A 57,671-nucleotide genomic window follows, 5' to 3' on the forward strand; every position below is an offset into this window, starting at 1 on the left:
ATTTGTATATATCTATATTCAATATGGAACTAATGCTATAAAATTGTAATGTGTAGAATAGATTTACACTGTTTACAGAATTGTATTTAATTACTAAAACATGATTTACAGAATGTAAATCTAACCTGTTAATCCTAAAATCCTGTCTGAATATTTTTTAGTCTTCCTTCTTAACATGCATCTTCTTTACCACAAAGGCTCAAAGTCACTAAGAATTAACTCACTGCATATTTGTATATATCTATATTCAATATGGAACTAATGCTATAAAATTGTAATATGTAGAATAGATTTACACTTTTTATAGGATTTTATTTAATTACTGAAATATGATTTACAGAATGTAAATCTAACCTGTTAATCCTGAAATCCTGTCTGAATATTTTTTAGTCTTCCTTCTTTGCCTGCATCTTCTTTACCACGAGGCTCAAAGACACTAAGAATTGAATCATTATATAATTTGTGATTCTTTGAAACAATAGATATGTTAGTCAAGTCTATGTTTTTTTTAAAAAAATCATAAAAGTATAGACAGGATTTACATAATTCACAGGATGTAAATGCAATTTGTTAATCCTCTAATCCTGTTTGAAGATCCTTTGTTTTCCTTCTTAATTACTTTATCGCAGAATGAATCATTGAGACTTGGCACCTTAGTGATGTAGTTCATTTTGGTAATATCTATAAATACCAATTAACTTAACCTAAAAAGATATTTGCATAAAGAGCCAAATGCTACTTTAATCGATCCAATTGATTTTTTGCAATCTCAATCTCCTTTTTAATTTTGGTAATCTCCTTTAAAACAAACGAAATCTCATAACCATCACGAATCGCCTCCTTATCAAATTTCTCCATCACAATATAATATCGCTTTTTTCCAATAAACTCAACCTTGAGTGGCAGTTTGTAATTTTGCGATATAAAATCAATAATTCCGTTATCAGCATTATCCTTATAGTTAACAACCTCCCAATAAGTTCCTCCATCTTCAAAGCGTCTGTTATCGAATTCATCATAAGGAATTTCTTCACTAATAACAGCCTGATCCTGATGATATACTTTAATTTTATTGTGATAGATATATTTATCGCCTGAATATCTGCTTGATATATAGAAATTACCTTCCATATCCAGATGCGCTCTTAAATAGGTTCTGCCAAATGAATTTTCTGGTTTCTGACGTTTATGAATCAATATTTCTTTTTCTCCATACGCTTTACTTATGATGAAGTTTTTCATTAAACCTTCTAGTTCCTTATTTTTTTGAGATAAAGCACTATCTAAAAAAGCAAGACTTCGCTCCTGTTCACTAATTTTTATTTTTCTGATTAAATCTTCTGCTCTGGTCACATATTCAATTTCGCCTGAAAATTCATTGGCTATTGAATCTAAAATCAACATGGCATCATTATAACGCTCCTGATCATACAACGAAGAAGCTCTGGTATATTTTTCTTTGGCAATTTCTTCTGAAGTAGGACCACAAGCTACCATTGAAATAACAATAAGACTTAATGCAATATATATTCTGGAATTTTGAAGTATATGAATCATAATCAATAAATTTTAAGCAAAAATATTGATTTTAATAGTTTTCACTTATTAATTCGATTCTTTTTTCAAAAAACAATAGTTAATCCTTGAAATCAATGGCATTAAAATCATGTTCTTATTCTAATTTCAGGATCTTTTTAATAACCCGGCCTTTGGACGTTTGTAAAACAACAAAATAAACGCCTTTATTTAAATTCATCACTTTAAAAGACGTAATACCTGAGTTTATATATGTTTTTCCTGCATTAACAATTTCTCCTCCACAATCAATTATATACCATTCTGCAAACTCGGATTCAATACTTAAATCCTTATAATACATGATTCCATTAGCATAATAGCTTGTAAATATAGTTGACTGAAAATCCAGATAATCAGGAATTGATTCTTTAATATAAAAATCATCAATCGCCGCTCCATTGCCCCATTCATTATTATCATCAAATAAAAAGGCCAACTGAATTATGCCTTCATTTTCAACTAACTCAAAACTTTCTGAAACAGAAGTCCAACTTTCAACTGACTCTAAATCTTTTAATAAAACCCAATCCTGATTAATTGAAGTTCGGTAATACAATGAAAGCACATCATTAGTATTGTAGACACTATTATTCATGTAATACTGAAAATCCAGATCAATAACGCTATTATTCTCTAAAGCAATTGGCGGACTTATCAGCAAATCGGTTACATGAACACCACTGCCTAAATTATCAGAATTAATCCCCATAAACAAAGATTGATTTTCACTAAAATCAACATACGTTGAGCCCAAAGTTATACAATCACCAAACCGCCAACCTAACTCTGTATTTAAACATTGCCAGTCATTATTTTCTATTTCAAAATGCTCCTGGTATGACACTTGATAAAGCGGCAAAGCCTTCATTGAAATAGGATTTGATACTAGCGATTCAAATTTCTCTTCTTGTCCATATACCGCTTTAACTGTATAGGTCAGATCTTCGTACAATTCATAAGAATTATCTGTATAAAATGTATCTGTTACACTAATTGCTTCTCCCGAGTTAATGGATATTTCATATCCATCAGGAACAACACTTTTAGGAGCATTCCAATAAATTTTAAAACCACTAGAATCGTAAAAGCCATTTAAGTTGGAGGCAGGAACAAATCCAACGTCGTAATCATGTCCTGAAATGATTAAGCTAAAGTTTTGGGTAGCCGTTGTTATCTTAGATGCATCCACAAACACAGTATATTCACCGGCTTCACAGTTCTCTATTATAACCTGCTCAACATTATCCAACACATTAACTCCTGTACTTGCTGGTTGCGAAGGAGCAGTAGGATTCAATACAAACGGATAGTATTTTTCTTCACCTTTAACAATATAAAGATCAAGATCGTTAATGAGTTTGCTTGTAGTATTATTTAGTTCCGCATCATTAGCTTCTCCAGCCAAATCTGTCCAAACCAGTGTTACTTTAAGTTCTTTACTTTGACTTACAGTTATAGACTTTGAATAGCTATCGTTTTTTAATATTGATGCCTCAGTAATAACTTTTCCTGCAGATAGAATATTATCTTCAAGTAGTTGATGCGCTGATTCAAAATCAACCATTCCCCAACCACTTTTATAGTTAGGTCCTATATTTCCACTAATATTTTTAGCAGAGTGTATCAACAAACCTTTGATACTTGATGCCCAACAATTTATCCCTGATTGAAACTGATATTGCATCTCATTCAATAACGCGACACCCCCGGAAACAACAGCTGCCGACATTGAAGTTCCTGAATAGTATGCATAAGCATTTTCGTTAGCTGCAATACTTGAAAAAACACCTACACCTGGTGCAACAATATCTGGCTTGATTCTGCCATCATCTGTTGGTCCACACGAAGAAAATGACGTTATATTAATCGGATCCTGTTCATAATCTACACAACCCACCGTTATAACATTTTTTGCAACACCATTTATTCCAATACAGTCATAGCCCTCATCTCCTCCATCAATATCACGAACCTCATTTGAGTTTTTCCATTTACCTAACCATACTTTGTGTGTTACAGGTTGTTCCTCCGGTCCTTCATGTAAATCATTACCTGCTGATACTACCATTGTATAATCAGGCAATAAACTACATAATTCATCAATACTTGCAGTTGTTGATCCATAAAAACCAAATTTATAATCTTCTGCTGTATCAACTCCGGTATTACCATACCAATACCAAATTTCCTCATCACTATTATAATTCCATCCGGATACCAGCCCATAAGAATGATTAGAAAGATTGATATCAAATTTATCTGAAGCATAGGCAACTTCATAAATATCATTCATATAATCTGCAGAATACAATCTTGCGGCATTAGCCATTCCTCTAGCCTCTGCATTAAATCCACTAGCTATAATGGTACCTCCAACATGTGTTGCATGATCAAATGGATTTTCCGGCTCCTCTATAATCACTCGAACAAAATTATCACTATTAAACTCATTATGATTATAAAAAACATGACCTGCATCCCAAATTCCGATTAACTGATGTTCACCTGAAAGTCCATCATGCCAATAAGAGTCATTGTAAAAACTAATGATACCTGAAATATAACTTTCTTGCTGATTATGTGATTGAAAATACACAGGTATTCCATCCATAAAGAAAATTAAACGTTTAGGATGTCCAGGGTTGATTAATGTATCCTTTAAAATATGATACTGTTCAAAATATTTTCTGGCTGCATAATATTCTTTATCAAATGCTTCTTTTTGGTTTATCATAAACTCATGCAACAATTGCTTATTTTGAATATATTGACCTGAAGCATTAAAGAAAATACCTGATAGTATACATATAATAAAACCCAGCCTCTTCATTTTATGTAAATTGGTTATAATTTGAATAAAGCCTTACATCATTAATGCAAGGCTTTATTTTTAAATTATACAATAATTAGTACTACAATGATGGTTTTGTAGTACTTTCTCCTACATATTCTATTAAATCGCTCTCATGAATAAATTCCAAGACCTGTACTGCATCATCACAGGCCATTGTAAAACCTTCAAGATTACTAACTGTACCAGAACTTTTTTCTGAAAATATTACCTTATCCAAGATAGAAAATACATCTACGTTATAAGATCCTTGTCCATCTAAAGTTGTAACTTTGATCCATTTATATCTGTAAGTATTTTCTCTATCATATTCATAATCCCTGAAATTATAGAACATTAAATTCTTATAATATGAGTCATCACATTCTGCATAAAAGTCTGTTAGAGCAATAACATCTTCGGCATTATAGGCTTCCATAAAACCATTTGTATAAGCTATTTCATCTTTCAAAACAGTTCCTGTTTTATCGGACCCTGCTGCATATGCTGAGGCTGCCAAAAGTAATAAGTCTTCTGCTGCAATAGTATTTCCTTCATCTAAAAGAAATCCTAATTCACCATCAAAACCGTTTTGCATCAACTCCTTATATATTGCCATATTTTCTCTTGGTGAATCAATTGTATTATCATCTTCTTCATCAACATTAATTAACCAATCTTCTTCTCCATGAACTGCCACTAACCTCCCTGAGCCATCTGTAGTAATATAATCACCTTCACCTAAATCTGTAAGTGTAGATATTGCCTCGGCTAAACCATTTGCCAAAACACTATTAGGTGATCTAATTAAATTAATTCTACCAAATTCAACTTCTTTAGGAAAATAACTATTTAGAGATTGCATCTCTCCTTCAGAATTAACATCAAAAACGAGATAAGGAACACCTTCAACAGAAATTAATCCATCAACTGTATTTGTTGAAGAAACTAATTTTCCATCCACATCATAAGCCAATACTAATGGATACCAAACTATCTCATCTCCTTGTTCACCTGAAACTAATAAAGAACCCATATAAGGTACTCCATCATCATGTCTAGCTAAAACATATAAATCACCATAATCGTCACCTTTTACAACCTGAGTATCATCATTCTGATTTCGATGATCGTTAAGATCTTTATCTCCTCCAACCCATCCCGGAGCATCTGAATCATCAGAATCTGGTCCTACATCAATTGGTCTGCCCTTTTCACAAGAATAAACAAAGAACGATAATGCAACTAAGCATAATATTTTTGTATAAGTTTTCATTTTTTAGAGTTTTATAATTTACACACAACAACACACTGATAAACTTTTCGTTATCATACATTTAAATCAATAAACATTAAAGAAATAATGTAGTCTCTGTTTTGAATTCAAATAAAGAGTAGTATAAATTTACAAGTAGTTTTAAGTAATCTCAATACCTAATATGAGGAAGGTTTTTACACAAAAAGGATATTGAATCTACCCAAATTGTTTAGAATAACATTGTTCCTTTGAACAACCTGCGCAAAATTGTTCTCCGGGAGACTCTAACATTCCATTTCTGCAAGCATAACGTATTAAACCGATATAATTTTTTGCACCAAACTTATGCATAATATTCTTGCGGTGCGTTCTAACGGTTGCTTCACTAAGGTTTAACTCCTGAGCTATTTGATGGGTGGAATGCATATTGACGATTCCAATTAATACATCCAACTCGCGACACGTTAAATTAGAATTATCGTTTGTATGTAATAAATGATTGGAAAGGATCTCAGTTACACTGGCACTAAAAAATTTTTCACCACGGTGTGCCTGATTGATACTCAAAAACAAATTATCCTTAGAATCTGATTTTAAAACAAAACCGTCAACACCTAATTGTATAATAATATCAACAAATTGGTTATCTAATATAAACCCCACCACAATAACCCTTTGCTTCTTCTTTTTTAAAAACTCAACATGCTCTATTAGTTCAACATTGGGACAGCTTGCCTCAATTAAAAAAATATAAGTATTAGAATAATCCAAATCAGGAAGTTCATTGAACTCCAGCATATTTATCACATTAAAATCAGAATTATTATTTAATAATGAAGCCAAAGATTCACCCCATAATAAATTTTTATATAAGAGTACTAAATGCTTCTTCATAAATGAAAATTTTTAGGTATTAACCATAATAAATCCAAAAAATCGGGATTCAGGTTAATATATTATATGGTAATCCTTTTATACTATGTATTTAAAAGGTTACTCTTACCTATAAATTATCATTTATTTTTAGTAATGTCAATAAAAAAGGTGTTTCAGATAATTGAAACACCTCAGAAATAAAATTTATCAGTTATTCTAATTTAAAAACTCAAACTCCTTGACTCTTATTCCCAAGGAAGATTGTATTTCTCCATTTTTGGCTTTATATCCTGAACTATAAGGCTCTCCTTCTATCAGAACTTTTTTACCTTTTTTTAAATATTCTGCAAATTTGGTATCGGTATCTTTTGATCGCCAGATATCTGCTCTAATCCATTCTGTTTTTTCAACCTTCTCTCCATTTGAGTTTTTATAGGTTCTGGTTACAGCAATATCAAAATTGATTACTTTATTATTTCCAACTTCTTTTACAGTGGCGTCGGAACCTAAGTTGCCACTTAACATCATTTTTAACATAGTTTATAAATTTGCTTGATTAAACATATTATATCAAATATAACATATTCAAACATCAAATAAAATATTTTTTCAAATATCTTTTCAAAAAAACTACATCAAACTAGACAACAACAACTTACAACCCCATACACCTAGTAGTCTTTATTACTTTTATTCTCTACCAGTTTTTTTGTACTTAACAATCCACAAGCAGCATAAATATCTTCACCTCTTGATTTTCGTATGGTAGTTATAATACCTTTATTCTCTAAAACATTCTTAAAGCGCTCCATTACCTCATTTGATGACCCCTTTAATGGTGAGTTTGGAATAGGGTGAAATTTAATCAAATTTACTCTGGAATGAAGTCCGTTAATCAACTTAGCTATTTCTAATGCATGTTCTTTTGAGTCATTAACTCCCTCAAACATGATGTATTCAAATGAAATTCTTCTTTGACGACCAAAATCGTATTCTCTTAATGTTTGAATTACATCCTCTATTGGATACACATTTTCAATAGGCATTAATTCTTTACGTTGATCATTTAAAGGACTATGCATACTTATGGCCAGATGGCACTCACTTTCCTCAATAAATCGTCGCATAGCAGGAACAACACCAATTGTTGATACATTAATTCGGCGTGGACTCCATGCAAACCCCCACTCTGAAGTAATAATTTCAAGGCTTTTTAAAACCTCATCCAAATTATCCATAGGTTCGCCCATTCCCATATAAACCAAATTAGTAAGCTTATCATTCTCATCAATGCTAACCATCTGATTTAATATCTCTCCTGCAGATAAGTTTTTCTGAAATCCTTGTTTACCTGTCATGCAAAACAAGCATCCCATTTTACAACCTACCTGTGAACTAACACATAAAGTATTTCGATTTTCGGAGGGAATATATGCAGCCTCAATATATTGATCTGAAATTGTTTTAAAAAGATATTTCTTAGTTCCATCAATAGATTCCTGAACCTTATTATATGCAGACAAGCCCAAATCATACTTCTCTTTCAATATATCTCTGTTTTTTTTAGAGATATTCAACATCTCATCAATGCCTGTTACTTTCTTTTTATAAAGCCAGTCAGCTAATTGCTTGGCAACAAAACCAGGGAATCCTAAATCTTTAGCAACCTGCTTTAATTCCTCTAATGTTTTTCCAAATAGAACCTCTTTAACCATCATTATATGCTTATACGAGTAAAATATATCTAAAAATATATTTCAGCCATAATATTATTAAAATCTACACCTTTACTTAAAATCAAATCCCTCACTTCCACAACCATATTAGGATTTCCGCAAAGGTAATATTTAATCTCTTTAGGCAAACCTGATTGTTCTTTTAACCATTCTGTCATCCTACCTGAATATACCTCAGGAGACTCTTCTGCTGTACAGAAACGGAGATATTTTTCGCCTAGTTTATCATGAAATAATTCCTGAAATAAAAAGTGATCGAGAGTTCTGCTTCCATGAATTAACTTTTCTGGTAATTTTATACCAGACTTTACCATAGAAATAAAAGGAGCAATACCCGTTCCAGTGGCCAACCACCACATATCTTCATCTCCGGGAATAAACTTTCCGAATGGTTCTGATATGTAAACTTCATCACCGGGTTTTAATTGAACCAATTGAGGTGTTAAAAAACCGCCATCAATAATATCAAAAAGTATGGTTAAAACATCCTCTCCTGTGCCACTTGCAATACTATATAATCTTGGATCATGTTCATTATTAATAGCTAAAGCCACAACCTGACCCGGAACAAAATCAAACTTTCGCTCCATAGATAAAGTAAAAACTTCTGAAACAACATTTGTTAATCGAACAACTTTATGTGGAAATAACTCTATTTTCTTTCTAGGCATAAACTTTTATTATTTTACGGATACACGCTGTAAAATGTACCTTCTATTCTTGTGTCTAATTATTATTCAGGAATAAATCATCACGTCATTTTAATGGTAGCATTATCCCTGACATGCATTAAACACCTGACAGCCAAATAATGTTTGAGCCTTCACTTTCATTATTAAATTTATTTATGGCAGTAACCTGAAATCCCAGCGCATTCTGACCTTTCAGGTTAATATCAGAAAGCTCTATTTTCTTCTTATCCAAGATCTGAACCAATTGTTTTTCTCCACCTTTAAGAATGGCATAAATAGCAAAGCCTTTTACTTCCTGCTTCTTTTGGTTTTTATAGCTCCATTTTAAATATTGTTTCTTTTGTTTTAACTCTGAAATCATTGTTGGAGTATGTACTTTTTGATGATTGATAGACGGAACCAAAGCTGGATATTGGTATATGCTGTTTTTTAAAGAATCTGCAAAACCAAACTTGTTTTGCTTTAAATGTTCATGTCTAAAAAAGACGCTTCCTGAAGTTAAACGATCGCTTCTATTAATATTTATTTGCTGTATCATTTCATCGACACTATCCCAGTCTTTTTTTCCATTACCTAATTTATAAACCGCATGTCCTATATATACATTTGTTCCATTAGAGTTTTCACCCCACCAATTGGTTAAATGCTCAAAAGGTACTGCGCCATTATTTCTCGACCAATAAAGCTGAGGTATTACATAATCAACCCATCCCTTTTGCATCCAAGAAAATACATCTGCATATAAATGATCATAATTAGTAACACCGGCATTGGTTTCAGATCCTTTTGAATCATCTTTTTTATTTCGCCAAACGCCAAACGGACTTACTCCAAATTGAACATAAGGTTTTATCTTTTTTATGGTAGCATGAAGTTCCTTTATTGTTTTATTCACATTATCCCTTCTCCAATCTTCTATCTTTTGAAACTTCCTTTTATATGGAATAAAATCTATAGAATCAGGAAATTCCTCTCCGTTTACCGGATATGGATAAAAATAATCATCGAAATGAATTCCATCCACATCATATTTCGAAACAATCTCTGACACGATATTTTCAACATGCGCTCTGCATTCTCTTATTGCAGGATTATAATACTTTTTACCACCATAGTTTACCACCCACTTTTTATTTTTTAAGGCAGGATGATCTTTGCTTAATGGTTCCTTTTCACTATTAGCAATTCGGTAAGGATTAATCCAGGCATGCAACTCAATGTTTCGTTTATGGGCTTCCTTTATCCAAAACTTCAAAGGATTATACTTAGGTTTAACACCTTGTTCTCCCGTTAAAAACTTACTCCAGGGTTCATATTTCGATGGATAAAGGACATCTGCTGAAGGCCGGACTTGTAAGAATACACAGTTAAAATGATGCTGCTCATAAAAGTCAAGGATTGAAATCACCTCATTTTTTTGTTCCTTTACTGATAAATTGTTAGCCGATGGCCAATCTAAATTAGAAATTGTTGCCACCCATACACCTCTCATCTCTACAGATGGAAGCTGCGCTTTAGCATAAAAAACAACTAAAAACCAGCAAAAAAATAAACTTATATATCTCATTATGAAAAAAGTATCTTTATTAATTTTATAATATCACCAAAACTGTGTAACATTATTATATATTTTTACGAACAAATATAATTAAAGGCATTATATTAAATAGAACGCATTGATTAAAACCGTGTTTAAATAAATTTACAATGCACTTTATTACTTTGAAATAATTTAATACTCATGAAATTTATTTTACCCGTAATATTTTTACTGACTCTTTCATCGTGTGAATTATTTCGCCCCTCACCTCAGGTTGCATCGGTACCTATGATTTACTTCGACTTTAAAGGAGACTGTAAATCAAAAGGAATTGAAGATTTTAAAACTTTCGGAAATCAAAATTTATCGTATATCCCTGGAATTAAAGATTCTTGTCTGAATTTATCAATAACATCTCCCTATAGAAAGCCTGTAATTATTAGAACAAAAGGTGATGTAATGCTTGATCAACAACCCTATTTAGCAGTTATTGTTTGGGTTAAGATGGCCAAAAACGATCTTGAAACATATGGTATTATTGGAAATAAAAGTATAGATGTTGAAAATGAAAAAGGATGGATCATCTCTTCTACCCTTGAAGGATCATGGCAATTAGATATTTGTGATGGCATACAATCATGGAATTATAAAGCAACTCCTTCTCGACAAAGAATTAATGACAATCGCTGGCATCAAATTGGTTTTTCAATTGATAAAACCACCAATATGGCAAAAACCTATTTTGATGGTAAGATGATGGGAATTATTAATCTGGATAATTTAAGCAGCTTTGAAGCCGATTACCACCTGCACATTGGTTGTAATCCAGGTTCAACAGATTATTCAATGGATACCTTTAATGGTATGATAGATGAAACTGGCATTTGGGTAAAAAATCTTAGTGAAGAAGAATTTAGAGATAGCTATTTATATTTCAAAAATGAAAAACTTCCTGAGCAAGAATATGCCGAAGAGGAGTTTAAAGTACTTACCTGGAATATTTGGAACGGAGGCAGACAATTAGGTAGAACGGCAGGTGTTCAACAAATTGTAAACGTAATTAAAAGCTCTGGTGCTGATATCATTTCTCTTCAGGAGGATTTTGGATCAGGGGAATTCATTTCAGATCAGTTAAACTACCACTTTTATAGATGTAGTAATAACCTAAGTTTGTTAAGCCGTTTTCCCATAAAAAATACCCATCATATCTATAAACCCTTGAATTCCGGAAATGCCGAAATAATGATTACGCCTGAGGAATCTGTAATGTTTTGTCCCATTTGGCTCTCTCACAATCCAAACATCAAAGGCTTATTGGTTAATACCAGTGCAAATACAGATACCATTTTAGATATTGAAAAAAATTCAAGAGGAAACGAAATCAAGTTTATTCTGAGCGAACTTAAAAAATTTAACTCTATACAAAATACAAAAGCCATTATATTAGCCGGCGACTATAATAGTGGTTCACATGTAGACTGGACTGAAGATAATATCAATAACAAATACAATAAAGCAATTCCATTCCCCACTTCAATATTAATGGAAGAAAATCAGTTTATTGATGCTTATCGAAAAATCTATCCTGACATTTATACCAATCTGGGAAATACCTATTCGCCTCTATTTAGAGAAGGATATAACGACAGAATTGACTATGTGTACTACAAAGGAAATTCTATAGAAGCGATCAATGCCAGTGTTATTGACAGTACATCCTCATTTTTCCCTTCCGATCATGCAGCTTTGTTGGTTACTTTTAAAAGAACCAAAAATTAATCGTAATTTAGATAGGGGTAAAACTCCATACCAATTGTCTTTATTACACAGCAACCAGGTTGCTCATTAAAAAAAGTTTTGCATGCCAGTTAAACAACATAACATAGGCACAGATGCACTAGTTTTTGAAAAGATAAAAAACGGTGACGAAAAAGCCTTTGAAAAAGTATTCAGAGACAACTATGTACATTTAGTTGCATTCGCAAATACTTTTTTACATGATATTGATAGTGCTGAAAATATTGTACAAAACATATTTGTAAAGCTTTGGGAAAACAGGAAGCAATACAATATTAGTTCTATTAAAGGATATCTGATGATATCTGTTAGAAACAGTTGCAACAACGAAATTAAAAGAATCTATCACGAACGAACTTATCAGCACTCAATAGAAAATGATGAAATGATAGAAAGTATAAATTATTCGGACAGCAGGGTTATGGATAAAATTTCATCTATAATAAACCAACTACCGGAGCAACGAAAAAAAATTTTTAAGCTTAATAGATTGGAAGGTTTAAAGTATAGAGAAATAGCAGTAAAACTTAATATCTCTCCCAAAACAGTTGAAATACAAATGGGTAAAGCATTAAAGTTTTTAAGAGAAAATTTGTTAGAGCTAAAAAAACAAGTATATCATATGTTATGGTAAAGATGAACTAAAATGAAAAGATTCAAGTAAATCCTTAAATGAAGGAAAATTAAAAGTTCGCATACAAGATTTCCATTAGTCAAGTGGAAGAAAACTAAAAACAAATGAAAAAGTACAACGAACATATAAATTGGAATCTGGCTGGGAAAATAATCTCAGGTGAAGCTTCTATATCCGAACAAGATGAATTTAGCAATTGGCTAAGAAAAGACAACCATAATGTAATGTGGAGCCAAATTCAAAATGAAATTGAACAAGCTGAATTTGTTTTAACCAAAGAAAAAATTGATATTAACAAGGCCTGGCAAAAAGTTCAGATAAAAACTACAAGAAAAAAACAAAGCCTGAACAAGTATTACGTTTATAGCGCTCTGGCTGCATCTATATTAATTATTATCGGAATCTTTTTATTCAATCCATTCATCAAAAATTATAACAACTTTGCTTCTATTGAAACACATTCAGCTATTGAACAATTACAATTAGCAGATGGAACTTTTGTGGATATTAACAGAAATTCTGAATTTAAGTATCCTGAATTATTTAAATCAAAAGAAAGAACTGTAAATTTAAAAGGTGAGGCTTTTTTCAATGTTGCCAAAGACCAAGAACACCCGTTTATTATTAAAACAAAAAACATTAAAATAAAAGTTTTAGGAACTTCGTTTAACGTAAAAGACTATCCTGAGATAGCCATTAGCGAAGTAACTGTTAAAACCGGTATAGTTGAGGTTTCTGCATTAAATGATACTGCACGCAAAGTATTACTTCATGTAGGCGAAAAAGCCACTTACAACTCACAACGTAATGAGTTAATAAAATCAAATAATAACAACAGAAATTTTATGGCATGGAAAACACAAGAAATTACCTTCAAAAAAGATAAACTTATCAATGCCATAGAACTACTTGAAGACGTTTATAACATAGATATCGAAAACAAAACACCTATTGATTCTGCAACAGAAATAACAGCAACATTTGAAAAAAACACCATTGATTTTATATTAAACACTATTAATAAGTCGCACAATCTGGACTTAGACTACACTATCAGGGAATAATTCTGTTTCATTTATTGAATTATTCCTTTATTTTTAGTGTAAAGAATTGTTGATGAAAATCCACTACATAAAAGTTTTAATTATTCTATTTATTATACATACAAATACTTTGTATGCCCAAAACGCTACAATAAATCCACTTGACTCTGTTCTGATTTCTACTCAATATAAAGCTATTACAATAGAACATTTTCTTGACTCATTGCATGAAAAATATAATATACATTTTGCTTATGATCCATTAATCATTCCATACGATTCTGTGATCAATGCCAATTATTCAAAGCAAAATATATCCTATATTTTAAATAACATCTTTCAAAATCACGATCTACAATTTGAAGCATCTGATAAGCAAATTATTATATCTCAAACATACAGAAACACTAAAATCACAAACTACCTAACACTGGAAGGAAACATTACTTCAAATGAAAATGACAAACCTCTACCTCTTGTAAACATTGCTATTATTGGTGAAACTATTGGCACAACCACAAATTTTGATGGTTATTATAAGTTTTTGATTCCGAAAAAATTCATTGGAGATACCATACATTTTACATCTATTGGATATGAATCCCATGATATAATTATACCTAAATCAGACTCTCTTATTAATGTTACCTTAAATACTACATCAATTAAATTAAAAGAAATTGAAGTTAAATATTTAAAGGCTTCACAAATCATTGAAAATACAATAAATAGTATTCACAAAAATTACCCTGATCATCCCATGTTATTAACAGCCTTTTTTAGGGAAACCATAAAACAGGATGATAAATACATTGAAATTTCTGAAGCTGTTTTAGATATTTATAAAAGTTCATATTTATCAAGTGGTGATATTGAGAAAGCCCGATTTGTGAAAGGAAGAAAACATGTTGATGATGAACAAATTGCTTTAGCCAGATTAAAACTGGCAGGTGGTCCGAGTTTATTTGCTTCTTTAGACATTGTTAAACATCCTGATTTTCTGGGGCTCAATGATGATGTAAAATATGTATACAACTATATTGGTAAAACAATTGAAAGAGATCGCATTGTGTATATTATAGAGTTTAAACCTCTGTACGAAACAGAAAATATATACTATCAGGGCAAATTACATATCGATTCAGAAAGCTTTGCTATCTTAAGTGCAGATTTTAAAATGACGAAACAAACGTTAAAAGAAGGAGCTAAATATTTAATTAAAAAGAATGCTAAAAAAATTAAATCAACTCCAATTTATACGCAATACCATATTGAGTACAGACCAATGGGTGATAAATGGATCTTAAACAATATTCGGGGAGAATTAAAAATTAAAATCATCGACAAACGAAATAAAAAGACAAAGTCTTTGTACAATACCACTTCTGAACTATTGGTAACGAATGCTATAAATGGTAAAGGACAGAAAATTAAATATTCAGATACGTTTAAATCGAGTTATGTTTTAGCTGACTGGATCACCAACTATGATGAAGATTTTTGGAAAGACTATAACATTATAAATCCCGAAAAAAGTCTTTCAAATATATTCAAATCTACAGCAGTAGAAATAAATGTTGTTCCACTACGCGAGAAAACCAAGCCGTAGCCTGGTTTTTCCCGGTTATTTATAATCTGACATTAAGATGTATTAGGCGCAATGCTTTTGTAAAAATTCTATAGTTGAACCCACAGATTGTAACATAGGCAACTCCGAATTTTCAATTTCTACTTCAAATTTTGTTTCTAAAAGAAACAAAAAGCAAGTAAGATCTAATTCATCAACTAAAAGTTCTTCTCTTAGAGTGGCTTCCTCACTAATTTTTTCCCTCGGCACACCAGTCTTTCTTAAAACTTTATATAAGTTTCTTCTAATTGTTTCCTGTTTCATAATGATATAAATTTCAGCTACTAATTGTGCTTATTTATATAACAGACAATTAACTTTTATTGCACACGTACATAAATTTGAATATTTTTTAAAAAAAGTTTTTTGACTGTATAAAATATATTCATACAGTCAGATAGAACACTTAAGTAAATACAGTTCCTCCTATGACGTAGGCATTATAGACGTTCTGAATGATCATCATTTATTAAAAGAAATTAAAAATATCTCCGCCTATTAATAAATAACACTGTTATATTTGCAACTTCTGAAATAATAAAATAAGAAGTTATGAATACATGGTTTGAGTGTAAAGTAAAATACGAAACAATAGATGAACAAACTGGTAAAGAAAAAAAAGTAAACTTGCCATATTTAATTGATGCAGTATCATATACTGAAGCAGAAAGCAGAATACATGCTGAAATGGAGCAATATGTAAGAGGTGAGTTTTCTGTACCATCTATAAAAAAAGCCAACTATACTGATTTATTTTTCTACGATGATGGAGATAAATGGTACAAGTGTAAAGTTGTTTATGTTGCTATTGATGAAAACGCAGGCAAAGAAAAAAAAGTATCAAACCAAATGTTAGTTTGTGCATCTGATTTAAAAGAGGCATACGATAGAATTAACGAATCAATGAGCGGAATGACTGTTGATTATGATATTGCTGCAATTATTGAAAGTACCATAGCTGATGTATTTCCTTATTTTAAAGATGAAGTGAACGAACCTATTCCTGATCATTTAACTCCGCTTAGCGAATATGAAGCTAAACAAGAAAAAAGTGATGCTGATTTTGTTGAAGAAGATGATGTAAATAGTTATTCTGAAGATATATAATATATATAAGGTGAGAAATTGTCAGCGTATAAATGGCAATTTCTCCCTTTTCAATATCTCAAAATATTTTCCTTTCTTATACTTATTGATTACCATCCTCAATATTAAAGCCTTCCAATAAACTCTATCGATTAACTAGGAGATTCAACCTTCCGATTATAGTTTAATTCTTTTACTTTATAGTAATTATTAGTTAACTTTACTTTCTGTTCGCGCATAGTATATTTGAAAAATCTCCTAAACGAATCTAACTATGTTCTATTAAACATTTGCATATACTTAAGTGTTCTACTACGATGAATAATAAATTAAAAGCAGATCCATTTACATTTTTTAATAAAACATGTTTTTAAACAATATTTTATAACAAATCGTAGGTATTTAGGGCGTTTTTGTAATAAAAACGTAAAAATTTAAGTTTTATTTTAATTTTAAATGAAGAAAAATATCTTTAATTGATTATTTTTGCTGCTCTTAAAATAAGAAGATTCATAAAACCGAATGATAATGAAAGAGGAAGTGTTCAACTTAAAACCAACCAAGAAGGATCGTAAGGAAATGATCCAGTACATCAACCTTCAATTGGCTGCTCTTGGGCAACCTCTGTTTCAAGATGAAACAGATGCTCAAAAAAAACTTTCCAACACTAAATTTTTAGAGTTAACGGAAGGTCTAATCAGCAGTTTTAGAGAAAAATCGAGATTGTTGTCTGATCACCTTTCACCGGTTGATTCAAGGATACAAAACTTTATCGATGATTATTTAAAGGATGTAAACATTGACAAATCATTGCGCATACCTAATAACACATTGGTGTTAAACCAAAAAGGTATGGCAAGAGAAGTAAGTTTACCACCCAATGGTGATACCTTTAAAAATGATCTTGTAAGTTCTTACAGAGTTAAACAGGGTATACTTAATAACCCAGCTAATGACAAAAGAACAACCAAGGGAACCTTCCACATTGTTGCTGGTGGATTACCTGTTCCTCTTGACAAAAAAGAAGTGCCAAAGGAAACTTTTGCTCATTTATTAAATGCGGCTCTTAATCCATCTGACGATTTTAAAGTTCTTCCTTTTACTGCGAATCAGGATAACCAGGCAAAAGTTATGGTTTCATTACTTCTTCGTCCGGTAGTATGTCCTAAGGTTCAAGGTGTAATTGAAGAAAAAAGTATGGAAATACGTTTCTTTGCACCAGGCTGTTTAGCAAGTAACCTTGATTTCGTAGAAAACATTTTTGGAAATGCAGGAGATCACAACCTTGCTGAAAACGATGCTGCTCTTGATGTTGAGCACTGGACTGGTCATACTGGATGTATTATTCTTGCTCCACAACTAACAAAACTTAAAAAGAAAGACATCGGATTACCACATATTTCAGAAGCTACTGAGCGTCAGAAAAAAGATGGAATGTGCTGGGAAAATGAAGATGAATTATATAACGAAGGTGGCGCATTTAAAGTAACATGTCGCGATGACAGAGGCGTTGTAGTTACTTTAATTGCTGACAACTACTACGGATACTCTAAAAAAGAGGTTAAAACTCAAATTGGATACTCAGCTAACTTATTTGGATTAGTTGAAGAAGAGCATGCTGGTGGAGCTATTGCTTTCCCTCGTGGAATTATGAGTGAAAACGTATTTGGTAAAAACTTTTCTGAGAAATTTGACTATAGCTTTAACTTTAAAGAAGCAATGGATCTTCTTGGAGATAAAGTTGATATCAAACCAGAAGGTTATGCTACTGATAAAAAATACGATAGCATCGTTTATATTCCTGAAAATGCAGATATCGACATTCAAAAAAGTTCAGTATCATGGGATATTAATGGAAAAGAGTTTGCTTTAAAATTATCTCCGGAAAAAATTTATGTTCACCCATCAGGAGATAAATTCCAATTAGTTAAGCACCCGGCTCAACCACTATGGAGAATAATCCATACAAGTGCAGAAGGAATGTTCTGTCATAAACCTTGTACTGTATCAGGTGGTGGAAAATCAGAAATTTCCAAGTCGTTACAAAACGCAATTAAATACGGAACATTTAACATCCTAAATCTTGAAGAAGACTTTAAGTTAGCTGATGAAGTAATTAACAAAGACTTCTCTACCAGATGGAAGGATTACAAGCCAGGTGCAGTATCTCACGATACCCGTAGCTTTTTAAGCCCTGAGCGTACATTAGGTTCTGCTGTAAAATTATTAACTCCATCAGATCAATACAATGAGGAGTATAATCAGTTCTTAAGAAATATTCCAGAGCATATCCGCACTTTGGTTCTATTCGTAAAACGTTTATACAGAAACGATACAGAACAAGGTAACTGGAAAGACTACATGTCTGTTGAAATGGTTAACGGACGTGCCGGAACAACTCTTTTATATAAAAACAACCCTGTAATTGGTAGTTATGTACGTATCGGATTTAGTAAAGATCAAGATTGGTTAGTACATAAATTACGTTCTGACTTTGTGCCTAGTCATAAAATTCAGATGGAAGATGATATTACCGCTTCTATTACAATTCCAGCGTCAAGAGTTAAATATCTTAACAAAGAATATAAGAACCTTTCATTAAAAGTTACTGCAAACTGTGAAAGTCACTTATTCCAGCGTCCTGATGAAGCTGTAATCAGAGGTTATGATTTAGAAGCTGAGTATGATATTGTTCAAAATGGTACATTCTTAACTAACTACGAACCATTGCGTAAGGCTGATGCGATTGAGTTAATTGAAGATGCTATCAACTTTGACAAATATACTCAACCAGTTAAAGATCATATTTTAAAAGTAGCTAACAGTGAAAAAGATTGTTACTTTGTAACTCCATCTCATACTCGTATTGTAGAGGACGGTCCGACTAAGAACCCTAGATATCTACAAAAGAATATTTATGCTGTAGAGACTGAGGATAGCTATCTTGCTGAAGTAGGTATCAGACTTAGAAGAAGAATTACTCCTGAAGAACCAGTTGTTCACATGGTAAATGCAGTTCTACCTGGTCGTAGAAATAACCCTGCTGATAAAGAGAATGGAATCAGACCACTAAGTGTTTACAATCCTATTCACTATCAGGAATTACCTGAATTATTTATGGACTTCATCTGTAGTTTAACAGGTAAATCTCCATCAACAACAGGTGCAGGATCAGAAGGAGCCTTAACTAAAGGACCTTTTAACATGCTTGCTCCTACTTCAGACTTAAATAACGCATTACTTTCTTATATTCTTACAGAATACCAAGGATTTAGTTCTGCTGCAGGATATATCGGACAATCAAGATTCGATCACGATATCAGCCTTTTAATTCCTGAAATCTGGGCTCGTTTAGTACCTGAAGACAGAGATCCTAAATTATTGATCGAAACAGGTTGTTTAGAAAAACTTGAAGACTTTGAATACGAAGGTAAAAAAGTTCTTGCAAGCCGTTTAGGATACAGAATTACTGAAAACTTTGCATTTAGATGTATGAACCGTCTATTTGATGAACCTCAGGCTGTATTTAACGACGAAATGCTTAAACCAGAACTTCAAGGAATGGACGACTTTGTTGATGGTATCAATAACATTGTTGAAGCACAACAAAAAGTAGCGTTGGCTTACTTTGAAGATGGCAGTATTGAGGCAGCAATTCCTCCTTTAAAAATTCTTCTTAGCATTATGGCTTATGGAGAATATGAAGGAAAAACAATTGATAATCCTGAATTACGTAAGTGTTTTGATCGTGAAACAGTTATCAATAGCGATTGGTACAAAGAAAGATTAGCCTTAAAGCAAAAACAAAATCTTGCATTCATTCAATCTCAATTAAACAACCTTGAAACTTTTGCGGCTGCAAAAGAAAATGCTGAGTTAGTTGAACAAATGGATATTGCCAACAGAATTCAAATTGCAAAAGATAAAATTGAATATATTAAGTCTGAGCAATATATTATTGATATTACTGGTACAATTGGCGCTGACCCTCTTTATAAGAAATAATCTTGTAAATGATATAAAAAAAAGAGGTTACTTTTTGGTAACCTCTTTTTTTTATGCCTTTATTTTTTATTGCAATACTTATCCAGGTTTTGTTTTGAAGCTTCATACCCCATATCAAGTGCCTGCTGCCAATCTATACATGCATCTTCTTTCTTCCCTTTCATATATAAACAAACTCCCCTGTTATAAAAAGCAGCAGCAAACTCAGGTTTTAACTTAATGGTATAATTATAATCCTGCAATGCACCATCGTACATTTTCATCTGCATAAAACAATTTGCTCTGTTGAAATAATAATAGTGTACTAAATAAAAATCTTCACCGTTTCTCTTGGCATAATTTGTAGCATTGGTATACTCTAAAATGGCTTCGGGTAATTCTGAACTATCTTTAAATATTTCGGCCAAATAAAAACAAAGCTCATCATCATCAGAAAATATTCGTTTCCCTTTCTCTAGTGCCCTTACAACTGTATCTTTATTGCTTTTGTCACTGAGCCATACCTTATAAATCATTAAATAAGTTTCTCTTAAAACGGAATCAACAGAAAGTGCTTTAACCAACGAGGTTAGTGCTTCCTCACATCTTTTATCTTCAAGGTAAGTCTGGGCTTTATCCATTAGGTCCAATGCCAGGTTCCTGTTATCCATATCAACAACATAACTTTTTTGGCTTTGGATATTCATCCCAATTAAAAACAATATGATTACTCCAACCCACTTCATTATAAATTGTTTAATTACAATTATCATGAACTATCAGAACCGGGTAACAGCAATATCAAACTAAGTTTATAATAAGGTTCAAAAAACTTTTACTCCTGCCCTATACTCCACAAATAACAGTATAAAGTTAAAGCAGAAACCATTTTTATTCAATACTCATTAATAGTGAAGTGTGATTTAAAGTATTTTTTAGGATGTTTAATTATTATAAATTAAGATGCCACCTCATACAGTTCTACATCTTTTTCTTTACCTTTTAACTTGATTTTATCCACAAAAAGAATCTTGTACCGGTCTTGATTACTCATGATAACATTAGCAAATGATTTGGTAACCAGTAACTCTTTTTTATAAGGTTTACACTGCTTCTGTATTCTGGCAGCTGTATTTAAAACATCACCATGAAAGGCCAGTTCTGTTTTTATTTCACCCACCTCTGCAGACATAACTTTACCGGCATTTATTGAGGCTGAAAACACAGGATATACACCATATTTCTTCATAAAATACTTTTCATGCTCCTGTAACTCCTCTTTAAACAGAAAGAAGAAATCTACGGCTTTTTTATAATTTTGAATTTTGGATGCATTCCATGTAACAACAACTTCATCTCCTACATATTGATAAACTCTCCCACTGGTCATCAACAATGAATTGGTTAGCATTTTAAAACAATCCTGTATAAAATAACTGTATTTCGCATGACCTAACTTCTCTGCAAACTCCGTTGAGGACTGAAGATCCAGAAACATAAATATTAAATATTCTTCCCTCGGACGTTGATAATACCCCATCATTACCCTACCTAACTTTCTAAATCCAATTTGCTTAAAGAGGGTAATAAGCAGCTGATAAACATAACTGCTGGCAAACATTACAATAAAGAAAAACAGCGTAGTAGAATTGAATAAAAATCTGGATAAATTAGGTTTAACTTCTGAAAAATCCAGCCCCTGCTCTACGGTATAATGAACTACTGCCAACAACAATCCTATCACCACAAATACTGCAGTATCAAATAATACCACAATTACAGTTAGCCTTTTTATATGAAACTTACGTACCAGTTTTGGATAAATAAGAAACTGCATGTACCAGCTTATCAGAGCAAAAATGGATATTATAATAGACGAAGCCAATAAACGTTGCTTCATAAAAAGCATACCTTTACTAAATGCATCTGCAATATCTACACTTTTATATCCCAAAGATTGAATAAATATGGCAAAACGAATCGCTATATTCCAAAAAAGCAGAACATTTATAAACTGACCAAAATGGAATTTTAGCTTGGCTCCTGCATATTTACGTTTTAAAAATGTCATTTATACGAATCTCTGTATGTAATTTTGATTACGGAAGAACAAATATACTAATGTTCGAAGGTTTTTAGCCATCCAACTTTATATTATAAGAAAAGCCTCCCGAAGGAAGCTTTTATATTACAATATTTTTCTGATTACTTGAACCCTAAATTAAATTGCATACCAACTTTTACCCATTTGCCGGGTTGATAAAGCTGACCGATATCTGTATATTTTTTATCAAACAAATTCGTTACTTCAGCATATAATCGGTAAGCTGGTTGTGACCATACAATTTTTAAGTCAACAACTTCAAACGGTTCATATTCTTTTGATGTTTCCACACCTGTTGTTATATCATACTCAGAATAACCTCCTACTCTATCCTGATACTGTAAAGTCCATGAAGCACTTAGCTCAGAAAATATTTTATGATTCAAAGTTGCTGAAAACTTATGTTTTAAGTAGTCAAACACGTAGCGAGAATTATATCCTTCAGGAATAGATTTGTCCTGATTTAACCAGGAATAATTCATCTGGAAACTTTTTAAAACGTCCTGACCTTCAAACAACTTCACTAAATTTAAATTTCCATTAAACTCAATACCATAAGTTTGTATGTCATTAATATTCGATGTTTTCCATTTCTCATCAACAGGAGCATTTGCCGGTTTACCCCAATCAATCATATTTTTACCATTACGGGTAAATGCAGATAAATTGAATCTGACACCATTGGCATTATTAAACTTAACTCCACCTTCATAGGTTAATGACTCTTCTGGTTTTAAGTCCGGATTACCCTGAATAGTTGAACTGTTATAAAATAAGTCAGTATAAGTTGGCATTCTCATAGACTTATTAACGCTTCCATATATTTTAAAAACATCATTAATCCAATAACCTAAATCAATACCTGGAAATACATCAAACTCCCACCCCAGATCAGAGTTTACATATGCCATTAATCCTGCTGAAATTGAGAACTTATTGTAAGAATAACTATGCTCTAAAAACAACGAAGTATTTGACCTGTTATATTTTTTTGTGAAAAAAGCATCTTTTTCTCCAGGTACTGATATCTTATCATCCATATCTTTACCCAAAACATTACTCCAGATACTTTCTGATCTAAAATCGCCTCCTAATGCTGTTTTACCGTACTTCCATTTTATAACCTTATTGGTATTTAACCCGAAAACATCAGTTAAATGATAGTTATGACCACCATACCAGGAAGCAGCATTTACAAAATCGCGGAATAATTCGAAACGATCCTGATGACGACGCCAGTAAATAGAAGATTTGAAAGGATTTTTGCTTTTTGAAGAAAAACTTAAACTTGCGAAAGTAGTTTTTGTTTGTTCATATTGGTTGGGATAACGAGCTGAATAAAAAGAATTGGAGCCAAAACCTTTGTCAGTATATCCAACTTGCAACTCTACCTGCTCATTATCTATATTAAGTTGACCTTGATAGAACAAATTATAGGCACTAAAATCTGTATTATCAATATATCCATTACTTGCCAACTTATTTGCAGCGATAAAACTCTTAAACTGTTTTGTAGCTATTGTTGTATTTGCTCCAAGGTTATATAAACCATGGTCACCTCCCATTAGGTTAGCTTTAACCCCTGTTTTATTGCTAGTTCCGGTAATAAAATTTATTGCTCCACTAAAAGCATTTGCTCCATGCACTCTAGCACCCGGTCCTTCTAAAATTTCAATTCTTTCAATACTTTGAAAATCAACAGGAATATTTAAACTATGATGTCCAGTTTGCGGATCTGTAACATTAATACCATTAAGTAATATCATTACCTGATCAAAAGATCCTCCACGAACACTAATGTCCGACTGGACTCCCAATGGTCCTCTTTGTCTCACATCTACCTGAGCTACATATTCAAGTAACTGATCGACACTTTGTACCGGTAACGCTTCTATTTCTTTTTTGGAAATAACCGTTACTACTCTCCCTATCTCTGAATACAAGACAGGTGTTCTTCTTGCCGACACTTCTATTTCCTGCAAACTTACTTTTTTGTTTACAGAAGAAGTATCCGTTTGTGCAAATGTTTGTGTATATCCAATAAATGTAAAATACATAATAGACAACATTCCTATTTTGATACATCTATTTAAAGAATTAAATACGGCGTATCTTGAACCTTGCCATTTCTTAAACATTATTGCGACATCACAACCAAAAATTGAATTTAATCGCATACTCTTATTTTAATTAATTTTAAATAAGGCGCAAAAATAATAAAATTATAACGGTAAAATAATGAGAATACAATTATTAGAAGAAGAATAAGCTATAAGACTAAGGGGATATAAATAAAAAAGCCGCTGTAAAACGTTCATACAGCGACTTTCAATCTTTAACCAAACCTAACCCTAAACTATGAGTTAATACAAAGATGAATATTTTTTTAATAACTACCAAATTTTTCAACAACTTTTTGTTTAAAATTTTACATTACAAAAATAAACAACACCTACTTTTAATATCCAGAAACCTAATTGCCAATATCTTACAAACACCCTCTGCTAAATAAAAAAAAAGAGTCATAATTAAAAACTACGACTCCTTTCTATTTTCTTTTGAAATACAGTTTAAAGATTTGCTTTTATTTCTGCAATCATTTGATCATATTCTTCATCTGACAAATAGGTCTGTTGTGGATTCATTTCAAAAACACCACCAAATTTATATCCATCCTGATACTTAGGCGCTATGTGCATATGAATATGAGTTAAGGTATCAGAATACGCTCCATAATTAATTTTAGTAGGATTAAATACTTTTTGTAGAGCTTTACCAACTGTAGCAACATCTTTCATAAAAGCATTACGATCTTCATCTGATAATTCATGAAATTCTACTCCATGATCTTTATAAACCACATTACACCTACCTTTATAAGATTGCTCTTTAAATAAGAATAGTTGCGACACTTCTAAATCACAAATCTTAATCATTAATTCATCTAGGATTGGCAATTTTTGACAATACAAACATTCTGAAACAGGACTAGTCATAATTTTTATTTTTAGTTATATAAATACTTTATTTTGGGATAATAATTTTCGTTTAGATAAGCTATTTCTGCATCTTATTCATTACCTCTTCCACTTCTTCAATTGTAACCTGATTGGAATCACCCTTTACTGTATGTTTTAGGCAAGATGCAGCTATTCCAAAATTTAATATCCGATTACAATCTTCCGGCCACATTAATAAACCATAAAGAATACCTGCTGTAAAAGCATCTCCTCCACCTACACGATCCACAATATGTGTTATCGAATAAGTTGGTGTTTCAATCAAGCCTGATCCATCAAAAACAAGCCCTCGGAGTGTATTATTGCTTGCATTAATATTTCCTCTTCGTGTAGTAATAATCTTTTTGATTTTTGGATAGGTTTTCATTACTAGCTGAGATGATTGAATAAATGAATCATTGGTAAACTTACCTCTAATACTATCATCAACTTCTATACCCATGGCATGCTCAGCATCATATTCGTTTCCAAAAACAATATCGCACATTGAAACAAGTGAAGGCATTACATCATTTGGCGTTTTACCATAATTCCATAGGTTTTCACGAAGATTTATATCGCAAGAAATGGTAATCCCCTTATGATGAGCCACTGTTATTGCTTCTTCTAACACACTGGTTGTATCAGCCGACAAAGCAGCACTTAAACCAGACCAATGAAACAAGTCAACGCCCTCAAATACAGTTTCCCAATCGATCATTCCTCGCTGTAGCGTGGCAAAAGAAGAATCCTCTCTATCGTAAACTACTTTTGAACCTCTGTGAACAGCGCCTGTTTCCAAATAATACAATCCCAAACGCTTACCTCCATAAACGATGTCTTTTGTATCTATACCAAATTGTTTGATATAATTAGTACAGGCACGCCCCATGTCATTATCTGGCAACCGTGTAACAAGACCTGTATGAATATTGAAATTATTAAGCGAAATGGCCACGTTAGTTTCTCCTCCACCGTAGGTAACATTCAGTTTTTCAGCTTGTGAAAAACGCTCATGCTCCTCTGTGGCCAACCGTAACATGACCTCTCCAAAAACAACAACTTTTTGCATTTTATTTCAAATAAATGATTAAATCAAAAAGTCTCTGAAGAATTGTTTTGTGAAGGTCAAATGTAATACCTAATTCTAAACTGAACAAGTTTTAACCTGAATAACGAAGATAAATAATACAAAAAACGCCATAAAGAATCTTTATGACGTTTCATCTATATTTTTTAAAATTATATAATTCCTTCAAATTGTATCTGGAATTGCTTAAAAGGAATATCCAACTCCTACCCTAACATTTAATCCTTGCATTGGATATCCATTCCATTGATAGTATTTAGAAACAATAGCATTATTTAAGTTGGCAAACATAGTCCACTTTGAACTAATTGTATATTCAGCACCCAAATTAATATCAATAACTGACTTAAGCTCCTTTGCCTCTTGAGTCGCTGCATCGTAAGCAAAACGTTTTCCCATAGTATAAACACCCAAGTTTACCCATAAGTCTTCTATAGGAGCATAATTAGCTGTTAAACCAACTTCGACTTCCGGTTTATGCCATGCTTCCTCAATTTGATCCAGGTTATAACCGTTATACTTACCCTTAAGCAATACATTCATCTTTTGAGATGGCTCATATTTTAATTCACCCGATAAAGTCAACAGACTTCCATCACTATATACCACATCAAATATATTTGTTTGACTATAAGTAGAGATCGCAGAAGATGTTGCTAATTCGGTGCTATACCATCTATTAACATAAAAATGCTCATCATCAAACATTGAATAATCCACTCGTGCAACAAAACTGGTTTGCGAACTGAAGTTTCCTTTTAAACCACCAAAGAAATGCAGTCCGTTAAAACTATTTCTAACATTTACATCAGCAGCTACAAACCTGTTTTCTTTTTGTATTTTTTGATAGTTATTGATATCATAGTCTCCTTGCACACCTGCAAAAGCACTAACAATTCCATCAGCAATAACCAGGTTAGCCTCTACATGTGGTGCAATATTAAAACCACTTTCCTCATCTTGTCCACCTAATAAACTATACGTATCTAACCCAACTTTAAAATCAATTCCCTCAAAAACGAATCCTAAGGCAGGAGAAATATTTAATACAGTCATGCTTCTGTCCATGAATCCATATAACGGACTATTAGAGTCTGGTACCGAGGTTCCATAGTAATCAAAACCTCCGGCTATATCCAAAAACATATCATTAAAATAGATTTTAGCTTTAGCGTTTAGTCCAACACCATTTTCACCAACTCCTGTAATATTACTGAATGTTTGATATTTCAAATTGGCTTTAAAGGCAACATCATCCGGTTCCACAACTTTATTTCCAAAGCCAACATTTAATCCAAATGAACTTAGCCTTTGCTTTCTATCCGCCATCAGATTGCTTCCTAATGTACTAGAAGCAGGATCCATCATGTCAGTATAATAAGCCAACGTTTCATCAATGTTTTGAAAACCATAATAATCGTAAATATTATGATCAAACTCTGCATCTAATGAAAGTGTATAATCATCCCAAAACCTTCTGAAATAAAGTGATGCATAAGTGTCATGAATTGGAGCTTCCGATTTACTGTCATCTTCCAATTTTATATCTCCATTAGATGTTAAGTGTCCCACATTTAATCCTAATGCGTACTCTTCTGATCGCAACACATTATAATTTAAATCACCAAACAAAGTTACGTAATTACCTAATCCTCCTTTGATATAGGATTTATCCAATACGGTCTTTCTTTCCGGTTTTAATCTTGCTGCAGTTATAGGTTCAATTGCCAATCCTGAAGCCATTGCCTTTGAAAGAATATCATAAGAAAAGCTTGGATTAAATGTAGCTGAATCTACTTCATCTACTGGCAATTTATTAATTTTAAATGCATCGGAAATAATTGGATTATATTCTCTTACAACCTTTACATCTTTATTTAATTCCTGTGCATTAACAGAAACAAATGATATTATAAAAAGTATAAGTAGTATATATATATAATTTTTCTTCATCGTAAGTACAATTTCTATTTACAGAATTAAATTATTGAATATTTAAGGTGTCTACGGATTCTTTAGCCGAGGATACTGCCATTTTCTCTTCCACAGTTTTTAGTCGAGACTGAACCAAATCTTTAATATCATCATCTCCTTTATAATTTTCTACAATACTTTGCAGGTATTGTTTTGCCTGAAAATATTCATTATTGGAAATATAAATATCTGATAATAACACAAAGCTTCGGGCTAACCAATATTGATGAGAAGTACCTTTATTAGCTAATTCAAACACTTCATTTTCTGCCTTACTCTTATCGCCTGAATCGTAATAATACTGAGCAATAATATATTTTGCTTCGGCACCCTGGGCACTTTGTGGATTTTGAGCTAATATTTCGTATTCCTTAACAGCCAACTCTTGTTGTCCTTTAGCCATTAATGCTCCAGCCTTGTAATATCTGGCCTCTCTAACTATTTCTCCTGCTACCTTAGGTGAATTCATCACCTCCTCTGCAGCACTAATGGTTTGATCCAAATCATTCAGCTTATAGCAACAACGCATTACTCCAATACGAGCCTCCATACGGTTTTCTTTAATCTCTGCCACTTGTTCCAATTGCTCAAAGGCTGTTAGCGCTTCACTATATTTATCCATGCTATAATTAATCTCTCCTGAACGAATTAAAGCATCTTCTGTAAATAAGTTTTTACCGGAATTGGTAACTTCTGTGTAAGCTCTTAATGCATCATATTTTTCACCATTCTTATAAAGACAATCGGCCATATAATAATTGGCATTCAGAACAAACATCCCCTGTGGATATCTGTTCAGATAATTCTGGAAACTCTTAATGGCAGGTTCACATTTCCCTTCCATATAATATCGTTCTGCAGTTACATAACTTAAAGAATCCTGCTCACGGACATCAACCTGAGCAAAACTTCCTAATGTTTTAGTGTAAGCCACATAACCATCCAGATCGTTTCTGTCCATATAAATATTTCGGATACCTAACAATGATTCTATAGATTCCTGAGTTCCTGGAAATTCATTCACAACTCGCTTATAAAAAGACATTGAATTATCATAATCATTAGAATTATAATACACCAAACCTAATTGAAGCATAGCCTTTTTAGAATAACTACTGGTTGGATATTTTTCTTTGATCGTCTTGTATTTTCTGATGGCATTATTTAAATCGCCCATGGAAACATACGATTTTCCCATTTCATACAAAGCATCATCCACATAGTTTGAATTAGGATATTTGTTAATCAAACCATTAAGTTCGGAAATCTTTGTTTCGTGCTGTTTTAAAATACCCAATGAGATTGCTTTCTGGTAAATAGAGTAATCCGGAGAAGCAGCTACAATCATACTCCCTTTTTCGTAGTAATTGATAGCCTGTTGAAAATCTCTTTGTACAAAATAACAATCTCCAATTCGGTTATATGCATCACCAACTGTTGAAGTTGACTTATTTTTTTCAATATTAATATACTTACGCCACCAGCTTTTTGCAGACTCATAGTTCTTTTCTTTAAACTCTGCGTAGGCAATATTATAGTGAGCCAACCCAAAATAATCAGTACCAAAACTTCCTGAAGTAAGTATAAATGTATTGTAATCCTCTACAGCATTGGCATATTGACCTAAACGATATTTTGCTTCACCACGCCAGTAATAAGATTTAACTTTTAATTCCTTATTATACTGTCCGTACTTTAAACTATAATCAAAGTACTTAATAGCCTCACTAAAACTCAAATTGGTAAATAAATCAATGGCTCTGTAGTAAGCAACTTTTTGTAAGGCCTGATAAACCCGTGCATTTTTAATTTTAATATTTTCAAGAGCATCAAGCGCCTGCTCATAATTTTTTGTGGTTAAAAATACTTTACCCAAATAATCGTAGGCCAAATCAATTTTATCACTTTCAGGGAATTTTTCAATAAAACTTAAAAATGAATTGATTATTTCATTAAATGGAGAATAATTCAGCTCATAATTTAATTTGATGGTATTAAACAATGCATCTTCCTGAATATCCTTATCAAAATCTAATTTAGATGCTGCTTCAAAAGCCACTCTGGCTCTTTTCTTATCTTTTAATCTTAAATGACAATCTGCCAAATGATAATAAGCATTTTGAGCCATCTCATCATTTAACGAAGTAACCATACTCAAATATTCAGCTGCTTTATCATAATTATTCTGATAATAGTAGGCAAACCCTAAATGATAATAATCTTCTCGTCGTGGTTTAGCTGATAAGTTAATGGTAGTTTCAAAATACTCTGTTGACTGAGCATAGTTTTTCTTAGCAAAATACGATTCACCAACTATTCTTGCCATATCAGCTTTTCTTTCCTTTGAACCTTCTTCCATCAATGGCAAAGCGTAATTTATTGCCTCATCATAATCACCTTTTAAATAATGAATCTGAGCAATATAAAAAGGCACTAACTTTTTAAAGGAAGGAACATCTTTTAATCTTTCGAAGCCCTCTAAAGCTGTTTCGTAATTTCCTTTTTGATATTGAATATGTGCATAATAATAATTCGAAGCATCGTAATACTTATTATCCACATCTTTTAAATCGTAGAAATATCTGTTGGCAACATCGTACTCTTCCTCCATAAAATGGGCATATCCTTTTTTAAAGAAGAAAGCATACCTGGTTTCCTGATCCAGTTTAGCCTCATCCACTTCTTCAAACTTACGAATAGCCTGTTTATATTTACGGTTACTTATTTTCATATCGCCCAAATGGAAGTAGGCAAATGAACGTTTATTACTCTCAGGAAAATCAAGGATAAACTTTTCAAATAAGTATTCGGCATCTCCATTTTCCAGATTTTTAGCACACACTGCCTGATAGTAACATGCCATAGCGTATTGATTGGATTCGCCGGGAACCGATTGCCTGATAATCTTCTCGAACTGGTCCCTTGCTGAACCAAATTTATTCAATCGATATAATTCCATTGCCTTTTCAAAGGCTCTTTCCGGCTGTGTCAATCCTAGTGATTGCTGGGAGAATAAAGATAGGCTTATAAATAAAGCCAGAATGGTTGCAGATAGAAATTTTGTATTTATCATTAATAATATCTTTTTCTTCAGATTACAGTAATTTTGGCTTACAAGTATTATACCAACTTATAACCATTATATTTTCCGGCCTTAAAGATATAAAAATTAGACTTTGGCCTAGTATAGATTATTAGTTTATAATGAAACGCCATTAAATCACAATTTATTTTTCTATTTTCACAAAATATTTAATATCAATAAATCTTTAGATTTTAGATAAAAGACAAAAGACTGATTTACAAAATGCTTATTATCAAAAAATAAAATTAGCTCAAGCTTTTTTATAAGTATTAGAATCAGCTTTATAGCAAAATCTACTGAAGTGTTGAAATAGCGGAACTATTTAAAATACTTTCAGGAAAGTTTATTTTTAGTCTAAAACATAAACTTTTCTGATAATGTTGTTTTATTCAGATTTATCTTAAAATGAGTTTCAAAAAAAACGTACCAATAGAAAATAAAAACGGCAATATAGTTGAATTAAAAAACACTGTAATCAGACACAGGGAAAACATTGTACTTAAAGATGTTAACCTGGAAGTAAAAAAAGGTGAATTCATCTATTTGATAGGTAAAGTTGGAAGTGGAAAATCCAGTTTACTGAAAACTTTTTATGCAGAAGTAACTATTTCTGAAGGTTATGCTTTTGCTGTTGGTTACGACTTAAAAAAGGTAAAATCAAAAAATATTCCTTTTTTAAGAAGAAAAATGGGAATCATATTTCAGGATTTTCAATTATTAAGCGATCGATCCGTTTATGAAAATCTTGATTTTGTTTTAAAAGCAACCGGCTGGAAAAACAAGAAAGAGATGGATACTCGTATTCGTGAAGTTTTAACCCAGGTTGATATGCTTCACAAGGGATATAAAATGCCACACCAACTTTCTGGTGGTGAACAACAGCGTATTGGTATTGCCAGAGCCTTGCTAAATGAACCAGACCTTATTCTGGCGGATGAGCCAACAGGTAATTTGGATCCAGAAACAACAAACGAACTGATGATTCTTTTACAGAAAATTTCGGAGATGGGGAAAACTGTAATTATGGCCACTCATAACTACGGTATGATTGATAAATACAAAGGGCGTATTTTAAGATGCGAGGACGCCAGACTAAAAGAAAACGAGTAATTAGTCGGCAGTTCTCAGATAGCAGTATACAAAAGAATGTAAACTGACAACTGAGAACTGATGACAAAATATTACTGAAGTCGATCTAACGCTATTTTAATTCTCTTCATTGCTTCTACTAACAAATCATCGGCAGTTGCATACGAAAATCTTAAACACTTAGGGCTACCAAAAGCCTCACCTGTAACGGTAGCTACATAAACGGTTTCTAATAGATACAACGCCAAATCAGAAGCACTGTTTATAGTATAGTTTTCGTAAGATTTTCCAAAGAAACTATCCACTTCCGGAAACAAATAAAACGCACCTTGAGGTTTATTTACTTTTAATCCATCTATCTCTTGCGCCATCTTAACTACCAGGTCTCTTCTTCTTTTAAATATTTCTTTCATTTGCATAGAAGGCTCCTGTGTTTCATTTAAGGCTGCAGCCGAAGCCATTTGTGAGATAGAGCAAGCTCCTGATGTAAATTGTCCCTGCAACTTATTACATGCATCTGCAATCCACTGTGGTGCTGCCATGTAACCAATTCTCCATCCTGTCATGGCATATCCTTTTGAAACACCATTAACCACCACAACACGATCCTTTAATTCTTCAAACTGAGCAATACTTTCATGCTTTCCATCAAAATTAATCAGTTCGTAAATTTCATCTGAAACAATAATTACATGTGGGTATTTTACAAAAACTTTAGCAAGAGCCTCTAATTCCTCTTTAGTATATGAACTTCCTGTTGGATTAGAAGGAGAACTAAACAAGAAAATTTTGGTTTTATCTGTAATAGCTTCTTCCAACTGCTCTGGAGTAATTTTAAAATCCTGCTCTATTCCTGCCTCAACAACAACACTTTTAGACTGAGCCAGATTAACAATTTCAATATAACTTACCCAATAAGGTGCCGGAATAATAACCTCATCGCCCGGACCAGTTAAACTTAGTAAAACATTGGCAATCGATTGCTTGGCTCCATTAGAAACAACAATCTGCGATGGGTTAAAACTTAAATTATTATCTCTCTTAAATTTAGTGCAAATAGCTTCCTTTAAAACCGGTAATCCTGCAACTGGCGTATATTTAGAAATATTATCATCAATAGCTTTTTTTGCAGCTTCTTTAATATGGTCAGGAGTATTAAAATCTGGCTGACCAATACTCAAGTTAATCACATCATGACCTTGACTTTGAAGTTCACGACTTTTTTGCGACATGGCCAAAGTAGCCGACTCATTTACATTAGCTAATCTTTCCGAAATATTCATAGGTTTATCTTTTACTTCTAATTGCCTTATGGAACTCACAAATAAATTTACTATTCACTTATTTTCACATTCAGAGTTGATCATGAATACACCATATTTCATCCTCTTATGAGTGAATTTAGATCGTAAAATTTACATGTTCGTTTCATATGTTTATCTTTTCTAATTTTACCGTTACATTACAATGCCTTATATTTATATTTAAGGCTTGTTGCAAATCATAACAAATACTGCTATTTTCACCCAATATTTTGGTATGAAATAATTTCATTCCATAAACGAGTGCAAAAGTAACATTTTAAAGATTATGGATGTTTTTCTTGAGGTAATAAAATACATTTTGCCATCACTTATTGTTTTTTTTACATCAATCTTTCTGGTAAGATGGTTTTTAAAAAGCGATCTGGAGCGCAAACGACAAGAGTTTTTATTGGGTAAATTTAAGGAATCATTACCTACTCGATTAGCCGCCTACGAGCGTCTTACTTTATTTCTGGAAAGAATTAATGCAGAATCAATTGTTATCAGAGAGCAATCTCCTACTTTAAACTGTAAACAGTTTCAGGCAAATTTATTATCAACTATACGAACTGAATTTGAACATAATATTGCCATGCAGGTATATTTACCTTCAGCGACCTGGGATCTGGTAAAAAAAGCAAAAGAAGAGATGGTTCGGTTAGTTAACATCTCAGCAGGCTATGTTAAGCCGGAGGATCCTGCTATTGCATTAGGAAAAACACTATTAGAGCAATATCAAAATGAAACTGCCTATCATTTCAGAAAAGCTTTGGAAGCTTTAAAAAATGATGTTCAGACCTTATACATCTAAAGCCTTTCGTCTGTTTATTGCTCTTTATTCATTAAAATTAACCTTGTGGAAAACAATACCAAAAAACATAATTACACAAATCAAAACCAAACAAAAACGGATGGATTACCAGATATCAGAAAAATATTTCGACTGGCACTCTCAAACTGGTATTTGTTTGCTATATCCATTCCCATATGTTTAACCGTATTATTTTTACACAACAGATATACACAAAATACTTATAGAGGAACAGTAACTGTAATGCTCAAAAGTGATGAACCCAAAAGTATTTCACGAGCTGAATTAATTGAAGGTTTTGGATTATCACCTGAAATGAAAAGTCTGGAAAATCAGACCATCATACTGCGTTCTAAAAAAGTAGTTAAAAGAGCTATTGATCAACTTGACTTTGCGATAGATATTTATAGCAATGGCGTATTGATGGATTACGATATGTATAGCAGGAGTCCTTTTTCTGTTGAAATGGATTCAACTCATGCGCAAATATTAAACACACCCATTTTTATTAAGCCAGAGGCCAACAACAAAGTTACCGTTACTATTGAAACAGAAAATGCCTTACTCCATTCTTTTAAGGATGAAAAGAATCATGGAGGTAGCGGACATATTTCATTTAGTAAAACAATGAACTGGGGAGATGAAATTAATACTCCATTTGGCAATTTTAAAGTAATTAGTAACCAATCAGAATTAAAACCTGAGGTTGAATATTACTTTTATTTCAGATCTCATGATTGGTTAGCAAATTATTACAGAGGTAAAATTTCAGTCTCTCCTTATAAAGAAGGTAGTTCTATTATTTACATATCCAGTACTGGATTAAATACACAAAAAATAATAAACTTCCTGAATGCCTTGTCCAAAGTATATTTAGAACAAAGTTTAGAACGAAAGAATGAAATTGCATCCCGAACCATTCAATTCATCGACAACCAACTTATTAAGGTTGCGGATAGTTTAAAATGCGCACAGGAAAAATTAATGAATTTCAGACGCTCAAATGTATTTAGTGCTCCAACAGAATTAACAACCCGCTTGGCTGACCAATACTTTGAATTTGAAAAAGAACTTAACCTGATTAAACTGCGTGAAGAATATTATAAAAATTTAAATAATCAGGTTATCAATAATCCTCTGGGAGAAGATTACCTCTTGCCTGCTTTTTCTGAAAATGCCAACAGTTTAATTTCTAATCTGGTAATTGAATTACTTGGCTTGATAAACGAACATAAACTAACGCAGGCCGATGGAGCTGAAATCAATCCTTACCTTGACGAGTTGGAAAGAAAAATTGAAGTCAGTAAACAAAACCTTTTGACTGCTTTGGATAAACTAATTGAAAACATAAGCATAGAAAAGAACAAGATCAAACATCAAATGCAGGAGTTGGCCTTGAAAATGAATCAACTACCTGAATTAGAAAGAAAATACCTTGATGTTGAAAGAGGATACAAATTAAATGATGCCATCTATACCTTTTTATTACAAAAGCAAAGTGAAACACAAATCACAAAGGCATCTAATACTCCAGATAATGAAATCATTGATGAAGCTGCAATAAGTGGGGTTGTTTCTCCAAACCGAAAAAAGAATACCCAACAAGCGCTAATGCTGGCATTTGCTTTACCTATCGCAATCATTGTGTTAAAAGAGTATTTAAACAATAAAATCAGAGATAAGCAAGATCTTGCCTCATTATGTTCTTCTATTCCTGTCATTGGTTATATTCCTCAATACAAAGGAGCTCATAACAATGTAATTCACGAAGAACCACTATCCAACATTTCGGAATCATTCAGGGCATTAAGAACAAAACTTAAATTTATGTGCCCCGCAAAGGATGCACAGGTAATAACAATTACATCTACAAATACCGGCGAGGGAAAGACATTCTGTGCGCTAAATTTAGCTTCGGCTTTTGCCATTTCCGGTAGAAAAACTGTATTGGTTGGATTTGATTTAAGAAAACCCAGACTAACAGAAATATTTAGTCATCACAATCATGATGGCTTATCCAATTACCTGATTGGTCAATCTTCTGTTGATGATATACTATATTCTGGTGAAGTTGAAAACCTAAGTATTATACCTTCAGGGGCAATACCTCCAAATCCATCTGAATTAATTGCAACATCCTATACTGCAGAATTATTCAAAACACTGAAAGAAAGATTTGATGTTGTTATTGTAGATTCTCCACCTATCGGCGTTGTTGCAGATTCCAGAGTATTAATGGAATACAGTAGCTGTCATCTTTATGTGGTGAGATCAGCTAAAACGAATAAAGAACACTTTAAACACACCATACAAAACCTTCTTTCTGAAGGCATTGACAATATTGGTTTCATTTTAAATGATTTAGCCAATAATGCTGGTGGTTATAATTATTATACCGAAAGGTATTACATGGAAAACAAAAAATAGGAAACTATTACATGATTATTCAGGAAAACTTCTCGCTAAAACAGTATAATACATTTCATTTTGATGTAAAAACAAAATATTTTTCTGCACCTCAAAACACCAATCAATTAACAGAATTGATCAATGATAACATTGTTGACAAAGCTGATATTTTAATTCTGGGAGGAGGAAGCAACATCTTATTTTCAAAAGATTATCAAGGATTAATAATAAAGCCTGCTATTGATTATATTAAAATTCTTGATTCAACTCCACATAAAGTCTGGGTAGAAGTTGGTGCAGGCGTTGAGTGGGATGCATTTGTTCATTGGGCCGTGTCGAACAATTATTTTGGCATTGAAAACCTTTCTCTAATTCCAGGTACAATTGGAGCTTGCCCGGTACAAAATATTGGAGCCTACGGTGTAGAAGTAAAAGATGTTATTACTCATGTTAACGGCATTTTCTTAGATAGTGGAAATCCTTTTAGTTTAAAAAATAAGGATTGTAACTTCTCCTATAGAAATAGCATTTTTAAAAACGAACATAAAGGAAATGTAATTATTACTTCGGTTTGTTTTGAGTTAAGTAAAAATGAGGATTTCCATGTTAATTATGGAGATGTAAAGGCTAAAGTTGAAGAACTAGGAGGTTTAAGCTTAACAAATATCCGAAAAGCGATCATTGAGATAAGAGAATCTAAATTACCGGATCACAACTTGTTTGGAAATGTGGGTAGCTTCTTTAAAAACCCAATTATTGAAAAAACACTGAGTGAAAATATCCAACAAAAGTATCCTGATGCTCCAATATACACTGTATCTGACACTCATGTAAAAATAGCTGCTGGATGGATGATTGACAAATGCAATTGGAAAGGCAAATCAATTGGAGATGCTGCAGTTCATGAAAAACAAGCCTTGGTTTTGATTAATAAAACAGGAAAGGCCAATGGTGAAGATATTTTAAAATTAGCTTCTGAGATTGAAAATTCAGTTTTGGAAAAATTCGGAATTTCAATTGAAAAAGAAGTCAATATTATTTAACTCACTAAATTTTAACAGAATAAAATTAATACAAAAGTGCAGTATTAGATAGCACAAACAAAACATAAAAGCTATCGTAATACTGCAACTTGAAATAATAGGAAACCCAACCTTTCCCATAAATTTTTAATACTAATTCCTTTCAAAGGATAGTGATGCTTCAAACTCTTTTTCCAAAACTTTAAATACAAAATCAGGCACCTGCATAGGTACTCTGGTTTTCCTGTTTACAAACACAACCTCAGAATTTGCTTTGCTGACTAACTTCCCTTCCTGGTTTCTGATCTCAAAATAAAACTGAAATCTCACCTTTGGTAATTCTTTTATGGTAGTTTTAATCGTTAAAAGCTCATCATACCTTGCCGGTACTTTATATTGAATATTGAAAGAAATAACTGGTAACATGTACCCTTTCTCTTCCAATTCAAAATCATTTATATTAAACTTACGCAATAATTCTGTACGTGCCTGATGACAATAAGAAACATGATTGGCATGGTATACATATCCCATTTGATCGACTTCGTCATACCTTGGTCGTAATTTAAATTCATCTATAATCATCTCAAATACTTAATCTAATTCTCTGTTATACTCTTCCAAACATTTTGAATCTGCTGGCTTAACTCTGATTCAGGTGCAAACTCAACAATAGTTTTACCTGCTACCATAGATTCAACCCACTGCCTATTGAAAGGAACTTTGGCCAATAGAGAAATATTGTTTTTATAAAAAAAAGTCTCCAATTGATGACTTATCGTTCTATTAATATCTGCTTTATTAATTATACCCACTACAGGAATATTAAAAGATTTTACCAGCTCCACTAACCTGCCGGCATCGTTTAATCCTGACTTAGTTGGTTCTGTAACCAATACAACCAGATTTGTTCCTGAAATTGATGATATTGCAGCACAACCTATTCCGGGAGGTCCATCATTAATAATAAAATCTGCATTATTTTCCTTGGCTATTTCTTTGGCCTTGCTCCTGATTTTTGAAACCAGCTTACCAGAATTTTCTTCTCCTGGTCCCATTTTGGCATGTACCATTACTCCATGACGGGTTGATGATATATACCAGGAATTATTATTATTCACTTTTGTAGAAACAGCCTGTTCCGGACAAATTCTTTCACACAATTTACATCCTTCACAAAGGAAAGTATTAACAGAATAAGAACCATTCTCATGTAAATCAATTGCTTTAAAACGACAGTTTTCATAACATAAACCACAACCACTACAACTCTCATCATTTATAATTGCATAACAGCCACTTTCAAAAGCAAATGATTCCATTACTTTAGGTTGCAACAACAAATGTAAATCAGCAGCATCCACATCATTGTCGCACAAAACAGCATTTTGAGCCACACTTGCCAATGCTGCGGTAAATGATGTTTTCCCGGTTCCTCCCTTACCGCTAAGAATGGTAATTTCCTTCATTTACTAAAATTTTTTGCCCTAAAACATTTACAATCTTTATGAAATCACTTTTTAGATCTTCTGACATATGATCCCCCAATAAACCTTCTGCATACAATTCTGCAAACTCACGTTTAAAAGGAATCTCACCCAAAATTTCAATATTATTTTGAACAAGATATTCTTGTGTTTCGCCTGATCCCAAACCCGCCTTATTAATAACTACTCCAAAATCTTTGTTCAAATCCTTCATCAACTCAATAGTTAATTTTAAATCATGCAATCCGAATGGAGTTGGCTCTGTAACCAGCACTACAAAATCTGCATCAACAACTGTCTGAACAACTGAACAACTAGTTCCAGGAGGCGCATCAAATATCAGAATATCACAATTGGAATCAGCTCTGCTTTTCAGTTCCTTAATCAACATAGTTTGCATTGCAGAACCTATACGTAATTTACCTTCAAGTAATCCTTTACCCAAACCCAAATCATAATTTGTTACTGTACCAATAGAATGCTTCACTTCTTTTAAAGCCTCCTCAGTACAAGCTACAGAACAAGCTCCGCATGAATGACATAATACATCATTTACCTGAATAAACTTTACCGGAGGTATAATAGTTAAAGCATTAAATTCACAATACTCAGAACAATTTCTGCAATAAGTACAAAGCTCCGCATCTATTTCAGGAATCAATTGATTTATGGTTTCCTGCAAACCCTGCTTATGTTCTGTAAAAAACAATAAATCATTGGGTTCTTCTACATCACAATCCAGAATTTGAATATTTCCGGTAAACTCACGAGCCAAAAAATGATATAAATTGACTGCAACAGAAGTTTTTCCAGTTCCACCTTTTCCGCTTGCTATTGCTATTTTATAGCTCATTGATGATTTTTCTTATTATACTTTTACAAATAAATTACTTTCTATGATTCCAAGACTATAACCACAAACCTACATTTCTACATCAAGACGTTACAATCGCCCAGAGTATTAGATATAAATTGAGACGAAAAGATTTCTTAGATATCACATCTGTCCTAAATAAAAAGAATATTTCATTTCTTTAGTAGGTTCTATATCGGCCTCAGCCAGTGAACCAAAAAACAAGATTAGCTTGACGATTAAAAATCGTTTTTGTTTGAGTGAAACGAGTTTAAACGATTTCAGTCAAATAATCGTAGTTTTTTGAGAGAAGTGGATGCAGCCTAGCCTTTTTTTGCTTCTGTTTTTTGTGGTATGACAAAAAATGAAGTCAGGTCTGGGCGAAGCACCAGTTAACCAATATAATTAGGACAGCTCTGCTTAGATATATAAGTCTTAGTGAAGATATTTGGGACCCATATTATTTTTGTGCACAGAATGCCTTGATTACAGAAGTTCTGTAACAATTAGTGATCACAGTAGTTGGCTGTAAATGACAACGATTCAGTTAAAAAACCATCAATCAATTCTGCTACTGTAAGTTGAGGAGCTCCCACAAACGCATTTACTCCATTGGATTGAAACAATTGAATGGCTTTTTGTCCCATACCTCCTGCTACAATATCCGTAACACCTTTATCCGATAAAAATCGAGGTAATAAACCTGGTTCATGAGGTGGTGGAACAATTTTTTCTTCTGAAACTATTTCACCATCAACAACTGAAACCAAAGCAAAAAACTTACAATGTCCAAAATGACTATCTAAAATTCCTGCTTCATTTACTGGAATAGCAATTTTCTTATTCATCTTTAAATATTTTTTGATTTTTATATGGCAAAAGAAAAGTAACAGAGTGTTTGGTAGCAAAACCGTAAACTATCATATTATATTTTGTAAGCATCAATAACTTATATCAGACAACATTCTATACTATCAGAAAATGAAGAAGCCATTTGAAAGCACTAGAATTATAAAGTAAATGCTTATAAAAAATTACTAAACACCCTGTCACATCGATATAAAACACGCTACTTTAACTTATCTAAAATATTTTGAATGGTAGCACCTTCATTTTGAAGGATAACCATCTGAATATTAAATTTATCCAGAAGATCCTTTGCTTTTGGGCCAAAATCTCCACTTATCACCTTACCAACTCCCAATTCAACCATTCTTTCCGACACCTTTAATCCTGCCCCATTGCTATCGTCAGCATTTACATTTTCAATAAATGTACATTCCCCACTCTCTTCATCATGTAAACAAAACCATGCTGCCCTACCGAATCGTAAGTCAAAATCGGAACCTAAAGAATTCCCTGTGGATGTAATTACTGTCTTCATGTATTAAAATTTTAAAGTACAATTGAAAATGATTTATTCAGGATATTTACCCTATAAAAAATTTCAACTCCACTTATTATGGCTAAATAATTTTTTAATCTCTTATTGATTAATCATCTCCGTTAAGGATGATTTACACACCGGGCAATTGGTATTTTCAACTGAAGAAGGCTTTGTAAATTTTGCATTGCATTTGGTACATAAAAACCAAATTCCATCTAATTCTACATTACCATAAACAGTTATTATTTCTTTTGCCTCAGTTAATGCTTTTGCAACTTTTCGTCTGGCACTTTCATATATTCGTGCAAACGTTGGTCGAGATACTCCCATTAATTTTGCAGCCTCATCATGATTCAGAAGATCATAATCAGCTAATTTAATCGCTTCATATTCTTCATAAAGTAACTCTACAACTCCATTTGAATCACCGTTAATTCCAAAAGGTTTATAACCTTGAAATTTTGGTGGAGCAACAATTTTTCTTAAAGTCTTTCTTCTTGGCATGAGAACTAAATTCAAAACTTATTGAGAATATTCTCCCGACAAATATAAAGAGAATATTCTCAATAAAAAGTTATTTAATATATTTTAATACAAAAAAAGTAAATTCCATCTCATCTTAAGTCCAGAGGAGGTAGAAATACATCCTCCAGACTTAAATTAATATAATGGTAAATCTTGGGTAAGATAATAATTATTGTAGTTTCTGACTATTCAAGTCATCCTGCTGTGCAATAGCACGATTGAGTTTCTTAACCTCACTGAATACAAAATACAAAGTAATCAGTCCTGCTAAAGTATCGGCAATTGGCGTTGATAACCAAACACCTCGAAGCCCCATAAGATCTGGTAGAATAAATAAACATGGGATTAATATAATAACCTGGCGCAGTAAGGATAAAACACTAGCTAAACCAGCTTTTCCTATGGATTGATAGTAATTTCCGATAATAATCTGAAATCCAACTAAAGGCAAGGCCAATAAAAACAATTTTAACCCCTGAACTCCTATTTCTAACAATTCTTTATCATCATCATTAAAAAGCATTATAATTTTTTCAGGAAATAACTGACTGACAACAAAACCTAATATAGAAAACAGAGTTGCAGAACCAATGGCAATTAGCAGCGTATGTTTAACCCTTTTATAGATTTTAGCTCCATAATTAAATCCTATTATGGGCTGAATTGCCATGTTGATGGCTAAAATAGTCATTACAATTAGCATGGTAACACTCATAATAACACCCAACGCACCTACTGCCAGGTCATTACCATGCTTTACAAGCTGAATATTATAGATACCAAATACGGCACTGGATGCCAATTGCATACTAAATGGAGCAAACCCAATAGTGATAATATACCAAATGATATCACGCTTTAATGCCATATTACGAAAATGTAATCGTATAACCGAACGACTACTTTTAAAATGTGCAATAACCCAAATACAAAGTACTATTTGAGAAATAACTGTTGCATAAGCAGCACCTTTTACACCCATCCCCATTTTCATGATAAAAAGCCAATCGAGCACAATATTTACTCCGGCACTTAACAACATGGAAACCATGGCAATTTTAGCACTACCTTCCGAACGAATTAAATTATTTAAAGCATACCCCACAACATTAAATACAGCTCCAGCCAATATAATATTTAAGTATTCCTTCGCATAACCATATGTTTCAGCATTAATACCAAAGAATTTCAATAAGGGATTACTGATAGCAAAACCTATTGCTGTAATTAATCCGGATACGATTACCATCAATACAAAAGCATTTCCCAATACCTTTTCTGCACGATCAAAATCCTTTTTACCCAGGTTTAAAGAAATCCTAACTCCGGCTCCCATTCCTACCATCATCCCAAAAGCCATCATGATAATCATAATTGGGAAAATAGCACTTAGTCCTGCCAGTGCCAGAGATCCAACCCCCTGACCTATATAAATTCTGTCAACAATATTGTATAGTGAATTTATAATAACTCCTGCAAATGCCGGTAAAAAGTACTTCCACATTAATTTAGGAATGGACTCAAACTCCAATTCCTTTACATTCTTACTCTGTCTACTCATTGTAAAATTTTAAGGGAACAAAGGTAGTTAATTTCATGCTTGAATAAGATGAGATTAAAGACTATTAACATAGAAACTCTGGTTATCATAAATAAAGACTCCCGCTTTGAAGAAACAAAACGAGAGTCAAATCTCAAAACCAATAAAATAAATCGACAACATTCCCGACGATTTGATATTCAATAAACAATATCTTTATATCTCCTTCATTTTTTGCTTTACCTCTTCAATTGATTTCACAGGTAGGTGGCAACAATTATTCTTACATAAATGAAATACAAGTTCTTCACTAGCTTTATTCTTTGAAAGTGGAATATGATGATCACCGGAAGCGATCAAAAGATATGGATTATATTCTGAGATCAGCTCCTTATGAGCTTGCAACTGTCCCTTCCCAGAAAGCACCAGTTCATGGTTTTCGTATATAAAAAATAACTTTAACCGCTGCCAGTTTGAATAATATTTTCCGTGTTGATCAATTCTGCCACTTAAATTCTTCAGCATCTGCAAAGATGTTGAGTATGCCTCTTTATTTAAATAAAACTTACTCAGGCGATATAAATTCATAGCCATCACCGAATTTGAGGCAGGAATTACGTTGTCTGCAGTATCACTTTTACGAACCAGTAATGGATCATCTTTTACTGATGTATAATAAAACAATTGGTTGTCATCATTAAAAAAGTACGCTATGGCATACTCACATAAATCGTTTGCTAAAATCAGCCATTGTTCGTCAAAACTAGCCATATACAACTCAATCCATGCATCTATTAATAAAGCATAATCATCTAAAAATGCATTGATTGTACCCTTTTTACCCTTTAAAATTCGCCATAATCCACCATCAGACTGATAAGCTTTACGCTTCACAAACTCCGATGTTCTTATCGCATCATCAAGATATTCCTTATTGCCAGTAGCCTTATAAGCCGCAACCAAACCTTTAATCATGATGGCATTCCAGGATGTCAAAATTTTATCATCCAAAGCTGGTTTTTTTCTAAGCTGTTGCGCTTTATAAAGCAATAATTTTGATTCCTTAATTTTACCAATCAAGTCCTCAACCTCCATTCCCTTTTTCTGTGCAAAATCCTCTATGGTAGAAGTTTTAAAAATGACATTTTTACCCTCTTCCCAATTTCCATCTTCGGTAATGTTATATAATTCGCAAAAAAGCTTACAATGCGATCCTAAAACACTTTTTATCTCAGCCTGTGTCCAAACATAATATTTCCCTTCTTCGCCATCACTATCTGCATCCAGCGAAGAGTAAAATCCACCTTCAGGTGAAGCTAATTCTGTTTTTACAAAATGAATCGTTTCATCAACAACCCTTTTAAACAATGGCTTACCCGTCATTTGATAAGCTATCGAATATACTTCTATCAACTGCCCCTGATCATACAACATCTTTTCAAAATGTGGTATTTTCCAATTGGCATCCACAGAATAGCGGGCAAAACCACCTCCCAGATGATCGTATATTCCTCCCCACGCCATTCTTGTGAGGCTCAGGTTTACATATTCACTAATCTTGCAATCAGCGTTTTTCTGAAGATAGGCAAGTAAGAAATGATGTTCTACAGGCATTGGAAATTTAGGAGCACCTTTACTTCCACCCCATTCCAAATCCAGATTTTGTTTCCAGTTTTCGATGGTTTCATCCATCACTTCACTGGTAAAGAGAACCGAATCCTTAACCAACCCAACAAAATCCATTCGTTCTATCCCTGCTTTTATCTGTAATGCCAAATCTCCCAAACGTTCTTTATCATCATCAAACAAATGTTTAATCTCCCGTAAAAGATTCATCCATTGTCGTTTCTGAAAATAAGTACCTGCAAAGAATGGTTGTCCATTAGGCAGTGCAATGATATTTAATGGCCATCCCCCTCTACCAGTTGTTAAATGAGCTACATCCATAAAAACCTGATCGAGATCCGGACGTTCCTCCCTATCTATCTTAATAGATACAAAATGCTCATTCATGTATGCGGCTACTTCATCACAGCTAAAACTCTCCTTCTCCATCACATGACACCAATGACATGCTGCATATCCAATTGAAATAATAATGAGTTTATTTTCCACCTTAGCCCTTTCCAGAGCCTCTTTTCCCCAAGGATACCAATAAACCGGATTTTTGGCATGCATCAATAAATAAGGACTTGTTTCATTAGCTAAAGCATTTATAGCTTGTATCATAAATTATTCTTAAGTTTTTTCACGAGTTTATTATATATTTCTAATGTCTGCAGTTACTCGCCAAACCTTATCGTTTCCCTGTGTAAGAAATATTTCTCATGGCTTGTTTCATACATTAGATATATGTCAAAACACATTAAACAACCAGAAGGTTTAATTATTTAACCATAAAAAATAAAGAAATTCCCGTCATCTGTTCACTAACATTAAAACAACAAATAGAATTACAAGGAACTTTCTGGTAGAATTAAATCTTCTAATAACTCATAGAATTAATGATTTTATGGTCTGCCTAATAGATCACACAAAAGAATTCTCACACATGAGGATGATTTAATTGGCGGGTTCCTTGTGGCAATAAAAAGCAAATTTAGACTTATGAATAAAATATCTCTATATTTGCTCAAAACATAAATTAATGAACGAAAAACTATTACTGGACCTCGTTAGAACACGCATGCCTTATGGCAAATATAAAGGCAGAATTTTATGCGATTTACCTGAACCTTACCTGGTTTGGTATCATCAAAAAGGTTTTCCGGAAGGGAAATTAGGAATGTTATTGCATACCCTTTACGAAATTAAATTAAACGGTTTAGAATATCTTTTAAAACCGCTCCGACAATTATAAAATGCTTTTATAAGTAACACAACACGATCTGAATTACAATATTTTACCAAGGTTTAACATGAGCATTTTAATCATTTAAGACTGGATTTTTTGCTGTTAACATTTTTGTTCACGCAAACGATGTTAAAAAAGATGAAATTTGTCATTATTTTTCATCAGCAAAGAATTGTGTTTCCTTTGATTTATTATTTTTGCTTACAGAAAACATTACAAAACTCATGGCTAATAATAGAGAGATCATTCTTGTTAATATCTCCGGAGAAGATAAACCCGGATTAACTTCATCTTTAACAGAAATTTTATCACATTATAACGTACAAATTCTTGATATTGGTCAAGCTGTAATTCACGATGATCTTGGATTAGGAATTTTATTTGAAGTTCCCCAGGCATACGAATCAGCCCCTATTTTAAAGGACTTATTGTTTAAATCATATGAAATTGGTGTTAAAATTAAGTTTACCCCTATTTCAGAGCAAAGATACGGTGAATGGGTTCTTCACCAGGGAAAAGAAAGATACATCATTACTTTATTAGCCAGAAAAATAACTGCTGAACACTTAGCTAAAGTAACTCGCGTTATTTCTTCTCAGCAATTAAACATTGATACCATCACTCGTTTGTCTGGTAGAATTGACCTGAATAACGCTCCAACACAAAACAAGGCTGTTGTTGAGTTTTCGGTAAGAGGTACTCCTATCGATGCTGAAATTATGAAAAGCGACTTTATGGAGCTTTCCAGTAAAATTGGAGTTGACATTGCTTTTCAGGAGGACAATATTTTCAGAAGAAACCGTCGTTTGGTTTGTTTTGATATGGATTCTACCCTTATTCAAACGGAAGTAATTGATGAACTAGCTGAAAGAGCTGGTGTGGGAGCTAAAGTAAAAAAGATTACAGAGGCTGCTATGCGTGGCGAAATTGACTTCAACGAAAGTTTCATTCAACGAGTGAGCTTATTGAAAGGCCTTAACGAAAATGTAATGAAAGAAGTTGCTGAAAATCTTCCCATTACAGAAGGTGCAGAAAGATTAATGAATACATTAAACAAATATGGCTATAAAACAGCCATTTTATCAGGAGGTTTCAACTATTTTGGAAATTACCTGAAAGCTCGTTTAGGTGTGGATTACGTATTTTCTAACGAATTAGAAATTAAAAAAGGTAAACTTACTGGTAAACACCTTGGAGAAATTGTCGACGGAAAAAGAAAAGCCGAATTACTTAAATTACTGGCATTTAAAGAAGATATTCATTTAGATCAGGTTATTGCTGTTGGTGATGGATCAAATGACTTACCTATGCTTCAGTTAGCTGGTTTAGGAATTGCTTTCCATGCCAAACCCAAAGTAAAAGCAGGTGCTGATAATTCTATTTCAACAATTGGATTAGATGCCATCCTGTATATGTTAGGTTTCCGCGACAGAGAAATCAATAAATAAAAAGCTTTAAGCTCAAAAAATAAAAAAGCTACACCTGGAATTCAAGTGTAGCTTTTATTTTATCTATATGTAACGACTTAATTACTTTCAACTCGTTACTATTAACTTTTATCTATCTAAACTTAATAATCTTTTTCATGGTACCATCATAAATATTAAACTTATGATAACCACACTCTAAAGCACCATTATAAAGTCTTAATTTTTCTAAAGGTTTTAGACCTACATTTTTCAATGCCTCTTTATTCGAAGTAATGATCCAGGCATCATAACCCGTAAATGTATGTTTAAGCTGATTTCCGATCATGCGGTAAAAATCAACAATATCCTTATCCTTCATCAATCTTTCGCCGTAAGGAGGATTCATAATAATCATTCCTTTAGGATAATGCGGTTCTAATTTTTCAAATGATGAAACTGAAAAATTAATATCACGGTTAAATCTAAATCCTAAGGCCGACTCACGAGCAATATCAATTGCCTTAATTGAAGCATCACTACCAAAAATTCTTAATCTTGGATGCTCAATTTTATCTTTTGCTTCTTCTACAATTTTGTTCCATAATGCTTCATCATAATCTTTCCAGCTCATAAAACCAAAGTTCTTTTTATGAAGACCCGGAGGATAATTTCTTGCATACATTACGGCTTCCATCAAAATAGTTCCGGAACCACACATCGGATCAATCAAAGCCATTTTTTTATCCCAACCCGATAGCAAAACCATTCCGGCTGCTAAAACTTCATTTAATGGAGCTTTATGATTTCCAACTCTATAACCACGCTTATGTAAAGAATCGCCAGAACTATCCATTGAAATGGTTACATTTTCTTTTGCAATATGGATAACCAAACGAACCGATGGATTTTCAACATCTACAGACGGACGTTTCTCGAATTTCTCTCTGAACTGATCAACAATGGCATCTTTAGTTTTTAATGCCACATATTTTGAGTGTGTAAAAACTTCTGAGTAAACTACTGGATCGATAGCCAATGTATCTTTTACATCCATTAATTCCGACCAGTCAAATTGTTTTACACCATCATATAACTCCTGATCGTTTTTTGCAGTAAATTGGTGTATTGGATGAAGAATTCTGATTGCAGTTCGCAATAACAAGTTTGACTTATACAAAATTTCTTTATCACCTTCAAACTCAACGGCTCTGTTAACCTCTTTAATATTCTGAGCTCCTATTCCCTTTAATTCCTCTGCCAGAACACCTTCCAGCCCATGAAAAGTTTTTGCAATCAGCTTCAATGTAGTATGTCTTTAATGAATAATATTTAGGCGTATCGTCATCGCCTTTCCGGCTGCGAATTTAGATTAATTTGATTGTTTTTACAATAGCTTTTAACAAAGTTTGGCAAAGTGTACAAACAAAAAATACCGCCATGTTGAAACACATCTTCTTAGATTAAATCAACATAACGATATTTTATTTGCAACTATAATCGTAGCTTAAAATCCTTCTTTATATACTTTTAACTTATAATTTATTCGCCTACTTGCTCTTCATTCAACTTTTCTAATCTCTTTTTAATTTTTTTAATTACAGATTCAATACTAGCTTCTGGCTCAATCACATTGTAATCACCCCAAAACTGAGGATCAGAAAATCCTTCAATCTGATCTTGCAATACTATATTATTTTTCAACCTTTCATTCACTTTAAAAGCTTTTTCGGTAGCCTTACGCCAATCTGTAACAGCCATTTCTAATGTTGAAGTGTAAGAGGTATTAAACCACTTTTTCTTCCAGTTAATTTTAAATGTAATCTGACCTCGGGAATAGCTATACATCCATTTACCATCTTGTTTACGGTAATTTACCAAATAACTGGCTTCTGTAGGATAAACCACAGCACCTAAAGGTTTACGCTTAATAAACATTGCTGAAGCTTTCTCCTTATCTTCTATATTAATACTATAGTTGGCACTGGTAACTGCCATCGATTCTGCATCAATATATAATTTACCATAAAATAAGGGTTCATCGATATACGATTTCTGTACAAAACTGATTACATATATAATTTTATCATTGACTTTAGTTATGGTTTCTAAATTAAAGTCGTAGTACTCCATATCCTGAACATTAATAATAGAAAATGGCTCTTTCATAATATCCAACATCAAACTTGAATACGGACCTCCTTGCAATTTAAATGTAATTGTATCCATTTTCGAATAGTCGGCATCTTTTCTGGCTTTATACAACTTCATTCCATCCAACTTGTAATTTGAGTAAGCTTGTTTATGCACTTCAAGCACAGCTTCAGCCAACGAAACATAATTCTTTCTTCTTTTTATGGTTTCTCTGTAAAAAGTTGTCATACGTAAAGGTTCCTGAATATAATTATCCTTTTTGCGTGCAATCACCTCTCTTACAATCTGATTGGCATCTTTAGGTAACACATTCACTTCTGCTAACGAAACTGTTAACATATCCAATTTAAGCTTATTCCGGTCTGATTTTAATTCCGATAACAAAAACTCTTTATTCTTATAGCCCAGATACGACACACTCACCTTACTGTTTAAAGGTATGTCTTTAGGTACTTTCAATAAAAAATTACCTTCAGAATTGGAAACTGTGGCTATGTTAGTACCTTCCAGAGTTAACGTAGCAAAAACAAGAGGCGCTCCGGATTCTCCATCAATAATTTTTCCTCTGTATTGAACAGTATTCAAGGTATCAGGTAAAATATCTTCCTCAAAAACAGGATTGGCGAACATCGAAACAGGTACAACTCCAACCATAAAAATTATGGCTATAAGGATTCTGAACATCCTTTGCTTGGTATAATCATTTAAAGTTCTCATGGCGTTAAAATTTTGGGTATTATTATTTACCGTTATCATATTCTCTTTCTAAATTAAAGACAATGTTGAAAATTTTTACCCCTATCGTAATTTCATTTTTCTGTTCAATCATTTTAATTTTAAGTAAGAAGTGGGCAGATCACAGTAGGCAGTAGGCAGTAAGCAGTAGGCAGTAGGCAGTAGGCAGTAGGCAGTAGGCAGTAGGCAGTAGGCAGTAGGCAGTAGGCAGATCACAGTAGGCAGAGGGCAGTATATAAATGGACTGAAGACTGCTGACTGCTGACTGTTGACTGAAGACTGAAGACTGAAGACTCTTGACTGTTGACTGCAGACTGCTGACTGGCCTACTGCAGAATTGGCCTGAACATTGCACCTTATTCCATAACAAACACACTAAAACTGGGGTGAATCATTGCTTAACAAGACTTTACATACTAAAAGTAAGCCTTGTAAATCCTACATAAATGTAGAAAAGCAATTAAAACACCACATTTTGGTACAATTAATTAACCTCTAAAAATAAATTGTTATGAAAGTTTGCTTACCAGTATTAGGAGACAGTGCATTGAAGAAGGAATTATTGGCTAACGATTTTTACAAAGCCCAACATTATGCCATTTACGACATGCTAGATAAAAGCACAACCATCTTTTCGTTAGCGGATACAGATGCGATATATTTATCAATGAGCGAAATTAAAAAATTAGGAATCGGCATCGTTATAACTCCCAACCTTCGTCCAATGGCCGCAAAAATTCTTTTCGATAATGAAATTGAAGTTTATAAAGCCAGCGCATCTTTAGTTGAGGAAAATATTTCTTTATTAAAAAGAAGTTTATTAAAAGACTTTACAGAATCAATGATTGAAAACAAAGGCGGATGTTCATCTGACGGATGCTCATCTTGTTCTTCATCATGCAATTAAAATATTTATAGTTTTCAAAAAGCAGTAGGCAGTTCCCAGTAGGCAGTAAGCAGTTCTCAGTAGGCAGTAGGCAGTAGGCAGTAGGCAGTTCCCAGTAAGCAGTAGGCAGTTCCCAGTAAGCAGTAGGCAGTATCTAAATGTACTGAAGACTGAGAACTGTTGACTGAAGACTGAAGACTGATGACTGAGAACTGTTGACTGAGAACTGTTGACTGTTGATCATAAAAAAAGCCACACCTTAAAAAAGATGCAGCTTTAAAAATATTCTAATAATAGCTAGTAGCTAAATTTACTTCATATTTGCAAAGAAGTCATTTCCTTTATCATCAACGATAATAAAAGCAGGGAAATTTTCAACACGTATTTTACGTACTGCTTCCATTCCTAACTCTGGGAAATCAACCACTTCTACTGATTTAATATTTGTTTTAGCCAGAATTGCAGCTGGTCCACCAATTGATCCTAAATAGAAACCACCATGCTTTTTACAAGCATCGGTTACTGACTGGTATCTGTTACCTTTAGCAACCATAACCATTGAGCCACCTTTACTTTGGAAAAGATCAACATAAGGATCCATACGACCAGCAGTTGTTGGACCGAAACTTCCTGATGGCATTCCTTCCGGAGTTTTAGCCGGACCAGCATAATAAACCGGGTGATTCTTCATGTATTCAGGCATTTCCTTACCCTCATCCAATAGCTTTTTGATATTTGCGTGTGCAATATCTCTGGCTACAATTAATGTTCCGGATAAGTTTAATCTGGTTTTAATAGGATATTTAGTCAGCTCTTTCAATACATCTTCCATTGGCTGATCCAAATCAATATCAACAGCTGGAGCCAATTCAGGAGCTCTTTCTGGTACAAATCTGGCTGGATTCTTCTCTAATTGCTCAAGGAAAATACCATCTTCTGTAATCTTAGCTTTTACGTTTCTGTCTGCACTACAACTTACGCCTAAACCAACCGGACAAGATGCAGCGTGACGAGGTAAACGAATCACCCTTACATCATGTACAAAATATTTACCACCAAACTGAGCACCAATCTCACTCTCCTGACAAATTTTAAGTACTTTTTCTTCCCACTCTAAATCACGAAAAGCCTGACCTGCATCATTTCCTTCTGTTGGCAGGTGATCCAAATATCCTGCTGAAGCTTTTTTAACCGTAGCTAAAGTTGCTTCTGCCGAAGTACCACCAATTACTAACGCCAAGTGATATGGAGGACAAGCTGATGTACCCAAATCTTTAATTTTCTTTTTAACGAAGTTGGTTAAGTTTTCTTCTGTTAAAAGACTTTTTGTTTCCTGATAAAGGAAAGTCTTATTACCAGAACCTCCTCCTTTTGTTAAAAACAAGAATTCATATTTGTTACCTTGCTCTGCATAAATATCGATTTGAGCAGGAAGGTTATTTCCTGTATTTTTTTCTTCGAACATAGACTGAGCTACCACCTGAGAGTAACGCAAGTTACGTTCGTTGTATGTTTCATAAACACCTTGCGATAAATATTCTGCATCACAAGCACCAGTGTATACATCCTCACCTTTTTTAGCTACCACAATAGCAGTACCTGTATCCTGACAAGTTGGTAAATCACCTTCTGCAGCAACCACCTGGTTCATTAAAATAGTATGAGCCACAAACTTATCGTTATCAGAAGCCTCATTATCATCTAAAATTTTAGCTACCTTTTCAAGGTGTGCCGGACGAAGATAAAATGACACATCAGAAAAAGCTTCTTTTGCTAATAACTTTAATCCTTCCGGATCCACTTTAAGAATTTTTCTGCCATCTACTTCAATTGTAGAAACATAATCCTTAGTCAGCAAACGGTATTCTGTAGTATCCTTTAAGATAGGAAATGGTTTTTGATACTTAAAATCAGACATGACTTATTAATTTATTGATATTTTTTTGAGACACCAAAGATAACAAAGATTACAACCTTACAAGTCCTAATGCCAGGATTAATACAAATGTTATTGAGCAGAAAATTAGTTCTTAGTCGGCAGTCAGCAGTCAGCAGTCAGCAGTCGGCAGTCAACAGTCGGCAGTCAGCAGTAGGCAGTCAACAGTCGGCAGTCAGCAGTCAGCAGTCAGCAGTCGGCAGTAGGCAGTGGGTAGTCAGCAATAGACAGTGAGCAGTAGACAGTAGGCATTTTGAAGTAGGCAGTATGTAGCTGGTATTTAACTGAAGACTGTAGACTGAAGACTGTGAACTTCATTTAAACCGATCTGGTTCTTTCATCATAAAATAAAGTAATCGTCCAACTTCCTCTGACTCTATAATTAATTCTTCGTATTTTACTCTTGTTATGTAATTAAAATTTAATGCAAAATCTAACCAAACCTGAGTTTCCGTATTTTCACTATCAGAATCTGATAACTTGCTAATAAAGTGTTTTGGATATCTTCGTTTACGATATGCTTCTCCAATATTTGCGCAAACTGATCTGGATGATCTTCTTATTTGATCTGTTAACGAATATTTTTCCTCCAAAGGAAATTGCTTTGATAACTCATAAATCTTAATCGCTAAAACAAAAGCCTTTTTATATGCAAGTAAATCTCTAAATCCCATAATTCATGTTTGTTTTTGGTTAAGATATTGAAATTAAACAATTCATATCTCTTAAACAATAGCATTCAACTCAACTTCTATATTACTTTTTGATTATGCACCAAGGCATGAAAACAGCCGACTGAAGACTGAAGACTGATAACTGCCAACTGTTGACCGAGAACTAAACACTGTAGACTGCCGACTGCCGACTGAAGACTGTAGACTGCCGACTGCCGACTGAAGACTGAAGACTGCTGACTGAAGACTGTAGACTGAAAACTGCCAACTTTTTCCCTAAACAAAGCACTCCCGTTGAAAAAAAAAACTATTTTTGTTAAGCCCAAATAAACCGAGAGTATTTTGAAGGAAAACACGACATGTAATTGGTATGCTCTGTACACAAAGTCAAGAGCAGAGAAGAAAGTAGCAGAAGAGTTAAACAAGCTTGGAATAACAAATTACTTACCCATAAAACGAGAACTTCGACAATGGAGCGATCGTAAAAAATGGGTTGAAGTACCTGCTATCAGTTCCTATATATTTATCCACATACCTTTAGATCGATATCGCGACGTATTTCAAGTCAATGGAATTGTTGCATACGTCTCATACAAAGGGAAAGCAGTAACAATCCCAGATCATGAGATGCAAGCCATGAAGCAAACCATCGAAAATAAGATTGCATTTAATGTGGAAGCTACCAACATTAAAAAAGGTGAGGAAGTTATGATTACATCCGGACCATTAAAAGGTATTAAAGGTATTGTTCAGAACGTTCAGGGAACAAAAAAACTATATCTAAACATTTCAAATATAGGTTATACACTTGTTGTAGATCTTGATGATGCCAGTTTAGAAAAAGCGTAATCAATAGTTCACTAATCCTAAATCTTAACTTAAGAAAATGATCAAGTTATTTTTCAAGTAAGAATCTCATTGATTGTAGGATTATGAGCGCTTTAAACAAGTTGCTCTGTAATGTTACGTATTACACTTTATCTAACACTTCATCATTGAATGGACATTAAATATATCTATTCAACAAAATAGGCAATAGCTCATTGTACTTTGCCAATCATCGATAACATCATTCTACTCACCCAATGAAACATGGGACTGAGAGTGGCGAAGCTGTATCATTACCCTTGTAACCATTGACCTTTAATATCATTGACTAATGTCAATCAAGGGTTAAAAGTAATGGTTTAAAAGGCTGAAGGCCTTATACATCATAACTTGGGGTATCACCCCAAGGCTTTGAAGAAATACACATCAGGCTGTAAGTCTGAAATATCAACCATATATTTCTGGCTTTGACTTCGTCGATTTTCAATTCAGTATTTTGATAAGAATAAATCCAACCCTTAATTGGCATGACTAGCATATTTCAACTAACAATTAAATGAATCAGGATATAAAAATTGCAATTATTGGATTAGGTTATGTAGGACTTCCTTTAGCCGTAGCGTTTGCAAAAAAATACCCTACTGTTGGTTTTGATATTAATACAAAAAGAGTTAATGAAATAAATAAGGGTAAGGACCTTACCATGGAGGTTGACCTTGAGGCTTTAAATAATGTTCTTTTCAGTAAAACTGAAAATAGTGGATTATCAGTAACATCAGAAATTCAGGCCATTAAAAAATGTAACTATTATATTGTTACCATTCCAACCCCTATCGACAAAAACAATTATCCTGATCTGACTCCATTAACAATGGCCACTAAAACGGTTGGCGAAGTTTTAAAAAAAAACGACTTTGTCATTTACGAATCAACAGTTTACCCGGGAGCAACTGAAGAAATGTGTATTCCAATCCTGGAAAACAAAAGTGGTTTAACATGTAATGAAGATTTTCATGTAGGCTATTCTCCTGAAAGAGTTAATCCTGGTGACAAACACCATACGCTCACCAAAATTTTAAAAGTAACTTCTGGTTCAACTCCTGAAGCAGCAGAAAAAGTAGACCAGTTGTATCAATCTGTAATTGTTGCCGGAACATACAAAGCACCTTCTATAAAAGTAGCTGAAGCAGCCAAGGTAATTGAAAATTGTCAACGCGATATTAACATAGCTTTTGTAAACGAATTGGCAAAAATTTTTAATACACTAAATATCGATACACATGACGTACTGCAAACAGCCGGCACAAAATGGAACTTTCTTTCTTTTAAACCTGGCTTAGTTGGTGGGCACTGCATTGGTGTAGATCCTTATTACCTTGCTCATAAAGCCCTGGAGTGTGGCCACAACCCTGAAATAATTCTTGCAGGCCGAAGAATGAACGATGGTATGGGTTCATGGATTGCTGCTCAGGTGGTAAAATTAATGATACATAAAAATCAGGCAATTAAAGATAGCAAAGTGCTTTGTTTAGGAATTACATTTAAAGAAAACTGCCCGGATATCAGAAATACCAAGGTTATTGATGTAATTAACGAATTAAAAGATTTTGGTTGCAACGTTGATGTCTTCGATCCATGGGCTCAACCTGAAGATGTATATGATGAATATGGATTTAAAAACATCAATAATCATAGTGAATTAGAAAAAAATACGTATAATGCTATTATATTAGCTGTGGCACACACCAAATTTCAAGATCTTGAGCTTGAAGCTTATGTGAAAAATAAAAATGCGGTGATATATGATATAAAATCAGTATTACCTAAAAATATCGTTG

At 33.1% G+C, this 57,671-nt stretch carries 46 protein-coding genes (1 of these 46 running past the window's edge); 15 read left to right on the top strand and 31 right to left on the bottom strand.

Features of this window, described 5'->3' with window-relative positions; translation table 11 throughout:
* Positions 1 to 357 precede the first annotated feature (357 nt).
* The 9 genes from OM075_RS14540 to OM075_RS14580 form a co-directional block, all read right to left on the bottom strand.
* A complete protein-coding gene (locus OM075_RS14540; RefSeq protein ID WP_301191256.1) occupies positions 358 to 495 on the bottom strand; it encodes a hypothetical protein in 138 nt (45 codons plus the stop codon).
* Between the two features lie 240 nt (positions 496 to 735).
* Complete coding sequence (locus OM075_RS14545) at positions 736 to 1,557, bottom strand: hypothetical protein (protein ID WP_301191257.1); 822 nt, start codon at positions 1,555 to 1,557, stop codon at positions 736 to 738.
* 115 nt (positions 1,558 to 1,672) lie between these two features.
* Positions 1,673 to 4,408 (bottom strand): S8 family serine peptidase, encoded by a 2,736-nt coding sequence (locus OM075_RS14550; RefSeq protein ID WP_301191258.1) that lies wholly within the window; start codon positions 4,406 to 4,408, stop codon positions 1,673 to 1,675.
* Between the two features lie 82 nt (positions 4,409 to 4,490).
* Entirely contained in the window at positions 4,491 to 5,684 is a 1,194-nt protein-coding gene (locus tag OM075_RS14555; protein WP_301191259.1) for a hypothetical protein, read from the bottom strand.
* A 198-nt stretch (positions 5,685 to 5,882) separates the two neighbouring features.
* Positions 5,883 to 6,560 carry a response regulator transcription factor gene (locus OM075_RS14560; protein WP_301191260.1) on the bottom strand — a complete coding sequence of 226 codons (678 nt, stop codon included), beginning with the start codon at positions 6,558 to 6,560 and terminating at the stop codon, positions 5,883 to 5,885.
* A 198-nt stretch (positions 6,561 to 6,758) separates the two neighbouring features.
* Complete coding sequence (locus OM075_RS14565) at positions 6,759 to 7,070, bottom strand: single-stranded DNA-binding protein (protein WP_301191261.1); 312 nt, start codon at positions 7,068 to 7,070, stop codon at positions 6,759 to 6,761.
* Between the two features lie 143 nt (positions 7,071 to 7,213).
* The gene (gene rlmN / locus OM075_RS14570; protein WP_301191262.1) at positions 7,214 to 8,260 is read right to left on the bottom strand and encodes a dual-specificity RNA methyltransferase RlmN; all 1,047 of its coding nucleotides are present in this window, start codon (positions 8,258 to 8,260) and stop codon (positions 7,214 to 7,216) included.
* A gap of 26 nt (positions 8,261 to 8,286) precedes the next feature.
* Positions 8,287 to 8,949, bottom strand: coding sequence for a ferredoxin--NADP reductase (locus OM075_RS14575; RefSeq protein ID WP_301191263.1), 663 nt, complete (start codon positions 8,947 to 8,949; stop codon positions 8,287 to 8,289).
* A 118-nt stretch (positions 8,950 to 9,067) separates the two neighbouring features.
* Entirely contained in the window at positions 9,068 to 10,537 is a 1,470-nt protein-coding gene (locus OM075_RS14580; RefSeq protein WP_301191264.1) for a glycoside hydrolase family 10-like protein, read from the bottom strand.
* A gap of 174 nt (positions 10,538 to 10,711) precedes the next feature.
* Between OM075_RS14580 and OM075_RS14585 the strand changes: the two genes are divergently transcribed.
* The 4 genes from OM075_RS14585 to OM075_RS14600 all read left to right on the top strand — a co-directional run bounded on the left by OM075_RS14585 (position 10,712) and on the right by OM075_RS14600 (position 15,593).
* Positions 10,712 to 12,289, top strand: a complete 1,578-nt coding sequence (locus OM075_RS14585; RefSeq protein WP_301191265.1) for an endonuclease/exonuclease/phosphatase family protein — start codon at positions 10,712 to 10,714, stop codon at positions 12,287 to 12,289.
* An 82-nt stretch (positions 12,290 to 12,371) separates the two neighbouring features.
* Positions 12,372 to 12,941, top strand: a complete 570-nt coding sequence (locus OM075_RS14590) for an RNA polymerase sigma-70 factor (RefSeq protein WP_301191266.1) — start codon at positions 12,372 to 12,374, stop codon at positions 12,939 to 12,941.
* A 104-nt stretch (positions 12,942 to 13,045) separates the two neighbouring features.
* Positions 13,046 to 14,005 (top strand): FecR family protein, encoded by a 960-nt coding sequence (locus tag OM075_RS14595; RefSeq protein ID WP_301191267.1) that lies wholly within the window; start codon positions 13,046 to 13,048, stop codon positions 14,003 to 14,005.
* 52 nt (positions 14,006 to 14,057) lie between these two features.
* Complete coding sequence (locus tag OM075_RS14600) at positions 14,058 to 15,593, top strand: carboxypeptidase-like regulatory domain-containing protein (RefSeq protein ID WP_301191268.1); 1,536 nt, start codon at positions 14,058 to 14,060, stop codon at positions 15,591 to 15,593.
* A 42-nt stretch (positions 15,594 to 15,635) separates the two neighbouring features.
* Here the strand turns inward: OM075_RS14600 and OM075_RS14605 are convergent, their stop codons facing one another.
* Entirely contained in the window at positions 15,636 to 15,875 is a 240-nt protein-coding gene (locus OM075_RS14605) for an acyl carrier protein (protein WP_301191269.1), read from the bottom strand.
* Between the two features lie 288 nt (positions 15,876 to 16,163).
* On the opposite strand from OM075_RS14605, the gene OM075_RS14610 reads away from it, so the two are divergent.
* Together OM075_RS14610 and OM075_RS14615 are read left to right on the top strand one after the other, a co-directional pair.
* Complete coding sequence (locus OM075_RS14610) at positions 16,164 to 16,718, top strand: DUF4494 domain-containing protein (RefSeq protein WP_301191270.1); 555 nt, start codon at positions 16,164 to 16,166, stop codon at positions 16,716 to 16,718.
* A 507-nt stretch (positions 16,719 to 17,225) separates the two neighbouring features.
* On the top strand, positions 17,226 to 20,702 hold the full coding sequence (locus OM075_RS14615; protein ID WP_301191271.1) for a PPi-type phosphoenolpyruvate carboxykinase family protein: 3,477 nt from the start codon (positions 17,226 to 17,228) through the stop codon (positions 20,700 to 20,702).
* Between the two features lie 59 nt (positions 20,703 to 20,761).
* On the opposite strand, the gene OM075_RS14620 is transcribed toward OM075_RS14615, so the two are convergent.
* From OM075_RS14620 to OM075_RS14650, 7 genes are all read right to left on the bottom strand, one after another.
* Entirely contained in the window at positions 20,762 to 21,427 is a 666-nt protein-coding gene (locus OM075_RS14620) for a tetratricopeptide repeat protein (protein WP_301191272.1), read from the bottom strand.
* A gap of 212 nt (positions 21,428 to 21,639) precedes the next feature.
* Entirely contained in the window at positions 21,640 to 22,752 is a 1,113-nt protein-coding gene (locus OM075_RS14625; protein WP_301191273.1) for an adenylate/guanylate cyclase domain-containing protein, read from the bottom strand.
* A 134-nt stretch (positions 22,753 to 22,886) separates the two neighbouring features.
* Positions 22,887 to 24,962, bottom strand: a complete 2,076-nt coding sequence (locus OM075_RS14630; protein WP_301191274.1) for a TonB-dependent receptor plug domain-containing protein — start codon at positions 24,960 to 24,962, stop codon at positions 22,887 to 22,889.
* Positions 24,963 to 25,355: 393 nt separating this feature from the next.
* The gene (locus tag OM075_RS14635; protein ID WP_301191275.1) at positions 25,356 to 25,781 is read right to left on the bottom strand and encodes an HIT family protein; all 426 of its coding nucleotides are present in this window, start codon (positions 25,779 to 25,781) and stop codon (positions 25,356 to 25,358) included.
* Between the two features lie 61 nt (positions 25,782 to 25,842).
* A complete protein-coding gene (locus OM075_RS14640) occupies positions 25,843 to 26,856 on the bottom strand; it encodes a sugar kinase (RefSeq protein ID WP_301191276.1) in 1,014 nt (337 codons plus the stop codon).
* Positions 26,857 to 27,060: 204 nt separating this feature from the next.
* Positions 27,061 to 28,827 carry a TonB-dependent receptor gene (locus OM075_RS14645; protein WP_301191277.1) on the bottom strand — a complete coding sequence of 589 codons (1,767 nt, stop codon included), beginning with the start codon at positions 28,825 to 28,827 and terminating at the stop codon, positions 27,061 to 27,063.
* A 31-nt stretch (positions 28,828 to 28,858) separates the two neighbouring features.
* Complete coding sequence (locus OM075_RS14650; RefSeq protein ID WP_301191278.1) at positions 28,859 to 31,921, bottom strand: tetratricopeptide repeat protein; 3,063 nt, start codon at positions 31,919 to 31,921, stop codon at positions 28,859 to 28,861.
* Between the two features lie 417 nt (positions 31,922 to 32,338).
* Between OM075_RS14650 and OM075_RS14655 the strand changes: the two genes are divergently transcribed.
* Positions 32,339 to 33,043: a cell division ATP-binding protein FtsE gene (locus OM075_RS14655; RefSeq protein WP_301191279.1), complete on the top strand. Its 705-nt coding sequence runs from the start codon at positions 32,339 to 32,341 to the stop codon at positions 33,041 to 33,043.
* 71 nt (positions 33,044 to 33,114) lie between these two features.
* Here OM075_RS14655 and OM075_RS14660 read toward each other — a convergent pair whose 3' ends face one another.
* Positions 33,115 to 34,305 carry a pyridoxal phosphate-dependent aminotransferase gene (locus tag OM075_RS14660; RefSeq protein WP_301191280.1) on the bottom strand — a complete coding sequence of 397 codons (1,191 nt, stop codon included), beginning with the start codon at positions 34,303 to 34,305 and terminating at the stop codon, positions 33,115 to 33,117.
* A 307-nt stretch (positions 34,306 to 34,612) separates the two neighbouring features.
* Here OM075_RS14660 and OM075_RS14665 point away from each other — a divergent pair, with 307 nt between their 5' ends.
* From OM075_RS14665 to murB, 3 genes are read left to right on the top strand one after another with little or no spacing between them, the layout of a single operon-like run.
* Positions 34,613 to 35,137, top strand: coding sequence for a DUF7935 family protein (locus OM075_RS14665; protein ID WP_301191281.1), 525 nt, complete (start codon positions 34,613 to 34,615; stop codon positions 35,135 to 35,137).
* 45 nt (positions 35,138 to 35,182) lie between these two features.
* The gene (locus tag OM075_RS14670) at positions 35,183 to 37,564 is read left to right on the top strand and encodes a GumC family protein (protein ID WP_301191282.1); all 2,382 of its coding nucleotides are present in this window, start codon (positions 35,183 to 35,185) and stop codon (positions 37,562 to 37,564) included.
* An 11-nt stretch (positions 37,565 to 37,575) separates the two neighbouring features.
* Positions 37,576 to 38,589, top strand: a complete 1,014-nt coding sequence (gene murB / locus OM075_RS14675; protein ID WP_301191283.1) for a UDP-N-acetylmuramate dehydrogenase — start codon at positions 37,576 to 37,578, stop codon at positions 38,587 to 38,589.
* 132 nt (positions 38,590 to 38,721) lie between these two features.
* On the opposite strand, the gene OM075_RS14680 is transcribed toward murB, so the two are convergent.
* The 8 genes from OM075_RS14680 to OM075_RS14715 form a co-directional block, all read right to left on the bottom strand.
* A complete protein-coding gene (locus OM075_RS14680; protein WP_301191284.1) occupies positions 38,722 to 39,153 on the bottom strand; it encodes an acyl-CoA thioesterase in 432 nt (143 codons plus the stop codon).
* Positions 39,154 to 39,167: 14 nt separating this feature from the next.
* Entirely contained in the window at positions 39,168 to 40,037 is an 870-nt protein-coding gene (locus OM075_RS14685; RefSeq protein WP_301191285.1) for a P-loop NTPase, read from the bottom strand.
* On the bottom strand, positions 40,015 to 40,908 hold the full coding sequence (locus OM075_RS14690) for a P-loop NTPase (protein WP_301191286.1): 894 nt from the start codon (positions 40,906 to 40,908) through the stop codon (positions 40,015 to 40,017). The genes OM075_RS14685 and OM075_RS14690 overlap by 23 nt, the downstream gene beginning before the upstream one ends.
* 506 nt (positions 40,909 to 41,414) lie before the next feature.
* A complete protein-coding gene (locus OM075_RS14695; protein ID WP_301191287.1) occupies positions 41,415 to 41,756 on the bottom strand; it encodes a NifB/NifX family molybdenum-iron cluster-binding protein in 342 nt (113 codons plus the stop codon).
* Between the two features lie 221 nt (positions 41,757 to 41,977).
* Complete coding sequence (locus tag OM075_RS14700; protein WP_301191288.1) at positions 41,978 to 42,292, bottom strand: NifB/NifX family molybdenum-iron cluster-binding protein; 315 nt, start codon at positions 42,290 to 42,292, stop codon at positions 41,978 to 41,980.
* Between the two features lie 102 nt (positions 42,293 to 42,394).
* Complete coding sequence (locus OM075_RS14705) at positions 42,395 to 42,799, bottom strand: DUF134 domain-containing protein (protein WP_301191289.1); 405 nt, start codon at positions 42,797 to 42,799, stop codon at positions 42,395 to 42,397.
* 190 nt (positions 42,800 to 42,989) lie between these two features.
* A complete protein-coding gene (locus OM075_RS14710) occupies positions 42,990 to 44,381 on the bottom strand; it encodes an MATE family efflux transporter (RefSeq protein ID WP_301191290.1) in 1,392 nt (463 codons plus the stop codon).
* Positions 44,382 to 44,576: 195 nt separating this feature from the next.
* Positions 44,577 to 46,589 carry a thioredoxin domain-containing protein gene (locus tag OM075_RS14715; protein WP_301191291.1) on the bottom strand — a complete coding sequence of 671 codons (2,013 nt, stop codon included), beginning with the start codon at positions 46,587 to 46,589 and terminating at the stop codon, positions 44,577 to 44,579.
* A gap of 418 nt (positions 46,590 to 47,007) precedes the next feature.
* Here OM075_RS14715 and OM075_RS14720 point away from each other — a divergent pair, with 418 nt between their 5' ends.
* Positions 47,008 to 47,220, top strand: coding sequence for a DUF3820 family protein (locus tag OM075_RS14720; protein WP_301191292.1), 213 nt, complete (start codon positions 47,008 to 47,010; stop codon positions 47,218 to 47,220).
* Positions 47,221 to 47,438: 218 nt separating this feature from the next.
* Positions 47,439 to 48,662 carry a phosphoserine phosphatase SerB gene (gene serB, locus OM075_RS14725; protein WP_301191293.1) on the top strand — a complete coding sequence of 408 codons (1,224 nt, stop codon included), beginning with the start codon at positions 47,439 to 47,441 and terminating at the stop codon, positions 48,660 to 48,662.
* A 112-nt stretch (positions 48,663 to 48,774) separates the two neighbouring features.
* Here serB and OM075_RS14730 read toward each other — a convergent pair whose 3' ends face one another.
* Both OM075_RS14730 and OM075_RS14735 read right to left on the bottom strand, forming a co-directional pair.
* On the bottom strand, positions 48,775 to 49,926 hold the full coding sequence (locus OM075_RS14730; RefSeq protein ID WP_301191294.1) for a THUMP domain-containing class I SAM-dependent RNA methyltransferase: 1,152 nt from the start codon (positions 49,924 to 49,926) through the stop codon (positions 48,775 to 48,777).
* 236 nt (positions 49,927 to 50,162) lie between these two features.
* Positions 50,163 to 51,491, bottom strand: coding sequence for a carboxypeptidase-like regulatory domain-containing protein (locus OM075_RS14735; RefSeq protein ID WP_301191295.1), 1,329 nt, complete (start codon positions 51,489 to 51,491; stop codon positions 50,163 to 50,165).
* A gap of 529 nt (positions 51,492 to 52,020) precedes the next feature.
* Between OM075_RS14735 and OM075_RS14740 the strand changes: the two genes are divergently transcribed.
* A complete protein-coding gene (locus tag OM075_RS14740) occupies positions 52,021 to 52,416 on the top strand; it encodes a NifB/NifX family molybdenum-iron cluster-binding protein (RefSeq protein ID WP_301191296.1) in 396 nt (131 codons plus the stop codon).
* Between the two features lie 289 nt (positions 52,417 to 52,705).
* On the opposite strand, the gene OM075_RS14745 is transcribed toward OM075_RS14740, so the two are convergent.
* Together OM075_RS14745 and OM075_RS14750 are read right to left on the bottom strand one after the other, a co-directional pair.
* Positions 52,706 to 54,313: a fumarate hydratase gene (locus OM075_RS14745; protein WP_301191297.1), complete on the bottom strand. Its 1,608-nt coding sequence runs from the start codon at positions 54,311 to 54,313 to the stop codon at positions 52,706 to 52,708.
* A gap of 332 nt (positions 54,314 to 54,645) precedes the next feature.
* Positions 54,646 to 55,005 (bottom strand): four helix bundle protein, encoded by a 360-nt coding sequence (locus tag OM075_RS14750; protein WP_301191298.1) that lies wholly within the window; start codon positions 55,003 to 55,005, stop codon positions 54,646 to 54,648.
* Positions 55,006 to 55,347: 342 nt separating this feature from the next.
* Between OM075_RS14750 and OM075_RS14755 the strand changes: the two genes are divergently transcribed.
* Positions 55,348 to 55,854 carry a UpxY family transcription antiterminator gene (locus tag OM075_RS14755; protein ID WP_301191299.1) on the top strand — a complete coding sequence of 169 codons (507 nt, stop codon included), beginning with the start codon at positions 55,348 to 55,350 and terminating at the stop codon, positions 55,852 to 55,854.
* 355 nt (positions 55,855 to 56,209) lie between these two features.
* On the opposite strand, the gene OM075_RS14760 is transcribed toward OM075_RS14755, so the two are convergent.
* A complete protein-coding gene (locus OM075_RS14760; RefSeq protein ID WP_301191300.1) occupies positions 56,210 to 56,362 on the bottom strand; it encodes a hypothetical protein in 153 nt (50 codons plus the stop codon).
* Between the two features lie 27 nt (positions 56,363 to 56,389).
* Here OM075_RS14760 and OM075_RS14765 point away from each other — a divergent pair, with 27 nt between their 5' ends.
* Positions 56,390 to 57,671: the 5' portion of a nucleotide sugar dehydrogenase gene (locus OM075_RS14765; protein ID WP_301191301.1), read on the top strand. The gene runs 14 nt beyond the window's last position; only the first 1,282 of its 1,296 coding nucleotides appear in the window; it begins with the start codon at positions 56,390 to 56,392; its stop codon lies off the right edge, out of view.

The organism is Plebeiibacterium sediminum (assembly GCF_026013605.1).
Classification (GTDB): domain Bacteria; phylum Bacteroidota; class Bacteroidia; order Bacteroidales; family Marinilabiliaceae; genus Saccharicrinis; species Saccharicrinis sediminus.

Bases quoted from the DNA above. Each gene is read 5' to 3' on its own strand.
- OM075_RS14650 (WP_301191278.1), bottom strand. From the start codon at position 31,921: ATGATAAATACAAAATTTCTATCTGCAACCATTCTGGCTTTATTTATA.
- OM075_RS14640 (WP_301191276.1), bottom strand. From the start codon at position 26,856: ATGCAAAAAGTTGTTGTTTTTGGAGAGGTCATGTTACGGTTGGCCACA.
- OM075_RS14620 (WP_301191272.1), bottom strand. From the start codon at position 21,427: ATGAAGTGGGTTGGAGTAATCATATTGTTTTTAATTGGGATGAATATC.
- OM075_RS14735 (WP_301191295.1), bottom strand. From the start codon at position 51,491: ATGAGAACTTTAAATGATTATACCAAGCAAAGGATGTTCAGAATCCTT.
- OM075_RS14615 (WP_301191271.1), top strand. From the start codon at position 17,226: ATGAAAGAGGAAGTGTTCAACTTAAAACCAACCAAGAAGGATCGTAAG.
- OM075_RS14690 (WP_301191286.1), bottom strand. From the start codon at position 40,908: ATGAGCTATAAAATAGCAATAGCAAGCGGAAAAGGTGGAACTGGAAAA.
- OM075_RS14595 (WP_301191267.1), top strand. From the start codon at position 13,046: ATGAAAAAGTACAACGAACATATAAATTGGAATCTGGCTGGGAAAATA.
- OM075_RS14635 (WP_301191275.1), bottom strand. From the start codon at position 25,781: ATGACTAGTCCTGTTTCAGAATGTTTGTATTGTCAAAAATTGCCAATC.
- OM075_RS14555 (WP_301191259.1), bottom strand. From the start codon at position 5,684: ATGAAAACTTATACAAAAATATTATGCTTAGTTGCATTATCGTTCTTT.
- murB (WP_301191283.1), top strand. From the start codon at position 37,576: ATGATTATTCAGGAAAACTTCTCGCTAAAACAGTATAATACATTTCAT.
- OM075_RS14700 (WP_301191288.1), bottom strand. From the start codon at position 42,292: ATGAAGACAGTAATTACATCCACAGGGAATTCTTTAGGTTCCGATTTT.
- OM075_RS14760 (WP_301191300.1), bottom strand. From the start codon at position 56,362: ATGCCAATTAAGGGTTGGATTTATTCTTATCAAAATACTGAATTGAAA.
- rlmN (WP_301191262.1), bottom strand. From the start codon at position 8,260: ATGATGGTTAAAGAGGTTCTATTTGGAAAAACATTAGAGGAATTAAAG.
- OM075_RS14625 (WP_301191273.1), bottom strand. From the start codon at position 22,752: ATGACATTTTTAAAACGTAAATATGCAGGAGCCAAGCTAAAATTCCAT.
- OM075_RS14575 (WP_301191263.1), bottom strand. From the start codon at position 8,949: ATGCCTAGAAAGAAAATAGAGTTATTTCCACATAAAGTTGTTCGATTA.
- OM075_RS14610 (WP_301191270.1), top strand. From the start codon at position 16,164: ATGAATACATGGTTTGAGTGTAAAGTAAAATACGAAACAATAGATGAA.
- OM075_RS14630 (WP_301191274.1), bottom strand. From the start codon at position 24,962: ATGCGATTAAATTCAATTTTTGGTTGTGATGTCGCAATAATGTTTAAG.
- OM075_RS14565 (WP_301191261.1), bottom strand. From the start codon at position 7,070: ATGATGTTAAGTGGCAACTTAGGTTCCGACGCCACTGTAAAAGAAGTT.
- OM075_RS14560 (WP_301191260.1), bottom strand. From the start codon at position 6,560: ATGAAGAAGCATTTAGTACTCTTATATAAAAATTTATTATGGGGTGAA.
- OM075_RS14680 (WP_301191284.1), bottom strand. From the start codon at position 39,153: ATGATTATAGATGAATTTAAATTACGACCAAGGTATGACGAAGTCGAT.
- OM075_RS14710 (WP_301191290.1), bottom strand. From the start codon at position 44,381: ATGAGTAGACAGAGTAAGAATGTAAAGGAATTGGAGTTTGAGTCCATT.
- OM075_RS14580 (WP_301191264.1), bottom strand. From the start codon at position 10,537: ATGAGATATATAAGTTTATTTTTTTGCTGGTTTTTAGTTGTTTTTTAT.
- serB (WP_301191293.1), top strand. From the start codon at position 47,439: ATGGCTAATAATAGAGAGATCATTCTTGTTAATATCTCCGGAGAAGAT.
- OM075_RS14585 (WP_301191265.1), top strand. From the start codon at position 10,712: ATGAAATTTATTTTACCCGTAATATTTTTACTGACTCTTTCATCGTGT.
- OM075_RS14590 (WP_301191266.1), top strand. From the start codon at position 12,372: ATGCCAGTTAAACAACATAACATAGGCACAGATGCACTAGTTTTTGAA.
- OM075_RS14550 (WP_301191258.1), bottom strand. From the start codon at position 4,408: ATGAAGAGGCTGGGTTTTATTATATGTATACTATCAGGTATTTTCTTT.
- OM075_RS14705 (WP_301191289.1), bottom strand. From the start codon at position 42,799: ATGCCAAGAAGAAAGACTTTAAGAAAAATTGTTGCTCCACCAAAATTT.
- OM075_RS14605 (WP_301191269.1), bottom strand. From the start codon at position 15,875: ATGAAACAGGAAACAATTAGAAGAAACTTATATAAAGTTTTAAGAAAG.
- OM075_RS14600 (WP_301191268.1), top strand. From the start codon at position 14,058: ATGAAAATCCACTACATAAAAGTTTTAATTATTCTATTTATTATACAT.
- OM075_RS14720 (WP_301191292.1), top strand. From the start codon at position 47,008: ATGAACGAAAAACTATTACTGGACCTCGTTAGAACACGCATGCCTTAT.
- OM075_RS14740 (WP_301191296.1), top strand. From the start codon at position 52,021: ATGAAAGTTTGCTTACCAGTATTAGGAGACAGTGCATTGAAGAAGGAA.
- OM075_RS14685 (WP_301191285.1), bottom strand. From the start codon at position 40,037: ATGAAGGAAATTACCATTCTTAGCGGTAAGGGAGGAACCGGGAAAACA.
- OM075_RS14660 (WP_301191280.1), bottom strand. From the start codon at position 34,305: ATGAATATTTCGGAAAGATTAGCTAATGTAAATGAGTCGGCTACTTTG.
- OM075_RS14745 (WP_301191297.1), bottom strand. From the start codon at position 54,313: ATGTCTGATTTTAAGTATCAAAAACCATTTCCTATCTTAAAGGATACT.
- OM075_RS14645 (WP_301191277.1), bottom strand. From the start codon at position 28,827: ATGAAGAAAAATTATATATATATACTACTTATACTTTTTATAATATCA.
- OM075_RS14695 (WP_301191287.1), bottom strand. From the start codon at position 41,756: ATGAATAAGAAAATTGCTATTCCAGTAAATGAAGCAGGAATTTTAGAT.
- OM075_RS14750 (WP_301191298.1), bottom strand. From the start codon at position 55,005: ATGGGATTTAGAGATTTACTTGCATATAAAAAGGCTTTTGTTTTAGCG.
- OM075_RS14655 (WP_301191279.1), top strand. From the start codon at position 32,339: ATGAGTTTCAAAAAAAACGTACCAATAGAAAATAAAAACGGCAATATA.
- OM075_RS14715 (WP_301191291.1), bottom strand. From the start codon at position 46,589: ATGATACAAGCTATAAATGCTTTAGCTAATGAAACAAGTCCTTATTTA.
- OM075_RS14545 (WP_301191257.1), bottom strand. From the start codon at position 1,557: ATGATTCATATACTTCAAAATTCCAGAATATATATTGCATTAAGTCTT.
- OM075_RS14665 (WP_301191281.1), top strand. From the start codon at position 34,613: ATGGATGTTTTTCTTGAGGTAATAAAATACATTTTGCCATCACTTATT.